The sequence below is a fragment of the Amycolatopsis sp. CA-161197 genome, from assembly GCF_050942255.1.
GTDB lineage: Bacteria > Actinomycetota > Actinomycetes > Mycobacteriales > Pseudonocardiaceae > Amycolatopsis.
The window spans coordinates 8889773-8947443 of sequence record NZ_CP192059.1 but is presented as its reverse complement, the minus strand read 5'-3'; the positions used below and the strand labels follow the sequence as shown (position 1 = coordinate 8947443).

General features: G+C 71.2%; 48 protein-coding genes and 1 riboswitch (2 of these 49 running past the window's edge). Of the genes, 27 read left to right on the top strand and 21 right to left on the bottom strand.

What is annotated here, in order from left to right:
* Positions 1–172, bottom strand: the beginning of a protein-coding gene (gene xseA / locus ACQPXB_RS42350) for an exodeoxyribonuclease VII large subunit (protein ID WP_432847478.1). 1079 nt of this gene lie to the left of the window's left edge; only the first 172 of its 1251 coding nucleotides appear in the window; the start codon lies at positions 170–172; the stop codon falls past the left edge of the window.
* Entirely contained in the window at positions 169–807 is a 639-nt protein-coding gene (locus ACQPXB_RS42345) for a lipid droplet-associated protein (RefSeq protein WP_366579830.1), read from the bottom strand. Before ACQPXB_RS42345 ends, xseA begins: the two co-directional genes overlap by 4 nt.
* A gap of 151 nt (positions 808–958) precedes the next feature.
* On the opposite strand from ACQPXB_RS42345, the gene ACQPXB_RS42340 reads away from it, so the two are divergent.
* Positions 959–1969 carry a 4-hydroxy-3-methylbut-2-enyl diphosphate reductase gene (locus tag ACQPXB_RS42340; RefSeq protein ID WP_432847477.1) on the top strand — a complete coding sequence of 337 codons (1011 nt, stop codon included), beginning with the start codon at positions 959–961 and terminating at the stop codon, positions 1967–1969.
* Positions 1970–2670: 701 nt separating this feature from the next.
* Here ACQPXB_RS42340 and ACQPXB_RS42335 read toward each other — a convergent pair.
* On the bottom strand, positions 2671–3573 hold the full coding sequence (locus tag ACQPXB_RS42335) for a DUF6542 domain-containing protein (protein ID WP_432847475.1): 903 nt from the start codon (positions 3571–3573) through the stop codon (positions 2671–2673).
* Positions 3574–4374: 801 nt separating this feature from the next.
* Positions 4375–5289, bottom strand: coding sequence for a DNA recombination protein RmuC (rmuC, locus tag ACQPXB_RS42330; RefSeq protein ID WP_386954301.1), 915 nt, complete (start codon positions 5287–5289; stop codon positions 4375–4377).
* Between the two features lie 280 nt (positions 5290–5569).
* Between rmuC and ACQPXB_RS42325 the strand changes: the two genes are divergently transcribed.
* The gene (locus ACQPXB_RS42325) at positions 5570–6724 is read left to right on the top strand and encodes an exonuclease SbcCD subunit D (RefSeq protein WP_432847472.1); all 1155 of its coding nucleotides are present in this window, start codon (positions 5570–5572) and stop codon (positions 6722–6724) included.
* A complete protein-coding gene (locus ACQPXB_RS42320; RefSeq protein ID WP_432847471.1) occupies positions 6721–9684 on the top strand; it encodes an AAA family ATPase in 2964 nt (987 codons plus the stop codon). Before ACQPXB_RS42325 ends, ACQPXB_RS42320 begins: the two co-directional genes overlap by 4 nt.
* Before the next feature lie 448 nt (positions 9685–10132).
* On the opposite strand, the gene ACQPXB_RS42315 is transcribed toward ACQPXB_RS42320, so the two are convergent.
* Positions 10133–10633, bottom strand: a complete 501-nt coding sequence (locus ACQPXB_RS42315; protein ID WP_366579821.1) for a methylated-DNA--[protein]-cysteine S-methyltransferase — start codon at positions 10631–10633, stop codon at positions 10133–10135.
* On the bottom strand, positions 10630–12060 hold the full coding sequence (locus tag ACQPXB_RS42310; protein ID WP_432847469.1) for a DNA-3-methyladenine glycosylase 2 family protein: 1431 nt from the start codon (positions 12058–12060) through the stop codon (positions 10630–10632). The genes ACQPXB_RS42315 and ACQPXB_RS42310 overlap by 4 nt, the downstream gene beginning before the upstream one ends.
* Positions 12061–12162: 102 nt before the next feature.
* Between ACQPXB_RS42310 and ychF the strand changes: the two genes are divergently transcribed.
* Positions 12163–13245, top strand: a complete 1083-nt coding sequence (gene ychF / locus ACQPXB_RS42305) for a redox-regulated ATPase YchF (RefSeq protein WP_366579818.1) — start codon at positions 12163–12165, stop codon at positions 13243–13245.
* A 1523-nt stretch (positions 13246–14768) separates the two neighbouring features.
* Here the strand turns inward: ychF and ACQPXB_RS42300 are convergent.
* The gene (locus ACQPXB_RS42300; protein WP_366579807.1) at positions 14769–15047 is read right to left on the bottom strand and encodes a 4a-hydroxytetrahydrobiopterin dehydratase; all 279 of its coding nucleotides are present in this window, start codon (positions 15045–15047) and stop codon (positions 14769–14771) included.
* Between the two features lie 33 nt (positions 15048–15080).
* Positions 15081–15196, top strand: a riboswitch (TPP riboswitch).
* Between the two features lie 17 nt (positions 15197–15213).
* Here ACQPXB_RS42300 and ACQPXB_RS42295 point away from each other — a divergent pair.
* From ACQPXB_RS42295 to ACQPXB_RS42285, 3 genes are read left to right on the top strand one after another with little or no spacing between them, the layout of a single operon-like run.
* Entirely contained in the window at positions 15214–16272 is a 1059-nt protein-coding gene (locus ACQPXB_RS42295; protein WP_366579805.1) for a thiamine ABC transporter substrate-binding protein, read from the top strand.
* On the top strand, positions 16248–17888 hold the full coding sequence (locus tag ACQPXB_RS42290; RefSeq protein ID WP_386954233.1) for an ABC transporter permease: 1641 nt from the start codon (positions 16248–16250) through the stop codon (positions 17886–17888). Before ACQPXB_RS42295 ends, ACQPXB_RS42290 begins: the two co-directional genes overlap by 25 nt.
* Complete coding sequence (locus ACQPXB_RS42285; RefSeq protein WP_432847465.1) at positions 17889–18929, top strand: ABC transporter ATP-binding protein; 1041 nt, start codon at positions 17889–17891, stop codon at positions 18927–18929.
* 7 nt (positions 18930–18936) lie between these two features.
* Here the strand turns inward: ACQPXB_RS42285 and ACQPXB_RS42280 are convergent, their stop codons facing one another.
* From ACQPXB_RS42280 to ACQPXB_RS42270, 3 genes are all read right to left on the bottom strand, one after another.
* Positions 18937–19815, bottom strand: coding sequence for an ABC transporter permease (locus ACQPXB_RS42280; RefSeq protein WP_366579799.1), 879 nt, complete (start codon positions 19813–19815; stop codon positions 18937–18939).
* Between the two features lie 72 nt (positions 19816–19887).
* The gene (locus ACQPXB_RS42275) at positions 19888–20874 is read right to left on the bottom strand and encodes an ABC transporter ATP-binding protein (RefSeq protein WP_386954304.1); all 987 of its coding nucleotides are present in this window, start codon (positions 20872–20874) and stop codon (positions 19888–19890) included.
* Between the two features lie 11 nt (positions 20875–20885).
* Positions 20886–21989, bottom strand: a complete 1104-nt coding sequence (locus ACQPXB_RS42270) for a LolA family protein (protein WP_386954240.1) — start codon at positions 21987–21989, stop codon at positions 20886–20888.
* A 145-nt stretch (positions 21990–22134) separates the two neighbouring features.
* Here ACQPXB_RS42270 and ACQPXB_RS42265 point away from each other — a divergent pair, with 145 nt between their 5' ends.
* From ACQPXB_RS42265 to ACQPXB_RS42255, 3 genes are read left to right on the top strand one after another with little or no spacing between them, the layout of a single operon-like run.
* Entirely contained in the window at positions 22135–22845 is a 711-nt protein-coding gene (locus tag ACQPXB_RS42265; RefSeq protein WP_366579793.1) for a response regulator transcription factor, read from the top strand.
* Positions 22842–24173: a sensor histidine kinase gene (locus ACQPXB_RS42260; protein WP_366579791.1), complete on the top strand. Its 1332-nt coding sequence runs from the start codon at positions 22842–22844 to the stop codon at positions 24171–24173. The genes ACQPXB_RS42265 and ACQPXB_RS42260 overlap by 4 nt, the downstream gene beginning before the upstream one ends.
* 23 nt (positions 24174–24196) lie before the next feature.
* Positions 24197–24589 (top strand): (deoxy)nucleoside triphosphate pyrophosphohydrolase, encoded by a 393-nt coding sequence (locus ACQPXB_RS42255; protein ID WP_366579789.1) that lies wholly within the window; start codon positions 24197–24199, stop codon positions 24587–24589.
* Between the two features lie 61 nt (positions 24590–24650).
* Here the strand turns inward: ACQPXB_RS42255 and trpS are convergent, their stop codons facing one another.
* Positions 24651–25616 carry a tryptophan--tRNA ligase gene (gene trpS / locus ACQPXB_RS42250; protein ID WP_366579787.1) on the bottom strand — a complete coding sequence of 322 codons (966 nt, stop codon included), beginning with the start codon at positions 25614–25616 and terminating at the stop codon, positions 24651–24653.
* Between the two features lie 207 nt (positions 25617–25823).
* Between trpS and ACQPXB_RS42245 the strand changes: the two genes are divergently transcribed.
* Entirely contained in the window at positions 25824–26123 is a 300-nt protein-coding gene (locus ACQPXB_RS42245) for a YciI family protein (protein ID WP_285972606.1), read from the top strand.
* 124 nt (positions 26124–26247) lie between these two features.
* On the opposite strand, the gene ACQPXB_RS42240 is transcribed toward ACQPXB_RS42245, so the two are convergent.
* Positions 26248–26415, bottom strand: a complete 168-nt coding sequence (locus tag ACQPXB_RS42240; protein ID WP_220247896.1) for a hypothetical protein — start codon at positions 26413–26415, stop codon at positions 26248–26250.
* A 231-nt stretch (positions 26416–26646) separates the two neighbouring features.
* Between ACQPXB_RS42240 and typA the strand changes: the two genes are divergently transcribed.
* Both typA and ACQPXB_RS42230 read left to right on the top strand, forming a co-directional pair.
* Positions 26647–28575 (top strand): translational GTPase TypA, encoded by a 1929-nt coding sequence (gene typA / locus ACQPXB_RS42235; RefSeq protein ID WP_366579784.1) that lies wholly within the window; start codon positions 26647–26649, stop codon positions 28573–28575.
* Between the two features lie 261 nt (positions 28576–28836).
* The gene (locus tag ACQPXB_RS42230; RefSeq protein WP_432857033.1) at positions 28837–30561 is read left to right on the top strand and encodes an ABC transporter family substrate-binding protein; all 1725 of its coding nucleotides are present in this window, start codon (positions 28837–28839) and stop codon (positions 30559–30561) included.
* A 21-nt stretch (positions 30562–30582) separates the two neighbouring features.
* Here ACQPXB_RS42230 and ACQPXB_RS42225 read toward each other — a convergent pair whose 3' ends face one another.
* From ACQPXB_RS42225 to ACQPXB_RS42200, 6 genes are all read right to left on the bottom strand, one after another.
* Complete coding sequence (locus ACQPXB_RS42225) at positions 30583–31035, bottom strand: hypothetical protein (RefSeq protein ID WP_366579782.1); 453 nt, start codon at positions 31033–31035, stop codon at positions 30583–30585.
* 74 nt (positions 31036–31109) lie between these two features.
* Positions 31110–32141, bottom strand: coding sequence for an ABC transporter ATP-binding protein (locus ACQPXB_RS42220; RefSeq protein ID WP_366579780.1), 1032 nt, complete (start codon positions 32139–32141; stop codon positions 31110–31112).
* On the bottom strand, positions 32138–33232 hold the full coding sequence (locus ACQPXB_RS42215) for an ABC transporter ATP-binding protein (protein ID WP_366579778.1): 1095 nt from the start codon (positions 33230–33232) through the stop codon (positions 32138–32140). The genes ACQPXB_RS42220 and ACQPXB_RS42215 overlap by 4 nt, the downstream gene beginning before the upstream one ends.
* Positions 33229–34182: an ABC transporter permease gene (locus tag ACQPXB_RS42210; protein ID WP_366579776.1), complete on the bottom strand. Its 954-nt coding sequence runs from the start codon at positions 34180–34182 to the stop codon at positions 33229–33231. Before ACQPXB_RS42210 ends, ACQPXB_RS42215 begins: the two co-directional genes overlap by 4 nt.
* Positions 34175–35155: an ABC transporter permease gene (locus ACQPXB_RS42205; protein WP_366579774.1), complete on the bottom strand. Its 981-nt coding sequence runs from the start codon at positions 35153–35155 to the stop codon at positions 34175–34177. Before ACQPXB_RS42205 ends, ACQPXB_RS42210 begins: the two co-directional genes overlap by 8 nt.
* A gap of 185 nt (positions 35156–35340) precedes the next feature.
* Positions 35341–37089 (bottom strand): ABC transporter family substrate-binding protein, encoded by a 1749-nt coding sequence (locus ACQPXB_RS42200; protein ID WP_432847459.1) that lies wholly within the window; start codon positions 37087–37089, stop codon positions 35341–35343.
* A gap of 544 nt (positions 37090–37633) precedes the next feature.
* On the opposite strand from ACQPXB_RS42200, the gene mshB reads away from it, so the two are divergent.
* The 3 genes from mshB to ACQPXB_RS42185 are packed head-to-tail and all read left to right on the top strand — an operon-like array spanning position 37634 to position 39651.
* Entirely contained in the window at positions 37634–38461 is an 828-nt protein-coding gene (mshB, locus tag ACQPXB_RS42195) for an N-acetyl-1-D-myo-inositol-2-amino-2-deoxy-alpha-D-glucopyranoside deacetylase (protein WP_432847457.1), read from the top strand.
* 34 nt (positions 38462–38495) lie between these two features.
* Positions 38496–38861: a hypothetical protein gene (locus tag ACQPXB_RS42190; RefSeq protein ID WP_366579977.1), complete on the top strand. Its 366-nt coding sequence runs from the start codon at positions 38496–38498 to the stop codon at positions 38859–38861.
* Positions 38854–39651, top strand: a complete 798-nt coding sequence (locus ACQPXB_RS42185; protein ID WP_366579768.1) for a hypothetical protein — start codon at positions 38854–38856, stop codon at positions 39649–39651. Before ACQPXB_RS42190 ends, ACQPXB_RS42185 begins: the two co-directional genes overlap by 8 nt.
* A gap of 7 nt (positions 39652–39658) precedes the next feature.
* Here ACQPXB_RS42185 and ACQPXB_RS42180 read toward each other — a convergent pair whose 3' ends face one another.
* The gene (locus ACQPXB_RS42180) at positions 39659–40417 is read right to left on the bottom strand and encodes a site-2 protease family protein (protein WP_432857030.1); all 759 of its coding nucleotides are present in this window, start codon (positions 40415–40417) and stop codon (positions 39659–39661) included.
* Positions 40418–40737: 320 nt separating this feature from the next.
* Here ACQPXB_RS42180 and ACQPXB_RS42175 point away from each other — a divergent pair, with 320 nt between their 5' ends.
* Positions 40738–40995, top strand: a complete 258-nt coding sequence (locus ACQPXB_RS42175; protein WP_220247102.1) for a WhiB family transcriptional regulator — start codon at positions 40738–40740, stop codon at positions 40993–40995.
* Positions 40996–41639: 644 nt separating this feature from the next.
* The gene (locus ACQPXB_RS42170) at positions 41640–44999 is read left to right on the top strand and encodes a glycosyltransferase (RefSeq protein WP_432847454.1); all 3360 of its coding nucleotides are present in this window, start codon (positions 41640–41642) and stop codon (positions 44997–44999) included.
* Here the strand turns inward: ACQPXB_RS42170 and ACQPXB_RS42165 are convergent.
* Positions 44960–45388: a metallopeptidase family protein gene (locus ACQPXB_RS42165; RefSeq protein ID WP_220244053.1), complete on the bottom strand. Its 429-nt coding sequence runs from the start codon at positions 45386–45388 to the stop codon at positions 44960–44962. The genes ACQPXB_RS42170 and ACQPXB_RS42165 overlap by 40 nt on opposite strands.
* A gap of 115 nt (positions 45389–45503) precedes the next feature.
* Between ACQPXB_RS42165 and ACQPXB_RS42160 the strand changes: the two genes are divergently transcribed.
* The 8 genes from ACQPXB_RS42160 to ACQPXB_RS42125 all read left to right on the top strand — a co-directional run bounded on the left by ACQPXB_RS42160 (position 45504) and on the right by ACQPXB_RS42125 (position 53816).
* Complete coding sequence (locus ACQPXB_RS42160; RefSeq protein ID WP_204093559.1) at positions 45504–45857, top strand: DUF3499 domain-containing protein; 354 nt, start codon at positions 45504–45506, stop codon at positions 45855–45857.
* A gap of 74 nt (positions 45858–45931) precedes the next feature.
* Positions 45932–47287: a phosphomannomutase/phosphoglucomutase gene (locus tag ACQPXB_RS42155; protein ID WP_432847452.1), complete on the top strand. Its 1356-nt coding sequence runs from the start codon at positions 45932–45934 to the stop codon at positions 47285–47287.
* Positions 47288–47373: 86 nt separating this feature from the next.
* Positions 47374–47619, top strand: a complete 246-nt coding sequence (locus ACQPXB_RS42150) for a Trm112 family protein (protein WP_366579762.1) — start codon at positions 47374–47376, stop codon at positions 47617–47619.
* Positions 47603–48697 carry a hypothetical protein gene (locus ACQPXB_RS42145; protein ID WP_366579760.1) on the top strand — a complete coding sequence of 365 codons (1095 nt, stop codon included), beginning with the start codon at positions 47603–47605 and terminating at the stop codon, positions 48695–48697. Before ACQPXB_RS42150 ends, ACQPXB_RS42145 begins: the two co-directional genes overlap by 17 nt.
* A gap of 107 nt (positions 48698–48804) precedes the next feature.
* Complete coding sequence (gene manA, locus ACQPXB_RS42140) at positions 48805–50037, top strand: mannose-6-phosphate isomerase, class I (RefSeq protein ID WP_432857027.1); 1233 nt, start codon at positions 48805–48807, stop codon at positions 50035–50037.
* A gap of 182 nt (positions 50038–50219) precedes the next feature.
* Positions 50220–51134, top strand: a complete 915-nt coding sequence (locus ACQPXB_RS42135; protein ID WP_366579758.1) for a cation diffusion facilitator family transporter — start codon at positions 50220–50222, stop codon at positions 51132–51134.
* Positions 51135–51223: 89 nt separating this feature from the next.
* A complete protein-coding gene (locus ACQPXB_RS42130) occupies positions 51224–52774 on the top strand; it encodes an amino acid permease (RefSeq protein WP_432857024.1) in 1551 nt (516 codons plus the stop codon).
* Between the two features lie 334 nt (positions 52775–53108).
* Positions 53109–53816 (top strand): LPXTG cell wall anchor domain-containing protein, encoded by a 708-nt coding sequence (locus ACQPXB_RS42125; RefSeq protein WP_366579756.1) that lies wholly within the window; start codon positions 53109–53111, stop codon positions 53814–53816.
* A gap of 95 nt (positions 53817–53911) precedes the next feature.
* Here the strand turns inward: ACQPXB_RS42125 and ACQPXB_RS42120 are convergent, their stop codons facing one another.
* Positions 53912–56185, bottom strand: a complete 2274-nt coding sequence (locus ACQPXB_RS42120) for a hypothetical protein (RefSeq protein WP_432857021.1) — start codon at positions 56183–56185, stop codon at positions 53912–53914.
* A gap of 98 nt (positions 56186–56283) precedes the next feature.
* Here ACQPXB_RS42120 and ahcY point away from each other — a divergent pair, with 98 nt between their 5' ends.
* Positions 56284–57671 carry the 5' portion of an adenosylhomocysteinase gene (gene ahcY, locus ACQPXB_RS42115; RefSeq protein ID WP_432847449.1) on the top strand. It continues 85 nt past the right edge of the window, so 1388 of the gene's 1473 nt are visible here — the first part of the coding sequence; its start codon is at positions 56284–56286; the stop codon falls past the right edge of the window.

Genomic DNA, 57671 nt, shown 5'->3' with positions numbered 1-57671 from the left:
ACGGGTCGCGCAGCGTCAGGAACGCCGTCTGCGTGCCGGGGCGCGCGTTGATCTGCGTGACCTGGCCCTCCACCCACACGGCGCCGAGGCGGTGGATCCAGTCGCCGATCTTGCGCGCGACGGTGCGGACGGGCCAGGGGTTCTCGGCGCTGGTCGAGGGGTCGCTGCTCACTGGCCTTCCGCGTCGTCGCCCTGCTGGCCCGCCTCTTCTTCCGCCTTGCGCGCGTTGCCGATGCGCCGCGCGAGCATGCCGACGAACGACGCGCGGTCGGCGTTGGCCTTCTCGTAGTCGAGGATCTCCTCGAGCTGCGGCACGGTCAGGCGGCGCAGGCGGGCGCGCAGCTGGGGCAGCGTGAGGTCGTCGTAGCCGGCCAGGCCCGCGGGGCCGCCGGTGCTGTCGTTCTCGCCGTCGGCGTGGTCCTCGGCCAGGGCGCGTTCTTCCTGCGTCCACGGGTCGTCGGCTTCGTCCGTGAGCCCGGGCAGGTTCGGGCGGTGGCCGTTGGCCTGCGGCTCGGGCAGGTCGTCGACGGGCACCAGCGTGGGACGCGTCGGCAGGTCGGGCTCGACGTCCTCGTCGAACGTCGCCCAGCTCGGCGTGTCCTCGACCGGGCGGAGGCCGGACAGCGCGTCGTCGCCCTTGATCGCCAGCTCGGTGACGTGTTGCTGGACACGCATGGACAGCTGGAGGACCTGGCTGACGACAGTCACGGGCAGGCCGGTGATCTGCTTCGGGAGCTCACGAACCCGCTCGGCGGTGGTGACGGCGAGGCCCGCGGCGACCCGGAGGGGGAGCGGGAGTGGCTTCATGCCGTCTAGCGTGCCGTATGTGGGCCATCCTGCCCAACCGAACGGGTGGGTTGGGGCACAGGACGTGACTCCCGGCACAGCCCGGATGGCCGCCGACGTCATCCGAAAGAGGACTTCGAAGCCGGTACGGCACAGCCCGTACCCTGGGGGCATGACTTCTGCGAGTCCCGGAACCGAGCCCGCCGGTACCCCGACGATCTCCCAGTCCGGCGCCGCCAAACGCGTGTTGCTCGCGAAGCCGCGCGGCTACTGCGCCGGCGTGGATCGCGCGGTGATCGCCGTGGAGAAGGCGCTGGAGCTCTATGGCGCGCCGGTGTACGTGCGCAAGGAGATCGTCCACAACCGCCACGTGGTCGACACCCTGCGCGAACGCGGCGCGATCTTCGTGGACGAGACGTCGGAGGTGCCCGAGGGCGCCCTCGTCGTGTTCTCGGCCCACGGTGTTTCGCCGGCCGTGCACGCCGAGGCGGCCGACCGCAACCTCCGCACCATCGACGCGACCTGCCCGCTCGTGACGAAGGTGCACAAAGAGGTCAACCGCTTCGCCAAGGACGACTACGACATCCTGCTGATCGGCCACGAAGGCCACGAAGAGGTCGAGGGCACCGCGGGCGAGGCGCCCGACAAGGTGCAGCTCGTGGACAAGGCCGAGGACGTCGACAAGGTCGACGTGCGCGACCCGTCCAAGGTGATCTGGCTCTCCCAGACCACCCTTTCGGTCGACGAGACGATGGAACGCGTCGACCAGCTCCGCGAACGCTTCCCCGGCCTGGCCGACCCGCCCAGCGACGACATCTGCTACGCCACCACCAACCGCCAGGTGGCCGTGAAGGCCATGGCGCCGGAGTGCGACCTAGTCCTGGTGGTGGGCTCGACGAACTCCTCGAACTCCAAGCGCCTCGTCGAGGTCGCCCTGAAGGCCGGCGCGCGTGCGTCGTACCTGATCGACTTCGCCTCGGAGGTCGACGAGGCCTGGCTTTCGGGCGTGTCGACGGTCGGGGTGACTTCGGGTGCCTCGGTGCCGGACGTGCTGGTGATGGACCTGCTGACCTGGCTGGCCGAGCGCGGCTACGGCCAGGTCGACGAGGTGACGACGGCGAACGAGAAGATCGCGTTCGCGTTGCCGAAGGAGCTCCGGAAGGCCGCCAAGTCGGAGTCCTGACGAGGGCTTGGCTTTTTGAGGCCGCGGCGGTCGCCGGTTTTCCGGCGGGCGCCGCGGCTTTTTCGTGTGCTGCGCCTCGGATTTCGGGCGGGCGACGAGCTGCTGCTGGGCCGCGGGTTGCGCGGCGCTGACACTGTGCCGAGCCTGTTCCCGCGGTGAGTTCGGGTTGCGACTCCTGTCGGCCTTGGCGTTCGATGCCAGGCGCCGGCGGGGGTCGGCCGATGCGGGCCGACGTTGTGAATCCCCGCGGTGACGGCGGTGCCGGGTGCTTCACGATAGCTCTGCGATTGCTGCTGCCTGAGGTCCTCTGGTTGAGCTCCTAGGAGTACCTGCGCAGGCTTCCCGGAACGGCCGCGATCGGGCGTTGAGCGCGGCTTCAGATTGCGTGCAGCCGGCCTTAGGTGTTGCCGCCCGAACCCGGAGCCCTCGGGGTGAACCGGCGAAATACTCGCGGCGGTTCGCGGGGTTGGCGGTGCGGTCCTGGGTGTCGAGTGCGGCTTTCGGGTTGTCGAAGCCCTCAAGCCGGTTTGTTCTCGCCCCTGCGTTCTTGGAGTTGCTCCCGGTTGTGGGCGTCCGGCGGACAGGGCGCAGGGCAGGGACTTCGCCACAGGTGGCGGATGTGCGAAGGCCGCCGATCCGGAGTGGATCGGCGGCCTTCGTGGTGGTCCGGGCCGGGTGGGCCGGCCGTCAACGTTGTCCGGTCAGGATTCGTCGTCCCAGGGGCGGGGGCGGCGCGGGGGTTCGCGGCGCGGCGGGCGCGGGCGGCCGGGTGGTGGTTCGTCGGCGCGGGGGCGGCGGCGGGGTGGGGGCGCGTCGCCGCGGGGGTCGCGGCGGCGGGGGTCGCCTTCGGGTGGGCGGGGGCGGCGGCCGTCCGGCGGGGGCTTGCGCGCGCCGCGGGGGGCGGGGTCGCCGGGTTCGCGGCGCGGGCGGGCGCCGGGGTCCGCGGGCGGCCGGGGGCGGCGCGGGGGCGGGCTGTCGAGGTCGCGGTCGCGGGGCGGGCGGCGCGAGCCGGCGGGCGGCGGGGCCTGACCGGCGCCGGCGGGACGACCCGAGCCCGGCGGGCGCGTGCGCGGGCGAGCGGGCGGCTCGTCGCCGTCTTCGCGGTCGCGCGGCGGTTTGCCGTTCTTGAGCTTCACGGCGGCGTCGGGATCGCGTTCGCGGAAGATGCGGAAGAACCCGAACAGCAGCGTGACGCCGGTGGTGATCGCCATCGTCGGGAAGCCGTTGATCAGCGGCGTGCCGATGTTGAGCAGCTTCGACAGGGTGTCGCTGCCCGAGCCGGACCCGCCGGTCACCAGCACCACGCCGGGCACCGTGACGGCCAGCACCAGCGGCGGCTGCACCATCGGTCCGAACAGAGCGCGTCTCTGCACCGCGCCCACCGCGAGCACAGCGCCCAGGAAGTAGCCGGCCTTGAACACGAAGTCGAGGCTGCCCTTGGTCTTCTCGTCGATGATGGCGCCCAGCACGGCCAGGCCGAAGCCCACGAGGACAGCCGCCCACCAAGGCAGGCCGCGCCTCTCGCCGACGACGAGACGCTCGTCCCGGGGCACGGTGGCGTCTTCGGCATCAGGATCGCTCTGGCGATCGCGTATCGCGGTCACGAGGCAACACCGTAGCCGTTACTTGTCACGATCTTGCTGCCACTGCCGAAGACCGCCCTGACCAGCCACCCGGCAGCGTGACGTGAGTTGCCGGCAGCCGGAACACGTGGTGTCCCGCGGCCCGTCTCGCCGCGTACCGCGCCCTGTCCGTGGTCTGGTCACCTGACCTGCGGATACAGCCCACTGGTCTGGTCCGACCGGCCGTCCCGTCGTCGCTCGGACGCCAGCCGCCCCGTCGCGCACCGGCCGCGGCGGTCGGCTACGCGGAACGTTCCCGCTACCCGGAAACCTCACAGCGACTGAACCAAACCCCGGGCAGCGCAAATGCCCCATCGACCCCGAACCGGCCACGGTCGGAACGCACCGTGACGAGCCGTGCCGCCTCAGCTGCCGCGATCACGAGCCACGCCGGGCAAGGCTGCCGCCGTCTCGCGCTGCCTCCGGTGCGGCGCGCTGTCGGCACGTCCGGCACCGGCGCCGAGCTACCGGCCACGCCTGGCTGGCGCGCTACGGGTTGCCGCGGTGCAGCTACCGGGGCCGCAGACCACCAGCCACGCGCACTGGACGCTGTGCACCGAGCACCCCGCGCTGAGTGCCGAGCAGGAGCCGTGCCGTCCAAGTGCCTGCCGCGGGCCGTACGATCCCTGCCGCCAGCTGCCCTGACGATCAGCTGTGACCGAACGCGTGACACCGCACTGTCCGCCGCGTCCGTCCGGACGCCGCCTCCCGGGCGCGATCATCGAGGCAGGCCTCCACCCGCCAGAGGCCGTCCGGCGAAGGGCCGCCGCGAAGAAGCCGTCTTCAGCTAGCTGCCAACTCGTCCCCCTTCCGTACCTCCGGCACCTGCGACGGGCTGCCCGACGCGTCCGTCAGGGGTGCCACCGTCGCGCGGAAGCTCTCCAGCGCCTCCAGTTCGCGCCGTCGCGCGGAGAGGAACCGCTGCAGGTGCGTACTCGTGAGGTTGAGCGCCTCGACCGCGTTGCCGGCCGAACGGTGTGCCGCCGCGGCCCCGGCTCGGACCTGCTCGACGTCCTCCACCAGCGCCCGGTCGCTCGCGGCGAACAAGGCCGCCGACGCCAGCACGCCGAACCCCGTCGGTCCACACAGGAACACCCGGCGGTCGATCAGCCAGCGCAGCAGCTCCGGGTCGGTGTCGAGCGCGGCGACCACGGCCGCGTCGGACGGGACGAACATGATCGTGCCGTAGATCGCGTCGGCCCAGCGCTGGTAACCCTTGCCGGCGAGCTCGGCCGCGCGGGACCGGATCTGGCGCACGTGGGCGCGCAACGCGTCGAGCCGTTCCTCGGGGTCGTCGGTCTCCACGGCCTCGGCCCAGATCGCCATGCTGGCCTTCGCGTCGACAGGCACGGTGCGGCCGCCGCCCACGCGCAGCACCATGTCCGGCTTCACACTGCCGCCGCCGGCCAGGTCGGTCTGCAGCGTGAAATGCAGTTCTTCGCGCAACCCCAACGCGCGCGCGGTCTCGACCAGCACCTGCTCACCGAGCTCACCGCGGCCGCTGATCGACGCGAACGCCACCTCGTACCGCCGCAACGCCAGCTGCTGCTGGTCGTTCTTCGCGCGCTCGGCCGCCACGAGCCGCGCCGCCGCGTCGGCCCGGCGCATGCCGTCGCCGTAGAGCCGCCACAGCAGCGCGACCGCGACGCACAGGAGCAGCGCGAGCACGACGGCTGCGGTCGTGATCACCGTCTCCACCCGAGTCTCCTTTCCTCGCCCGACCAAGCCCCTGCTCGATCAAGCCCTGCCCGATCAACCGGACCAGTCGGAACGGCCGGTACCGATCGACGCCGACATCATGGCGGACCGCACCGACAAAAACCGGCAAGCGCGGTCGCGCTGCGTAGCTGACCAGCGCGTTCACCGGTTCGGCCGTCGGCGTGTCCACCAGGGCCCTGATAGGGTTCGTACACACGTTCGAGTGGCTCTCCGGCGAGTCTCCGCGGTTTCGTCGTGATCGCCTCTTACCGTGGTTGCCGTGAGACTCCTCCACACCTCCGACTGGCACGTCGGCCGCACGTTCCACGGCGCCGACCTGCTCGCCGAGCAGGAGGCCGTCCTCACCCATCTCGCCGAGCTCGTCACGAGCGAGCACGTCGACGTTGTGGTGGTGGCAGGCGACATCTACGACCGCGCGGTCCCTTCGGCCGAAGCGGTCCGAGTCGCGACCAAGGCCATGAGCCGCATCCGCCAGGCCGGCGCGCAGCTCGTGATCACACCCGGCAACCACGACTCCGCGGCGCGGCTGGGCGCCTTCGCGGACTTCGCGGCGGCCGGCGGTCTGCACCTGCGCGCCACGATCGCGGGCCTCGCCGAACCCGTGCTGCTGAACGACGAACACGGCGACGTCGCGATCTACGGCATCCCGTACCTCGAACCCGAGCCGTCGCGCCACGCGCTGGGAGTGCCGGAGGCGCGCGGCCACACCGGCGTGCTCACCGAAGCCATGCGCCGCGTGCGCGAAGACCTTGCCACGCGGCCGAAAACGCGCTCGGTCGTGCTGGCCCACGCCTTCGTGAGGGGCGGCGCGAGCAGTGAATCCGAACGCACCATCGCCGTCGGCGGCGTCGAACAGGTCCCGGGCGACGTGTTCGACGGCGTCGACTACGTCGCGCTCGGCCACCTCCACGGCCCGCAGACGCTCGCCGAGCACCTCCGCTACTCCGGCAGCCCGCTGGCCTACTCGTTTTCCGAAGCGCGCCAACGGAAATCGGTCTGGCTCGTCGACCTCGACGCGGCCGGGCTCGCAAACATCCGCCGCCACGAACTGCCCGTGCCGCGCCCGCTCGCGACGTTGCGCGGCGAGCTGCAGGAGCTGCTCGACGCACCGGAACACGAGGAATGGCGCGACCACTTCCTCTCGGTCACGGTCACCGACCGCGTGCGCCCGGTCGACGCGATGCGCCGCCTGCGCGAGCGGTTCCCGTACGCGGTGCACCTCGACTGGGAGCCCGAGGGCGGGCTGGCAGGCGCGCAGCTGAAGTACGCCGACGCCGTCCGCGGCCGCACCGACATCGAGATCGCCCGCAGCTTCCTCGACGACTGCCGCGGCGCGCTCCCCACGGAAACCGAGGAACGGCTGGTGTTTCTCGCGCTCGAAGCGGCCAACCGGGCGGCGGTGGCGAAACTGTGAGGCTGCACCTGCTGGAGGTCGAGGCGTTCGGTCCGTACGCGGGCCGCGAGGTGGTCGATTTCGACGCACTCGGCGCCGACGGCCTCTTCCTTCTGCACGGCGACACCGGCGCCGGCAAGACCACGCTGCTCGACGCCATCGCGTTCGCGCTGTTCGGCGTGGTCCCGGGCGCGCGCGGTGACGTGAAGCGGCTGCGGTGCGACGTCGCCGCACCCGAACAGCTCACTGAGGTCGTGCTGGAGCTGACGGTGCAACGCCAGCGGCTGCGCATTGTGCGCAGCCCCGAGTACCAGCGCGCCAAGAAACGCGGCGACGGCTTCACCACGCAGCAGGCGAAGGTGTCGCTGACCTGGGTCGGCGAGCCGCCGGCCGGGCTGCCGCCCGACGGGATCATCCGGATCGACGAGGTCGCGCGTACCGTCGAGCGGCTGCTGGGGATGACGGCGGCGCAGTTTTTCCAGGTCGTGTTGTTGCCGCAGGGCGAGTTCGCGAAATTCCTGCGCTCCGACACCACCGAGCGCGAGAAGCTGCTGGAGCGGCTCTTCGGCACCGAGCGGTTCTCCGACGTCGAGCGCTGGTTCGCCGATCTGCGCGCCGAACGCGGGCGGGCACTGGAAAAGCGTCAGCAGGAGCTGCGGGAGCTCGTCGCGCGCTACGCCCAGGAAGCGCAGCAGGAGCCGCCCGAAGAAGATCAGGCGGAATGGGTCGACGCCGTGCTCGCGGAAGTCGCCGCACGCGCAGAAGCGGCGGAAACCGAAGCGGCACAGGCACGTTCGGCCGCGACCAAGGCCGAGACCACACTGCGGGAAGCCGAGGAAGACGCCGACCGCATCCGCCGCGTCCGCACCGCGCACACGCGGCTCGCGCAGATCGCCGAGACCGCGGGCGAACGCGCGGAGTGGACCGAGGAGATCGCGGCCGCGCGGCGGGCGTCGGCCGTGGTGCCCGAGGTCGAGCTGCTGGAGCGGCGGACTTCGGAGCTGGGCGACGCGCAGCTCGCCGAGGCCGACCACACGCGGGCCTTGGGGGAGCTGGGTTTCGACTCCGTCGGCCTCGCGTCGGCGGACCTGCGTGAGCGCGCCGGATCGTTGCGCGAGGAGGCGGGCGCGCTGGCCGAGCTGGTCGCGGAGGCCGAGCAGCAGCGTGTGGACACCGAGCGGCGCGACGAGCGGAAGGCCGCGGCCGGCGCGGCGGCCGAGCGCGTCACCGAGTTGCAGACGCGGCTCGCGGAGGTGCCCGAGCGGCTCACGGCGGTGCGAGGTGAGGCGGCGTCGGCGGCTGAAGCGGCGGCGAAGCTGGACGGTGCGAAGGCGCGCGTCGACGAATTGACGGTTGTTTCTCGCGCGGCCGCGGAGCTGCCGGAGGCCGTCGCGAAGGTCGGGCGCGGCGAGGCGAAGCTGCGTGAGGTCGTGGACGCACATCAGGCGGCTCGTCAGCACCGGCTGGACCTGCGGGAACGTCGGCTGGAAGGGATGGCCGCCGAGCTGGCCGCGAGCCTCGCCGAGGGTGCGCCGTGTCCGGTGTGCGGCTCGGCGGAGCACCCGGCGCCCGCGCGGCACGGGGCCGAGCTCGTGGATCCCGCCGAGGAACGGGCCGCGGAAGAGGCGGAGCAGAAGGCCGGCGCCTTGCGGCAGCGCGTGGTGTCCGCGTTGGAGGAGGCGAAGGCGCGGCTGGACGCGTTGCGCGAGCGGCTGGGCGAGTGGACGGCCGAGTCCGTGGCGGCGGAGCTGGCGGAGGCTCGGGCCGGCGTGGGGGCGCTGTCCGAGCAGGCCGCGCGAAAGGACCGGCTCGCTCGGCAGGTCGTCACGCTGGAGCAGGAAGCCGACCAGCTGGCGGCGCAACGGCGGCGGGCCGACCAGGCCGTCACGGAGGCGCAGGCCGAGGTCCGGGTGCTGGAGGAACGGCTGGCCGAACGCTCGAAGCGGCTGCTCGAAGGGCGCGGTGAGTTCCCGGACGTCACGGCGCGCCGGCGGCATCTGCTCACGTTGGCGGGCGCGTTGGATTCCGTCGCGGAGGCGCGTACGGCAGTGGGTGGTGCGGAGTCCCGGCTCGCCGAGCAGCACGGTCTGGTCGAGATCTCCTTGCACGCCAAGGGTTTCGCCACGCTGGAGGAGATGCGTGGCGCGGTCCGGTCCGACGAGCAGGTCACCAAACTCGAGCAAGGCCTCGCCGAAGCCGAGGCGACGGCCGCGGGGGCGCGGGAGCTGCTGGCGCAGCCCGAGCTGTTCGGGATCTCGCCCGACGACGTCGTGGAGGTCCCGCCGCTGGTCGAGGTGGCGAAGGCCGCGCGCGAACGGGCGGATACGGCGTTCGCGGCGTTGAAGTTCGTGTCGGCGCAGCACGGTGAGCTGAAGAAACTGGCCGCGCGGATGGGCAAGGCGCTCGCGGAGTTCGCGCCCGTCGAGGCCGAGTACAACGAGCTGCGCGCACTGTCCGAAGTGGTCAACGGCCGCGGCCAGAACTCGCGCAAGATGTCGCTGCGGTCGTACGTGCTCGCCGCCCGGCTGGAGGAAGTCGCGCTCGCGGCCACCGCCCGCCTGCGCACCATGAGCCAGGGCCGCTACTCCTTCGTGCACTCCGACGCGGCCGGCGCGCGCGGCACCCGCGGCGGCCTCGGCCTCGACGTGCTCGACGACTACTCCGGCGCCATCCGCCCCGCCAAGACCCTGTCCGGCGGTGAGTCCTTCCTCGCGTCGCTCTCCCTGGCGCTCGGCCTGGCCGACGTCGTCGCCGGCGAAACCGGCGGCGCGCTGCTCGACACCCTGTTTGTCGACGAGGGTTTCGGCACCCTCGACGCCGAAACCCTCGACGTCGTGATGAACATCCTCGACGAACTCCGCGCCGGCGGCCGCGTCGTCGGTTTGGTCTCCCACGTCGAAGAACTCCGCCAACGCATCCCGACCCGCCTCCGCGTGCACAAATCCCGCACCGGCTCGCGAATCGAACTCCGCACGGCGTAGCTCAGCGCGAGTCGCGGGCCACCCCACGGCGCGGGGTCGTGGGGGCCGGGGAGAAACGCGGCATGCCTGCGTGAGCCGCCGCCTGAACGGCCAACGGCCGACGTCAGCGCCGGCGGGAGAACTGATGTCGCCGCCCGGTTGAGCCGCGAGGCGCGGGGAAGCCCGCCGGAGCGACGGGCCCCTCAGACAGCCTCGTTCGTGAGCGGCTGGCAGTCGGTGTCAGCTGTGGTGGCAGAAGGCAATGCCGCCGCCCGGTTCAGTGGGGAGGCCCGTCGGGCTGTCGCCGACCAGCGGTGTGCCCGCTCGGGCAGCCGCTCCCGTTAGCGGCCGACGGTAGCTGCGGCGGAAGAAGCCGATGGTGTCGCCGGAGCCTGTGGCGAGGCCGGTGAGCGCGTTCCGGGAGCAACAGCTGCCGCGGTCACGGAACTCCGGCGGAGCGCCTGCGTGGTCAAGCGGCCTCGTGCGTCAGGAGCCACCGCTTCGCGGCCGTGCCCCAGCGGAAGTTGCCGACGGCGCCGCCGGTGCGGACGACGCGGTGGCAGGGCACGAAGAGGGCGGCGGCGTTGCGGGCGCAGGCCGACGCGGCGGCGCGGACGGCCGTGGGGCTGCCCGAGAGGGTGGCGTACTCGGCGTAGCTCACCGGGCGGCCCGGCGGGACCTTGCGCAGCGTGTCCCAGGCGTGCTGGTGGAAGGCGCCGGAGCGTTGGCGGACCGCGATGTCGTCGACGGCGTCCAGTTCGCCCGCGTGGTAGCGGCGGATGGCGGTGGTGACGGGGCCGAGGTCGCGGCGCTGGGTGAGGGTCGCCGGGGCGAGCGAAGGGGAGATGAGCGGGGTCAGGTCGGCGACGTCGGCGGTCCAGCCGGACGCGAGGACGGCGCCGTCGCCCGCCACGACGGCGGTGAAGGGGCCGATCTTGGTGTCCACGGTGGACCAGAAGGCCGTGCTCACGAGAGGTTCTCCTCGGGGTCGAAGGTCTGCAGGTAACGGGTGGCGTACGAGCTCCACGGCCGCCAGCCGCGGGCCGCGCCGGGAAGGTCGAGGCCGAGGGCGGCGGCGGAGCGGCGTACGGCGGGGTCGGTGGCGAGCAGGACGTCGGGGGCGCCGAGCAAGCGCATCAGGACGTAGTCGGCGTCGACGCCGAAGGAGAGCAGCTCCGCCCGTAGCTCACCTGGGTCCCGACCGACGTGCGGGTCGAGGGTGCCGTCTGCCAAGGCCGCGGCGACCGTCTTGACGTGCGGTTTCACGTCGGCGGCGGCCACGACGTCGGGCTCCGAGAACAGCGTGGTCAGGGTGTCCATCGGCGGGTCACCGGGCGGCACCCGTGAGCCGAGCGCGGCGACGGAGGCAGCGGCCGAGCCGAGCACGGCGCGCAGGATCAGCTCGGGCCCATCGACCGCACCGGGCACGCGCAGCCCCGGCACCTTCGTGACCAGCGGCGCGAGCACCGGATCCGCACCGAGGACACGCGCGATGGCTTCGGGATCGGCGTCGAGGTCGAGCAGCCGCCGCACGCGGGAGACGGCGCTGCCCAGGTCACGCAGGTCGGTCAGCGCCAGGTCGCAGCGGACGTGATCCGGTTGCGGCGAGAGCCAGACCAGGCCGGGGCCGTGGGAAAGCCGCAGCGTGCGGCCGTAGCCGGTGATGCCCTCGGCGCTCTCCTCGACGGCCTCGACCCCGGGCACCGCGCGCGACGCGTGGTAACGCAGCACGCCCTGCGCGTCGAACGGCGCGCGGAACGGGAGTCTCAAGCTGAGCCGCGTCGAGCCGGTGGGTTCGGCGCGGCGTCCGCGCCGCAGTGAAGCGGCGCGAAGCTGCGAAGGCGTCGTCGCGAAGACTTCGCGGATGGTGTCGTTGAACTGCCGGATGCTGGAGAACCCGGCGGCGAAGGCGACGTCGGTCAGCGGCAGCGCCGAAAGCTCGATGAGCAGCCGCGCGGAGTGTGCGCGGTGGGCGCGGGCGAGCGCGAGCGGGCCGGCGCCCAGCTCGGCGGTGAGGACGCGGCCGAGCTGGCGCTCGGAGTAGCCGAGCCGCCGCGCCAGGCCGGGCACGCCTTCGCGCTCGACGAGGCCGTCGGAGATCAGGCGCATGGCGCGGGCGGCCAGGTCGGCGCGGACGTTCCAGTCGGGCGAACCCGGCACCGCGTCCGGCAGGCAACGCCGGCACGCGCGGAAGCCGCTCGCCTGGGCGGCGGCCGACGTGGGGAAGAACCGCACGTTCTGCGCCTTCGGCGTGATCGCCGGGCACGACGGGCGGCAGTAGATGCCGGTGGTGCGCACGGCCATGATGAACTGGCCGTCGAACCGCTGGTCGCGGGCGGTGACGGCCCGGTAGCAGCGCTCGGTGTCGCGCCAGAGCGGGGCGGTCTGGGTGGCCATGTGGTCGATGGTGCCAGCAGGTCGTGGGCTTGGCTGGCGGGAATCCGACACGGCGTTACCGGGTCGGCCGGGGCGTTTGCCGGGCACGTAGACTTTACTGTCGTGAGTCTGACCCTCGGTATCGTCGGCCTGCCCAACGTCGGCAAGTCCACCCTGTTCAACGCGCTGACGCGCAACGACGTGCTCGCCGCGAACTACCCGTTCGCGACGATCGAGCCCAACGTCGGCGTCGTCCCGCTGCCGGACCCGCGGCTGGACAAGCTGGCGGAGATGTACAGCTCGGAGAAGATCGTGCCGGCTGTCGTGTCCTTTGTGGACATCGCGGGCATCGTGAAGGGCGCGTCCGAGGGTGCCGGGCTGGGCAACAAGTTCCTCGCGAACATCCGCGAGGCCAACGCGATCTGCCAGGTCATCCGCGTGTTCGACGACCCGGACGTGGTCCACGTCGACGGCCGCATCGACCCGTCGAGCGACATCGAGACCATCAACACCGAGCTGATCCTCGCCGACCTGCAGACGCTCGACAAGGCCCTGCCGCGCCTCGAGAAGGAGGCGCGCACCAAGAAGGAGGCGCGCCCGGCGCTGGAGAACGCGCAGCGCGCCAAGGAAATCCTCGACGCCGGCCGCACGCTGTTCCAGGCGCAGAAGGAAGTGGACTTCGAGTCGCTGCGCGAGCTGAGCCTGCTGACGACGAAGCCGTTCCTGTACGTCTTCAACGCCGACGAGGGCGTGCTGACCGACGCCGCGCGCCGCGAGGAACTGGAAAAGCTCGTCGCCCCCGCCGACGCTGTCTTCCTCGACGCCAAGGTCGAGTCCGAACTGCTGGAACTCGACGACGAAGAATCCGTGCGCGAGCTGCTGGAATCCGTGGGCCAGGCCGAGCCCGGCCTCAACGCCCTCGCCCGCGCCGGCTTCCACACCCTCGGCCTGCAGACCTACCTCACCGCGGGCCCCAAGGAATCGCGCGCCTGGACCATCCCCCAGGGCGCCACCGCCCCCCAAGCCGCGGGCGTCATCCACACGGACTTCGAGCGCGGCTTCATCAAGGCGGAGATCGTGTCGTACACCGACCTGATGGACGCCGGCTCGATGGCCGCCGCGCGCGCCGCGGGGAAGGTGCGGATGGAGGGCAAGGACTATCTGATGTCGGATGGGGATGTGGTGGAGTTCAGGTTCAACGTCTGAGCCCCGCTTGCGGTCGTAGGCTTGACGGACGAACTGGCCGACGCTCTCGAACTGCACCTGGCGCCGCCATTTCCCGCCCCGGCCGTCCGCCGCGGCGCTGACTACGGCTCGGTCTGCGCCGTGATGATCGGCGCTGCCGTATTACGCGCAGCTCCTGCGCATTGCGGAACTCGCGTTCAAGCGCTTGGAAGAGATGGACGCAGCTCGGCGGAGGTCCGACGCGGAGCTTCAGAACAACGTCAGCTGACCTTCGGGCACGCGGGTCCGCGCGAGAATGGCGTCGCAGCGCTGGCAGGTCACGGCTTCGTCCGTGGGGTTGAGGCCGCGGTAGTCCCAGCCGTTCAGGCCGGGTGCCGCAGGCGGGCAGCCATTCGCCGGTGACGAGGTGGACCGTGCCGGTGGACGTGCGGCCGTGCAGGCGGGTCCAGCTCGGTGGCGCTGCCGGGCGGTGGTGCTTGAGGCGGCGCCGGAATGCCGCGAGCGGTTCGCGTCGCCGGGGCAGCGCGAACAATGCCGGTGGGTCGTCCTCCGGGGTCATGACCACCACGGTCGCAGGGTGGCGTGGTGATCGTCTACCGCCAACCCGGGGTTGATCACCAGCCGCTCCGGACCGCGGTGAGGTCCGGAGCGGTCAGTTGGAACGTTTTTCCGGACAAGTGGTCTTCCGGCCCACGGACGTTGGTCAGCACTCGTTCTTCGGCAACATGCCCTGTTCGCACGCCCAGTCGTGCTGGATTTCGCCGGAGGTTTTGCCTCGGCCGGGGCCGCCGGGGTCCAGGTAGCCCTGGTATTCCTTGCAGCTCGGGTTGAACTTGCGGGCGTTGACGGCCCGTTGGCCACAGCCGGGGCGGGTGTCGCGGGCCTTGGGCGACTTCTTGGTGGCGCGGGGAGTGGATGTCGACTTCAGGGCCGCGGGGGTTGATGTGGGCGCCGGAGGGGTCGACGTCGGTGAAGGCGTCGGTGAGGGCGGGTTCGACGTCGGGGAGACCGGAGCGGCAGGAGTCGCCGAGGTCGACACCGGTGGAGGTCGCGAGTCGGCAGGCGCTGCGCAGGACGCGGCAGCCAGGAACACCACGGCTGCCGCGCACGCCACGCACAAGCGGTTCATACCGAGACGTCGGCACGAACCCGCGAGCCGTTTCGGAGAGTGAAAAGAAGCGCTCAGCCCAGCAGGCCGAGCACCACCAAAGCCGCCAGCGTGAACGACGTCGCGAACAGCGTGATCCAGGCGCGCTGGGTGGCGGAGAGGGCAGTGGGCGAGTTGTTCATCGCGGGTCCTAGCGGGGCGGGGTGGGCGGATTCCGCTGGGATAGCGCGCTGATCAAGGGTGGTGTTACGGCCTGTGGTCGAGATCACGGTGGGTGCGGAAAGTGCGCCACAGGACCGCGGCGGCGGAGGCCACCATCAGGGTGAACGCGGTGGTGCCGACGATGATCGCCTGGGTCATGAAAGTCCCCTCCGTGGAAGTGCGTACGAAGAGGGGACGTGTCAGCCCGCGGGAGGTGTCGCCGGGGTCGGGCAGATCACAGGGAGTCGATCTGGGCCGCGAGGGCGAAGTCCTTCGAGGTGAGGCCGCCGGCGGAGTGGGTGGAGAGGGTGAGCGTCACGGTGCGCCAGCGGATGTCGATGTCCGGGTGGTGGTCGGCGGCTTCGGCGAGGTAGCCGACGCGGACCACGAAGGTCACGGCGTCCGGGAAGGACGGGAGGTCGACCGTACGGGTGATGGAGTCGCCGGAACGGCGCCAGTCGGGGACGGTGGCCAGGGCCGATGAGATCTCGGAGTCGCTCAGTAGTTGCGCCATGTGTCCAATGGTGAACCCGTTTGGGCTACGCTGCACGGTTGCCACGGGAGTCCGGTGCAGCCGGGCTGAGAGGCGGGTGCCCGAGACCCGCGACCGTTCGCACCTGATTCCGGATCATGCCGGCGCAGGGAGGGCTGCTCTCCCCGCATCGGCGCAAGGAGGGCAGATGATTCCGCGGACCGCACGCACGGTGCTGGGCCTGGCCACGGTCACGGCGCTGGCGAGCGCGTGCTCGCTGTCCGGCGGCAGCTCGGGCGGCGACGCCCAGCAGACCCCGACGGTCACGCTCGTCACGCACGACTCGTTCGTCGCGCCGCAGGACGTGCTGGACGCGTTCCAGCGGCAGTCCGGGATCAAGCTCAAGATCCTCAAATCGGGCGACGCGGGGGAACTCACCAACAAACTGGTGCTCACCAAGGCCAACCCGATCGGCGACGTGGCGTTCGGCGTCGACAACACGTTCGCCTCGCGCGCGCTGGGCGAGGGCGTGTTCCAGGCGTACACGAGCCCCGAGGCCGACCGCGGGCCGCAGCGGTACTCCGCGGATCCGCAGCACCGCCTGAGCGCCGTGGACGTCGGCGACGTCTGCGTCAACATCGACCCCGCCTACTTCGCGAGCAAGCACCTGCCCGAGCCCAAGACCTACGACGACCTCGCCGACCCGAAGTACAAGGACCTCACCGTCGCCGAGAGCCCCGCCACGGCGTCGCCCGGGCTGGCGTTCCTGCTGGGCACCGTGGCGAAGTACGGCGAGCAGGGCTGGCACGACTACTGGGCCAAGCTCAAGGCCAACGGCGTCAAGGTCGACAGCGGCTGGGAAGAGGCCTACACCAAGGACTTCTCCGGCTCCTCGGGCAAGGGCCCGCGCCCGATCGTGGTCTCGTACGCGTCCTCGCCGGCCGCCGAGATCGGCGACGACGGCAAGCCGCGCACCAAGGCGCTGCTCGACACGTGCTTCCGCCAGATCGAGTACGCCGGCGTCCTCGCCGGCACCAAGCAGGTGCCGCAGGCCCAGAAGGTGGTCGACTTCCTGCTGTCGCAGCAGTTCCAGACGACGGTCGCGGCCAACATGTACGTCTACCCTGCCCGCGAGGGCGTCGACCTGCCCGCCGGCTGGGCCGCGGCCGCGCCGCTGCCCCAGGACCCCGCGACTCTGCCCGCCGACCAGATCCAGGCCGGCCGTGAGAAGTGGATCGGTGAATGGCGCTCGCTCATGGGCGCGTAACGCCGGCGCAGACCGCGCGCACGGCGGGCCTGGCGCTGCTCGGCCTGCTGCCCGTCGCGTTCCTGGTCGTGTTCTTCGCGTGGCCGGTCGTCGCGATCCTCGGCCGCGGCTTCTCGGCCGGCGGCGTGGACACGGTCCTGGCCGACGCGCAGACGTGGCAGCTCGCCGCGTTCACGCTGGTCAGCGCCGCCGCGTCGACAGTCGTCGCCGTGGTCGCGGGGCTGCCGGTGGCCTACGTGCTCGCGCGCGTGAAGCTGCCGGGCGTCGGGCTGGCGCGCACGCTGGTGCTGGTGCCGTTCGTGCTGCCCACGGTGGTCGTCGGGCTCGCGTTCCGCGCGCTGTGGCCCGACGGCGGTGTGCTGCCGCTGGTGCTGGCCAACGCGTTTTTCAACGTCGCCGTGGTCGCCCGGACCGTCGCCGGGCTGTGGAGCCACCTCGACCCGCGTGCGACCGAAGCCGCCCGCGCGCTGGGCGCCTCGCCGTGGCGGGCCTTCCGCACGGTGACGCTGCCCGCGCTCGGCCCGGCCGTCGCGTCGGCCGCGGCGGTCGTCTTTCTCTTCTGCGCCACCAGTTTCGGCGTGGTGCTCATCCTCGGCGGCGGCCGCTACCGCACGCTCGAGACCGAGATCTACCTGCGCACGGTCGACCTGCTCGACCTCTCCGGAGCGGCCGCGCTGTCGCTCATCCAGTTCGCCGCCGTCCTCGCCGCCCTCGCGCTGGGCGCGATCGCCCGGCGCCGCCGTGAGAACGCCGTGAAACTCAAGCAGGCCACGCCCCGGCGGCCGAGAAAAGGCGAATGGTGGACGGTCGGCGCGGCCACGGTCGTGATCGCCCTGCTGATGACGCCGATCGTCGCGCTGCTGCTGGAGTCGGTGTCCACACCGGACGGCTGGAGCCTCGCCGGCTTCCGCGCGCTCGCGAGCACCGGCACGGACGACGCGCTGCAGGTCTCCGGCTGGGTCGCCGCCCAGAACTCGCTCGCCGCCGCCACCGACGCGACGCTGCTCGCCATGGCCGTCGGCGTGCTGGCCAGCGTCGTGCTCGTCGCCCTGCGGCGCGCACCCGGCCGCCTCGCCCGCGGCATGGGCGAGACAATGGACGCCGCCCTGATGCTGCCGCTGGGCGTCTCCGCCGTGACGGTCGGCTTCGGCTACCTCGTGACGCTCGACGCGCTGCCCGGCGACCTGCGCACGTCGCCGTTGCTCGTGCCGCTCGCGCAGGCGCTGGTGATCATCCCGCTGGTCGTGCGGATGATCCTGCCGGTGCTGCGCGCCGTCGACGTGCGGCTGCGCCAGGCCGCGTCGACGCTCGGCGCGAGCCCGGCCCGCGTGTGGCGCGAGATCGACCTGCCGCTCACCGCGCGCTCGCTCGTCGCGGCCGCCGGGTTCGGTTTCGTGGTGGCGCTCGGCGAGTTCGGCGCCACGAGCTTCCTCGCCCGCCCCGACGCGCCCACGCTGCCCGTCGCCGTCGCGACGCTCATCTCGCGCCCGGGCGAGCTCAACAACCAGATGGCGTACGCCGCGTGCGCGCTGCTCATGGTCGTGACGGTCGCGGCCGTCGCGCTGATCGACCGCTTCGGCTCCGTTCGCGGGCACGGCACGGTGGGGGAGTTCTGAATGGCGCTCACGGTGCGGGACCTCACGGTCCACTACGGCTCGTTCGCGGCGGTCCGCGACGCGCGCCTCGACATCACCGACGGCGAGGTGCTCGCCCTGCTCGGCCCGTCCGGCTCGGGCAAGTCGACGCTGCTGCGTGCCATCACCGGCCTCGAGCCCATGACGTCGGGCTCGGTGAGCTGGGACGGCACCGACCTCGCCACCGTGCCCGTGCACCGGCGCGGATTCGGGCTGGTCTTCCAGGACGGCCAGCTCTTCCCGCACCGCGACGTCGCCGCGAACATCGCGTTCGGCCTGCGCATGCACGGGATCCCCAAGGCGAAACACCGGGCCCGCGTCGAAGAGCTGCTGGAACTGGTGGGGCTCAAGGGGTTCGAACGCCGGCGCGTCACCGAGCTGTCGGGCGGCCAGGCGCAGCGCGTGGCCCTGGCTCGCGCCCTCGCGCCCGAACCGCGGCTGCTGCTGCTCGACGAACCGCTGTCCGGCCTCGACGCGGGGCTGCGCGAGCAGCTCGCCATCGATCTCGCGGACCTGTTGCGGCGCAGCAAGATCACCGCCCTGCTGGTCACCCACGATCAGGAAGAGGCGTTCACGCTCGCCGACCGCGTGGCCGTCCTCGACGCCGGCGAGATCCGGCAGGAAGGCGCCGTGCGGTCGGTGTGGCGCAACCCGGCGGACGACGACGTCGCGAAGTTCCTCGGCGCCACGTCGTTCGTCGACGGGGTGGCCGCGGGCGGCGTGGTGCACACCGGTCTCGGTGACGTCGCGCTCCCGGAGCTCGAAGACGGTCCGGTGCGTCTGGGGCTCAGGCCGCATGCCTTGCGCGTGGCCGAAACCGGCGTGGCCGGCGAGGTGACGGCCGCGGTGCACCGGCGGGAGCACCTCCGGCTGGTCGTGCGACTGTCCGAAAAGGACTATTCCGAAAACGGCCCTTCCGAAAAGGACACCGTCGACGCCGTCGCTCCCGTGACGGCGGACCTGCGCGCCGGCGATCCCGTCCGGCTCGAACTCGACCCGGACGGGATCGCCGTCGTCGGCTGAACCCCCGTCAGCCGTCGCGCGTGGCGAGCCGCCCGTAAGCCAGGGACAGGCCGACCACGATGTAACAAGCCGCCCGCAGCGCGCCCTCGCTGAGCATCGAGCCGCCGATCGGGTCCTGCAGGATCTCCGTCGGGGCCTCGGCCCAGTTGCGCGTGAGCAGGAACGGGTGCAGCCAGTCGAGCGAGGTCAGGAACCCCAGGATCGTGAACACGATGTCGCCGGCCAGCACGGAGGCGACCACGAGCATCGGGTGTTCCGTCCAGCTCGACACGGCCAGCGCGACCGCGCCGACGGCCCACAGCTGCAGCACGATCCAGCCCGCCACCAGCAGGATCCGGCCCAGCGCCGCGCCGAGCGACAACGTGGTGCCCGACAGCGTGAACAGCGATCCGGTGCCGTTGATGATCAGCCCGGTCACCACGCCCGTGACGCACATGGCCAGCACCGCGACCACGCACACCACCGCCACGCCGATGGCCTTCACCACCAGCAGCCGGCCGCGGCTGACGGGAGCGACGAGCCACGCGCGCAACGTGCCGTGGGCGGCTTCGCCCGCGAGCGCGTCGGCGCCGGCCATGGCCGAGGCCAGCGGAAGCAGCAGGGCCAGCGTCATCGTCAGCGCGGCGATGGGCAGCACCAGCGCGTTGTTCACGGCCGACGCGAGCAGCGCCGCGTCGCCGTCGGCCGGGCCGCCGTCGGGACCGCTGTCGCCGACCAGCGTGAGGCCGATGCCGATCACGATCGGCACCAGGGCCAGCAGCGCGAGCACGGCCAGGGTGCGCGGGCGGCGGAAGATCCAGCGCAGCTCGGCCGCGACCAGCCGCGGCAGCGGCACCGTGTCGTGGCCCGTGCGGCTCACGGGTGCCGTGAGCGTCGCGGTAGTCATGCCGCCTCCGCGGGAGTCAGTACGTCGGCGGTGGTCATGCCGCCTCCGCGGGAATGAGTACGTCGGCGGTGGTCATGCTTCCCCCTCGGATTCCGAGCCGTTCGCACCTTCGGTGAGCCGGGCGAACAGGTCCTCCAGCCCGGTTCGCGCGCGAGTCGCCTCGTGCACCTCGACACCGGCGCCCACGAGCACCTGCAGCACCCGCGGCGCGGGCGTGGCGGTGAGGTCCGCGCGGACGCCGTCGGGCGTGAGCCGGGCCCCGATCCGGTTCTCCCGCAACACTTCCACCGCGTGTTCCGCGTCGGGTGTCCGCACGAGCAGCGCCGCGTTGCCCGACTCCAGCAGCTCCGCCAGCTCGCCCTGCGCCACGACCGTGCCCGACTGCAGCACGGCGACGTGGGTGCACGTCGCTTCGACCTCGGCGAGCAGGTGCGAAGACACGAGCACGGTGCAGCCGTCGGCGTGCAGCTCGGCGATGATCCGGCGGATCTCGCGCGTGCCGGCGGGGTCGAGGCCGTTGGTCGGCTCGTCGAGGATCACCATCCGCCGCGGCACGAGCAGCGCCGCGGCCAGGCCCAGCCGTTGCTTCATGCCGAGCGAGTAGCCCTTGTACCGGCGGCGCGCGGCGACAGTGAGGCCCACGCGTTCCAGCGCTCCGTCCACGGCCGCGGGGATCGCTCCCGACGCCAGCCGCGGCTCGGCGGCCGCGAAGCGCAGCAGGTTGTCGCGCCCGGAGAGGAACGGGTGGAAGCCCGGGCCTTCCACGAGCGCGCCGACGTCGGGCAGCGCGTGCGGCGCGCCGTCGGGCATCGGCCGGCCGAGCAGCTCGACCTCACCCTCGGTGGGCCGAACGAGGCCCAGCAGCATGCGGATCGTGGTCGTCTTGCCCGAGCCGTTGGGCCCGAGCATCCCGAGCACGGCGCCTTCGGGCACGTCGAGGTCGACGTGGTCCACCGCGACCGTGCCGCGGTAGACCTTGCGCAGCCCGCGCGTGCGCGCCGCGAGCGGGACCGCCGGGGCGGACACCTCCTGGGAGATGCCCGCCCCGGTCACGACCACTTCGGTCTCGGTCACTTCTGGCCCAGCGCTTCGTACAGCACCTGCTCCGGCACCGCACCGGCGGCGAACCGCCCGTCGTCGGTCAGCACCGCGCCGCCGACCTTGGTGGTGAACAGGTAGCCGCTGCCCCAGGTGCCGTTCACGCGCTTGGCGAAGCGGCTGAGCAGCTGCTGCGGGTCGACGTTGCGGCCCTCGGCCCCGGAGGCACCGGCCGGCTTCTTGCCGGACAGCGCGTCGGCCGGCACCTTGCCCGTGATGACGGTGTCCCAGCCGTCACCGACGAGCTTGGTGTCCTGCTTGGCCTCGTCGGCCATCGCCTTGGTCTGGTCGTCGACCTTCGCGGTCTTCTCCGTCACCTTGGCGCCCTGCGGTGGCGTGAAGGCGAACAGGTCGGCCGACTGCGGCGCGAACTTCACGTCGGTGAACGCCACCTGCAACGCCGGCGCGGTGGTTCCGTTGCTCAGCACGGAAAGCCGCAGCGGCATGCGCGTCTGCGAGTCCACGGCCACGCGGATTTCGCGCAGCAGCGTGCGTTCGGTCGGCTTCGGGGTGAAGACCAGCTCGTAGGCCGGGCGGTCGGCGACGTTCGCCGTGCCGTCCACGGAGACGGTGCTGTTCTCGCGCACCTTGGCCAGCAGTTCCTTGGTCGCCGTGGCCGGGTCGGCCATCTCGCCGGCACCCATGTCGTGCTTCGTCGCCACGTCGGCCGGGATGGTCGTCTTCGTGGCCGAGTTGTTGCTGGAGTGGTAATCCCACACCGTCGTGCCGTCGCGGACGATCGTCTCCTGCGAGGCGCCGTTGGTCAGCGAGATCTTGGCCTTGCCGGCGCCGTCGCTGAACACGTGCGCGGAGTCGATGTTCAGCGCGCTCATCCCCGGGACCGCGCCGGCGGCCGCGCCCATGGCGGGCAGGCCGAGGTCGTTGCTCACACTCACGGTGCCGTCGAACGGACCGGGGTTGGCCGTCATGACCGACTGCACCAGGTCCTCGGCGCTGATCTGCGGCAGCTTCGGCGCGTCGCCGGCCGAAGCCGGCATCGCGACCACCACGAGCCCCCCGACCCCCAGAGCGGTGCCGACGACGGCCGCGGTGATGGCCTTCTTCTTCGGATCCATGTCGTCTCTCCCTGTGTTTCCGAGCCCCAGTGTGCTCGGCTCCCGGAACCGACGCTTCCCTCTCGAGGCTGAGATACCCCTGAATGCTCGGCCTCCGCGGCTGAGATCGCGCTGAGAGCTCGCGCACGACCTGCGCAAACCGGCCATGATGAACCTCGTGAAACCTCGGGTGCTGGTGGTCGACGACGAGCCGGGCGTGCTCAAGGCGCTGCAACGCGGCCTGCGCGCGGAGGACATGGACGTGGTCACGGCGGCCGACGGGCCGTCCGGGCTGCGGCTGGCGCGCACCGGCGCGTTCGACGTGATCCTGCTCGACATCATGCTGCCCGGCCTGTCCGGTTACCGCGTGCTGCAGCAGCTGCGCGCGGAGAACGTGACGACGCCGGTCCTGCTCGTCTCCGCCAAGGACGGCGAGGTCGACCAGGCCGACGGGCTCGACCTCGGCGCCGACGGTTACCTCGTGAAGCCGTTTTCCTTCGTCGTGCTGGTCGCGCAGGTGCGCGCGGTGCTGCGGCGCGCCGGGCCCGACGCTTCGCGCGGCACGCTGCGCCTGGGCTCGCTGGAGGTGGACCGCGCGTTGCGGCAGGTGCGCTGGGACGGTGCCGAGGTGCCGTTGTCGCCGCGCGAGTTCGGGCTGCTGGAGGTGCTCGTGAGCCGCGCCGGCACGGTCGTCACGAAGGACGAGCTCCTGCGCGCGGTCTGGGGCGAGGAGCAGGCCGTGACGCGCAACCTCGTGGAGGTCTACGTCGGTTACGTGCGGCGCAAGCTCGACGCGGTCGGCGCCGGCGCGCTGCTGCGGACCGTCCGCGGCCACGGCTACCTCGCGTCCGACGCACAGCTGGACGAGGTCATGTGATCGGCTCGCCGTCCTGGTGGCGGGGCCGGTCGCTTCAGGTGCGGATCACGGTGCTGGCCACCACGATCACGCTCGCCTGCCTGCTCGGCCTCGCCACGCTCGCCGCCGGCCGGCTCGACTCGCTGCTCGTCGACTCCGTCGACCACGAGCTGACGACCGCGCTCGGACCCGCGTCGGCCTCGGTCTCGGCGGGCCGGCCGCCGGCGGACGCGGACCCGGTCTCGGTACGGGTGCTGGACATCTCAGGAGCGCCGGTCGACGGCCGGCCGCGCCCGCCGTTGAGCGGCGACGCGATCGGGCAGCTCAAGGCGGGCGTGCCGGTGCAGACGGACGGAGACCGCTGGCGGGGCCAGGTCGTGAGCACGCCGGACGGCAGCCAGCGGCTCGTCGTCGCGGGCGCGGGCCTTGTCGGATTCGCCGCGGCCGTGCACGCCGGCGGGTTGTGGCTGGTCATCGTCGCTTTGGTCGGTGCGGTGGTGGCGGGGCTCGCGACGTGGCTGGTGGTGCGCTTCGCGCTGCGGCCGGTCGCCCGGATGCGGGGCCTGGTGCGCTCGTTGCCGCCCAGCTCGCGGCTGCCGCTGCCCACGTCGCACGACGAGCTGCGGGCGCTGGCCGAGGAGTTCAACGCGCTGCTCGCCCGGCAGGAAGAGGTGAGCAGCCGGCTTCGGCGCTTCACCGGCGACGCGGCGCACGAGCTGCGTTCGCCCGTCGCGTCGATCCGGGTGCAGGCCGAGGTGGCCGTGACGAACCCGGATCCGGAGCTGGCGCAGGAGACGCTCACGGACATCCTGGCCGAGGCCGAACGGCTGTCGGCGCTGCTCGACGGTCTGCTGTCGCTCGCCCGGTCCGACGCCGGCGAGGTGCCGCCCGCCGAGCCGGTGGAGCTGGTCACGGAGGTGCGCGCGGCCGTGCACCGGCTGCCGGCGGGCGCGCCCGAGGCGCGGGTGAGCGCTGCCGTGGCGCAGGCGTGGGCGCTCGCGACGCACTCGGAGGTGGAGCTGGTGCTCGACAACCTCCTGCGCAACGCCTGCCGCTACGCCACCGGTCAGATCGTGGTGTCGGTGCTCGCCTCGCGCTCGGACGTCCGCGTGGTGGTGGACGACGACGGCCCCGGCATCGCGCCCGAGCACCGCGCCAAGGTGTTCGACCGCTTCTACCGCGTGGCCGACGACCGCGCCCGCTCGTCCGGCGGAACCGGCCTGGGCCTGGCGATGGTCGCCGAAGCCGTGCGCCGGCGGGGCGGGCGGGTGCGCGTGGGGGAGTCGCCGGACGGGGGTGCGCGCTTCGAGGTCAGGTGGCGCGCGGATCGGGCCGCGGCAACCGGGTGAACGCCGTGCGGGACACTGGGCCGATGGACGGGGTCATCGTCGGAGCGGCGCTGGTGCGCGACGGGAAGTTGCTCACCCAGCAGCGGGCGTGGCCGCCGCACCACGCGGGACAGTGGGAGCTGCCGGGCGGGCGCGTCGAAGAGGGCGAGACCGACTCGTACGCGCTGGCCCGCGAGTGCCAGGAAGAGCTCGACGTCGCCGTCACGGTGGGCGGGCGCGTCGGGGAAGAGGTGCCGTTGCCGGGCGGGAAGGTGCTGCGCGTGTACTCCGCCGCGCTGATCTCCCCGGGCGACGAACCTCGGGCCGTGGAGCACACGGCCTTGCGCTGGGTCGGGCCGGACGAGCTCGACGACGTCGACTGGCTGCCGGCGGATCGCGGCCTGATCCCGGCGTTGCGCGCATTGCTGATCAGCTGACGTTCACCTGCGGCAGGGGGCGGGTTTCCCTTGTGCGTCAAGGAAAACCCGCCCGTGCTCTTCAGCCGGCGCCGATCAGGCGCAGCGCCGAGGACAGCCGGTGGTCACCGCGTTCGGCGGCGCGGACGGCACCCGCCTTGCGGACGCGTTCGAGCTCCGCGGTGTCGGCGAGCAGGGCCATCGTGCGTTCGCGCACCGGGCGCAGCTCCTCGATCACGGCGTCGGCGACGGCGTCCTTGAGCACGCCGTACGACGGGTACTCGTCCGCCAGCCGGTTCGGATCGCGGCCGGTGCAGGCGGCGAGGATGTCCAGCAGGTTCGCGATGCCCGGCCGGCTCTCCGGGGCGTACGCGGGCACGGACCCGCCGTCGGTGCGCGCGCGTCGGATCTTGCGGCGCACGTGGTCGGGCTCGTCGAGCACGAAGACCACGCCCGCGGCGTCGTGCGCCGACTTGGACATCTTGCGCGTCGGCTCGGCCAGGTCCTTCACCCGCGCGCCGGTGGGCGGCAGCACGGCCCGCGGCACGGTGAACACCTCGCCGTAGGTCGAGTTGAACCGCCTGGCCAGCGTCCGGGCGAGTTCCACGTGCTGGCTCTGGTCCTCGCCAACCGGCACGTCGGACGCGCCCTGCAGCAGGATGTCCGCGGCCATCAGCACGGGGTAGGTGAGCAGGCTCAGCCGCACCCCGGCCTGGCCCTTCGCCTTCTCCTTGAACTGGATCATGCGCGCGGCCTCGCCGTAGGAGCAGGTGCACTCGAGGATCCAGGTCAGCGCGCCCAGCTCCTTCGCGATGTCCGACTGCACGAACACGCGCTCGGGGTCGACGCCCGTCGCCACCATCACGGCCAGCTGCTCCGTGGCGAGGGCGCGCAGCTTCGCGGGGTTGTGCGCGGTGGTCATCGCGTGCAGGTCGGAGACGAAAAACAGGTCGTCGGGCTCGCTGTCGGACGCGAAGCGGCGCAACGCGCCTAGGTGGTTGCCGAGGTGCACGTGGCCGGACGGGGTGATGCCGGATAACTGGACCACTGGGGTTCCTCTCCTGGGTGTGTGCCCCGGGAGGAGACCCGCCTGACAAGCGAGAAGGCCGCCCACCGGGGCGGCCTTCGCTGGAGTTCAGCGCAGAGCAACGGGGCCGCCGGAGGGCGGCCACCACTGGGTGCTGTGCGCGAACATGGTGAACACCTTAGAACACTTGCGGGTGCTTACGCGCGGAACCGGGTTTACCGTCGAGACATGTTCGTCGTCTTGCTCACCTACACCGCGCCCATCGAGGAGATCGACCTGGCGCTGCCGGACCACGCCGAGTGGCTCGGCAAGCAGTACGACCACGGTCACTTCCTGGCCTCGGGCCGCCAGAACCCGCGCACGGGCGGCGTGATCATCACGCGCCCGATGGCGCGCGGGAAGCTCGACGCCATCCTGGCCACCGACCCGTTCGCGACTCAGCACCTGGCCCAGTACCAGGTGATCGAGTTCTCACCGACGAAGACGGCACCCGAATTGCGCCTGGTCAACGAGGCCGTGGCGCACTGATCAGGGCGTCCGGCGGCGCGAGACTTCGGTCACGCTGAACCGGGCGCGCGGGGCGAACCCGGGCCGGGAACGGCCGGTGAAACCTCTCGGAACTGTTGCCGTCGGGAGCGGTACGGGAAAGCGCTCAAGCCGCCTTCGCGAGGTCCGTTTTCGCCTTCTTCAGAGCGAGCACCGGGCATTTCTTGCACCGAGAGGACGACCGGCAGCACTTCTTCTTCACCTTGCCGGCCTTCATCAGCTTGCGGACGACCCCGGCGGGGGTGTCCGGCTGCTTCTTGTCCTTTTTGCCCACGGTGGGCTCCCACGTCCTCGGCGGCAGTTCCTGATGGTTCAGGTTAGGTGAGCCTAACCGATCATGGGGCGTGGCGGTCCTCACACTTCGGCAACAGGTATCCTTATGAAGTCCGCGTGTGGCCAAAGCCGGTCACGATGCCGGTTGAGGTGGCGAAGCCGTTCTGGTGGAGGCCACCGCTCCGCCCGCGACGCGGCCACCCACCCGCCTTTGAAGTTCAGGAGTCTTCGCGTGCCCGCAGCCAGCGCCACCGCAGTCGAAACCGGCCGCGCGTCCGGCAAGACCCGGCCCGACCTGCGCAACGTCGCCATCGTCGCACACGTCGACCATGGCAAGACGACCCTGGTCGACGCCATGCTCCGGCAGTCCGGCGCCTTCGCCGAACGCGCCGAGCTCGTCGACCGCGTCATGGACTCCGGTGAGCTCGAGCGCGAAAAGGGCATCACCATCCTCGCGAAGAACACCTCCATCCACCGCCAGACGCCCGACGGCCAGGTCACGATCAACGTGATCGACACCCCGGGCCACGCCGACTTCGGCGGCGAGGTCGAGCGCGGCCTGGCGATGGTCGACGGCGTGGTGCTGCTCGTCGACGCGAGCGAGGGCCCGCTGCCGCAGACCCGCTTCGTGCTCCGCAAGACCCTCGAGGCCGGCCTGCCGGTGATCCTGGTCGTGAACAAGACCGACCGCCCGGACGCCCGCATCTCCGAGGTCGTCGAGGAGACCCACGACCTGCTGCTCGAGCTGGCCAGTGACATCGAGGACGCCGACCACGACGCGATCCTCGACCTGCCCGTGGTCTACGCCTCCGCGCGCGCCGGCAAGGCAAGCCTGGAGCAGCCCGCCGACGGCGAGATCCCCGACAGCGAGAACCTCGACCCGCTGTTCGACACGCTGCTGCGCCACGTCCCGCCGCCCGCCGCGGACCTCGACGCGCCGCTGCAGGCGCTGGTCACGAACCTCGACGCGTCGAACTTCCTCGGCCGCATCGCGCTGATCCGCATCCACGCCGGCAAGCTGCGCAAGGGCCAGACCGTGGCCTGGATGCGCGAGGACGGCACGGTGCAGAACGTGCGCATCTCCGAGCTGCTCGTCACCGAGGCGCTCACCCGCGTGCCCGCGACGGAGGCGAGCGCCGGTGAGCTGGTCGCCATCGCCGGTATCCCGGACATCACGATCGGCGACACGCTGGCCGACGCCGACAACCCGGTGGCCCTGCCCCGGATCACCGTCGACGAGCCCGCGATCTCGATGACCATCGGCGTGAACACCTCGCCGCTGGCGGGGCGCAACGGCGGCGACAAGGTCACCGCGCGCCTGGTGAAGGCGCGGCTGGACCAGGAGCTGATCGGCAACGTCTCGATCCGCGTGCTGCCCACCGAACGCCCCGACACCTGGGAGGTCCAGGGCCGTGGCGAGCTGGCGCTGGCCATCCTCGTCGAGCAGATGCGCCGCGAAGGCTTCGAGCTGACCGTCGGCAAGCCGCAGGTGGTGCTGCGCACGATCGACGGCAAGCTGCACGAGCCGTTCGAGCGCCTGTACATCGACTCGCCGGAGGAGCACCTCGGCGCGATCACGCAGCTGCTCGCGGCGCGCAAGGGCCGCATGGAGGACATGAGCGGCAACGGCACCGGCCGGATCAAGCTGGAGTACGTGCTCCCGTCGCGCGGCCTGATCAGCTTCCGCACCGACTTCCTCACCGAGACCCGCGGCACCGGCATCGCGAACCACGTGTTCGAGGGCTACTTCCCGTGGGCGGGCGAGATCCGCACCCGCCACAGCGGCTCGTTGGTCGCCGACCGCACCGGTCCGGTCACCGCGTACGCGATGATCCAGCTGGCCGACCGCGGCACCTTCTTCGTCGAGCCGGGCGCCGAGGTGTACGAGGGCATGGTCGTGGGCGAGAACCCGCGCTTCGAGGACCTCGACATCAACATCACCAAGGAGAAGAAGCTGACCAACATGCGTCAGTCCTCCGCCGACGTGATGGAGACGCTGGCCCGCCCGCGCAAGATGGGCCTGGAAGAGGCGCTGGAGTTCTGCTCCGTCGACGAGTGCGTGGAGGTCGCGCCGGAGGTCGTCCGCGTCCGCAAGGTCACGCTGGACATCAACACCCGGGCCAAGGAGCGCTCGCGCGCCAAGAGCCGCGAGAACGGCTGACGGTTCTTCTCGAAGGGCGCCTCTCCCCTCATCGGGGTGGGGCGCCCTTCGGCGTCTCACGGGCGGGTCGCGCGCCGGTCACGATGCCGCGCCGCTGATCACGAACGGGAACCAGGCGGGGTTCCCGCACGTCCACCGGTTGGCGGTATCCACTCCGGTGTCGGCCGGTCCGGCCGGATGTGGGAATCTCGGTGCCGAGCAGGCTCCGGCGTGGCAGCATGTCGGCTCGGACCACGGGAAATCGGGAGGGTACGCGTGCGGATGGGACGCAAGGCGGCGCCGGTGCTGGCGCTCGCGGGGGCGCTCCTCGCCGCGTGCTCGAACACGCCACCGCCGCCGGTGGTCACCTCGGCGCCGACGTCGAGCACCCCGGCGCAGCCCACGGCGTCACAGATCGTGGTGGGCGTCGACGACGTCGTGGGCGGCTACAACCCCCACACGCTCGCGGACTCGTCCACGGTCACCTCGGCGCTGTCGCAGCTGCTGCTGCCCTCGGTGTTCCGCCAGTCCGACGACGGCAAGCGCACGCTCGACAAGACACTGATGACCTCGGCCGAGGTCGTGTCGCAGATGCCGTTCACGGTGAAGTACGAGATCCGCCCCGAGGCTTCCTGGTCCGACGGCGCGCCGATCGCCACCGAGGACTTCACCTACCTCGCCGACGCCATGAAGTCGCAGCCCGGTGTGATCGAGCCCGCCGGCTACCGGCTCATCAGCGACATCGAGTCGCGAGACGGTGGCAAGGGCGTCGAAGTCACCTTCAGCAAGCCGTACCCGGCCTGGCAGACGCTGTTCGACAACCTGCTCCCGCAGCACCTGCTCAAGGACTCCCCGGGCGGCTGGCAGGCCGCCCTGGCCACGAGCTTCCCGGCCGTCGCGGGACCGTTCGCGATCAAGACCATCGACACCGCCCGCGGCGAGGTGACGCTGCAGCGCAACGACCGCTACTGGGACAAGCCCGCGGCCGTCGACACGCTGATCCTGCGCCGCTCCGACCCGTCCGGCATCGCGACCGCGCTGCGCAGCGGCAACGACCAGTTCTCCCTCACCCGCACCGACGCCAACGGCCTGCAGCTGCTCAACGACCTCGGCTCCGCTGTGAAGCTCACGACGCTGCCGCGGCCCATGGAGGCCGCCGTCCTGCTGCGGCCGGTGAGCGCGGTGCTGTCGGACAAGCAGGTGCGCCAGGGCGTCGCCGCCCTGCTCGACCGCGGCAAGCTCATCACCGCGGGCGCCATGGGCGGCCCCGCCGCCGCCCTGAAGGCCGACGCCCAGGTCATCCCGCCCACCGGCGCCGGCTACGCGCCCACCATCCCGGCCGGCCCGCCCGCCGCGCCGGACCTGGCGAAGGCCGAGGGCTACTTCAAGGCCGCCGGCTACACCAAGGAAGCTGGCGTGTGGCGCAAGGGCACCAAGACGTTGTCGCTGGTCATCGCGTCGCCGGGCGAAGAGGAGCCCTACGCGTCGATCGCCGAGGAGCTCTCCGACGAGCTCATCGCCGGCGGCGTGCAGGTCAACACCATCAAGCCCGAGCCGCGCGACCTGTTCTCGACGCTGCTCGCCATGCCCGTGCTCAACGGCCAGCAGCAGGCCGGTCCCGACGCCAACGGCAACGTCGGCGTCGACATCGCCGTCGTCCCGCAGCCCGTCGGCGGCGACCCGGCCACGGTGCTCGCGTCCACCTTCGGCTGCGCCCCCGACCAGGCCACGGCGGACCCGACGAAGCCCGTCGTGCCCGCCAACTCGGCCGGCCTGTGCGACGAAAGCCGCCAAGCCTCGATCGACTCGGCCCTCACCGGCTCGACGACCTTGGCCGACGCGCTGAAGACGCTGGAGCCCGACCTGTGGTCGGCCAACGTGGTGATCCCGCTGTTCCAGGAAGCCGAGACCCTGGCCGTCGGCAAGGGCATCTCGGGCCTGACGCCGGGGCCGCCGATGCTGGGCCCGTTCGGCTCCGCGGTGAACTGGACCCGCGGCACGAGCTGAGCACCACCGTCCAGGCCTTGGTCAGCGCAGCCGATCCGCGATCTGCCGGAGGCCTTGGCGGATCAGCTGCCCGTACTCGTCGTCGCCGAGCGCGCCGATCGTCGCCTCCGCTTCGCGCAGGTGCTCGCGGGCGCGGCCGAGGTCGCCCAGCTTGCGGTGGCACTCGGCCAAGTTCAGGTGCAGCGACGGAGACAACGCGGCCGCCGACAGCGTCAAGCCGGCCTCCGCCATGCGGGCATCGGTCAGCTGCCCCGCGGCCGCCAGCGCACGCTTGTCCCAGCGCAGCTCTTGCCGAACGTCGTCCTGCACGTCGGCCATCGAGTGTGCGAGCGTGCACCGGTGCAGCGCATCGCCTCGCTCACCACCGATTTCGGCCCAGATCTCGGCGAACGCCCGGCGTGCGCCGTCCCGGTCGCCGCGGTGGCCGAGCTGCACCGCCTCGCCGATCCGGGTGAGCGTGGGGTCCGTGAGCACGGGTTTCTCCTTGCCTCACAACGAAAACGCCCCGGCGCACGCAGGGGCACCGGGGCGTTTGTCGTCAAGACGGCTCAGATCAGCTGCAGGCTCTCCGCGAAGTGGCAAGCCGTCGGGTGGCCCTGGCCGTGATCGATCAGCAGGGGTTCTTCCGTGCTGCACTTCTTGCGGCCCGCGTCGTCGATTTCGTTGGCGAACTTCGGGCAGCGGGTGCGGAAGCGGCAGCCCGAGGGCGGGTTCGCCGGGCTGGGCACGTCGCCGGTGATGACGATGCGCTGGCGGGTGCGTTCCTTGCGCGGGTCCGGGACCGGGATGGCCGAGATCAGCGCCTGGGTGTACGGGTGCGTCGGGCTGTTGAAGAGGTCCTCGGCCGCCGCGGTTTCCACGATCTTGCCGAGGTACATCACCGCGATGCGGTCGGACACGTGGCGCACGACCGACAGGTCGTGGGACACGAACAGGTACGACAGCCCGAGCTCGGCCTGCAGGTCCTTCAGCAGGTTGAGCACACCGGCCTGGATCGACACGTCGAGCGCCGACACCGGCTCGTCGAGCACCAGCACCTTCGGCTTGAGCGCGAGCGCGCGGGCGATGCCGATGCGCTGGCGCTGGCCGCCGGAGAACTCGTGCGGGAAGCGGTTGCCGTGCTCCGGGCGCAGGCCCACGGTCTTCATCAGGTCACGGACCTGCTGGCGGCCGCCGTTGTCGTAGAGGCCGTGGATACGCAGCGGTTCGGCGATGATCTCGTTCACCGGCAGCCGCGGGTCCACCGAGGCGTACGGGTCCTGGAACACGATCTGCATCTCTCGCCGCAGCCGCTGCAGCTCGCGCTTGCCCATCGTGCCGAGGTCGCGGCCCTCGAAGCTGACCTTGCCCGACGTCAGCGGCTGCAGCGCCAGCGCGACGCGTGCGGTGGTCGACTTGCCGCAGCCCGATTCGCCGACCAGCGCCAGCGTTTCGTGCGGGTAGATGTCGAACGACACGTCCGACACGGCCTGCACCGCGCCCGTCGTGCGCCGGATGAGGCCACCGCCGCGGATGGGGAAGTGCTTGACCAGGTTCTGCGCGGAGAGGACGGGCGTCCGGGTCGCCGTGGTCTCGCTCATCGGTTCGTCTCCGTGTCGATCGCGGCGTCGACGGTCACCGGGACGGCTGCCGTGTCGGCCGACGTGGCGCTGAACAGTTCGGCCGGGTCGCGGCCGATGACCTGCTCGGTGAAGTGGCAGGCCGCGAACTGCGAGCCGGGACCCGCCACCAGCGGCGGTTCTTCCTTGTCGCAGATGTCCTGCGACAGCGGGCAGCGCGGGCTGAACGGGCAGCCCGGCGGCATGTTCTGCGTGGCGGGCGGCGAGCCGGTGATCGGCGTGAGCCGTTCGGTCTTCACGTCGAGGCGGGGCAGGCTGCCCAGCAGGCCCAGCGTGTACGGCATCCGCGGCGTGTAGAAGATCTCGTCGACGCTGCCGGACTCCACCACCTTGCCCGCGTACATCACGTGCACGCGGTCGGCCTGCCCGGCGATCACGCCGAGGTCGTGGGTGATGAGCACCATCGCCGCGCCCGTCTCCTTCTGCGCTGCCTGCAGCGCTTCGAGGATCTGGGCCTGCACGGTCACGTCGAGCGCCGTCGTCGGCTCGTCGGCGATGATCACGTCCGGGTTGTTGGCCATCGCGATCGCGATCACGACGCGCTGGCGCATACCGCCCGAGAGCTGGTGCGGGTACTCGTCCGCGCGCTGCTTCGGGTTCGGGATGCGGACGAGCTCGAGCAGGTCGATCGCCTGCTTCTTCGCCACGTCCTTGCGCACGTTGTGGTGCGCGGTGATCGCCTCGGCGATCTGGTCGCCCACGGTGTACACGGGGTTCAGCGAGGTCATCGGGTCCTGGAAGACCATCGAGATGCCCTTGCCGCGGACCTTGTTGAGCTCCTTCTCACTGGCCTTCAGCAGCTCGACGCCGCCGAAGCGGATCGAGCCGGAAACCCGCGCGGTGCGGGGCAGCAGGCCCATGATGGCCAGCGACGTCACGGACTTGCCGGAGCCGGACTCGCCGACGATGCCCAGCACCTCCCCGCGCTGCAGCTGGTAGTTCACACCGCGCACGGCCTTGACGAGGCCTTCGCCGCTCGGGAACTCGACGGTCAGGTCCTCCACCACGAGGACGGGATCACCGCCGAGTGCGTTGGAGTCGTACTCGGTCATGCGCGCACCTTCGTCTGCTGGGGGTCGAACGCGTCCCGCAGGCCGTCCCCGATGAAGTTGATCGTCAGCGCGATCAGGATGATGAAAACGCCCGGGAAGTAGAACAGCCACGGGCGGGTGTCGACCGCCGTCTGCGCGGTGCTGACGAGCAGGCCGAGTGACGTGTCGGGCGGCGTGACACCGAACCCGATGAACGACAGCGCCGTCTCGAGCAGGATGCCGATCGACACCAGGATCGTCAGGTTCACGATGATCGCGCCGAGCGCGTTGGGCACCAGGTGCCGGAAGATGATCCGGGCGTCGGTCGCGCCGAGCGCCTTGGACGCCTCGACGAACTCCTTCTCGCGCAAGGAGAGCACGACACCCCGGGCGACGCGGGCGACGTAGGCCCAGTACAGGGCGGCGATGACCACCGCGATCAGCCACCACGTGCCACCCACCTGGTGCGCCAGCACCGCGGCGACGGCAAGCAGCGGCAGGGTCAGGATCAGGTCGGCGATGCGCATCAGGACCGTGTCGATCCAGCCGCGGTAGTAGCCGGCGACCGAGCCCCAGATCGTGCCCACGAACGTCGCGAAGATCGCGATGAGCACGGAGATCTGCAGCGAGACCTGGGTCCCGCGCATCACCTGCGCGAGGGTGTCGTGGCCGACGGCGTCGGTGCCGAACGGGTGCGCGCCCGACGGCGGCGCGGAGTTGTCTTCGGTGATGTCGACCGGCGTGAACTTCCACACGAGCGGGCCGACGTACGCGAACAGGATGATCAGGATGAACACGATCAGGCTGATCATGGCCAGTCGGTGCTGCAGGAAGCGCTTGAAGACCAGCTGCGCCTGGCTGCGTTCCTTGACCGTGAACTCGCGCTCGGGAACGGTGTCCGGCTTGGTCGCGACGTCGAGGCGAGAGTCCGCGCCGGTCGGCAGTTCTTCGGTCGTCGATTCGTCAGGCATAGCGGATCCTCGGGTCGAGCAGGCCGTAGAGCAGGTCGGCGATGAGGTTGAGCAGGATGATGAACGTCGCCGCGATGAGCAGCCACGCCTCCACGGCGTAGACGTCGCTCTGCCGGATCGCGTTCAGCAGGAACGTGCCCGCGCCTTGCCATTGGAACACGGTCTCGGTCACCACGGCACCGCCGAGGATCGCGCCGATGTCCAGCGCGGTCACGGTGGTGAGCGGGATGAGCGCGTTGCGCAGTGCGTGCCGGCGGGTCACCGTCCAGCGGGGCAGGCCCTTCGCACGGGCGAGCCGCACGTAATCGGAGTTGAGGACCTCGAGCATCGACGCGCGCTGGAAGCGGCTCCAGGCCGCGTAGCTCGTCAGCGCGAGCGAGATGGTCGGCAGGATGAGGTGGCCGGCGACGTCGCTGAACTGTGCTCCGAACCCGGCGGGGGTGATCACCGACGAGGAGCCGATCGTGTAGAAGATCTGGTCGCCCACGGAGGTGTTGATCGAGATGCCGATCTGCTTCAGCACGATGGCGAACCAGAACGACGGCATCGACAGGAACAGGAAGCCGAAGAAGGTCGCGGTGTAGTCGAACTTCGAGTACTGGCGGGCCGCGCTGATCACGCCGATGAGCACGGCGAGGATCAGGGCCACGATCATGGCCAGCACGATCAGCCGCAGCGTCACGCCGAAGCGGACGAAGACCTCGTGGCCGATGTCGAGGTTCGACTGGACCGACGGACCGAAGTCACCGCTGAGGACGCCGGTGATCCAGTGCCAGTACCGCTCGAGGATCGGCTGGTCGAGGTGCAGGCGGATCCGCTCGAGCTCGATCGTCTGCGGGGGCGGCGGCGGGTTTCTCTGGATCAGGTAGCTCAGCGGGTTGGCTGAGAGCGACACCATCACGAAGACGAGGAACGTCGACACGATCAGGATCGGCACCGAGACGAGGAGCCGGCGCAGTGCGAAGGCAAGCATGGAGGTCTTCCTGCTCTGGCGGTTCTGCCGCGAACCCGCCGCTTGTGGTGGCTGGGCCGGGCGACGAGAGAGGCAAATCTGGAGTTCGGGATGAAGCGGACCAAAACGTTCGAACACGCGGTGAGGGGCCGGCAAACTGCCGGCCCCTCACCGGTGGTGTCCTGCGTGAATCTACCGGGTGGTGATCACTTGCGGAGGCCCCACTCCGCCATGTTGTAGACCGGGGCGTCGAGCGTGGAGTTGTTCCGGATGTTCCCGATCTTGTCGGAAGACGCGATGAAGGTCGGCTTCTGGTACAGCGGAAGCACGTACGCGTCGTCGGACATGATCTGGTCGGCCTGGTTGAGCAGGTCCGTGGCCTTGGCCTGGTCCGTCTCGGTGTTGGCCTCGTTGATCAGGCTGTCGACCTGCGGGTTGCTGTACTTGCCGTAGTTGCTGCCCTGACCGGTCTCCCAGTTCTGGACGGCGCCCGCGAACGGGAACGGCGAGGACACCCAGGCGAACACGATGATGTCGTAGTCGCCCTTGGTGGTGGTGTCACCGAGGTCGTCGGTCGGCGACACGTTCACGGTGATGCCCAGCTGCTTGGCGGCCGCCGCGAAGAGCTCGCACTCGTCCTGGCGGATCTGGTTGCCGACGGTGTAGCGGATCCGGTACGGGCCGACGTTCTTGCCCGACGGGTCCTGCAGCTGCGTGCCGTTGAGCTTGTAACCGGCGTCGGTGAGCAGCTTCTTCGCCTTGTCGATGTCACCGGTGCCCTGGCCCGTCGACGAGATGACGTCCTTGAAGCCCTGCTGCTGCGGCATGAAGTTGTGGTTGTTCAGCGGCTCGACCTTGTTGGTGAACTGGCCGACCGTCTTCGCGATCATGTCCTTGCGGTTGATCGCGGTGAACAGCGCCTGACGCAGCGCCTTGTTGTCGAGACCCGGCGACTTCAGGTTGAAGTCGAAGTGCTCCCAGGTCAGGCCGAGGCCGATGTAGGAGGAGATGTTCGGCATGTTCTTGACCTGGTTCACGAGGTCGACCTGCGGCTGCGGGTAGATGACCTGGACCTCGTTGTTCTGCAGCGCCGTCGGCTCCTGCGTGGCGTCGGTGATGACGCGGAAGATCACGCTCGACAGGTGCGGCTTGGCGCCCCAGTACTTGTCGTTCGGGACCTCGGTGACCGACTGGTTGTTCACGAACTTCGAGATCTTGAACGGACCGGCGGTCCAGGTCGGCACGGTGTCGCCGAACCACTTGTACGACGAGGCCAGGCCGGCCGGGGTCTTGGTGTCACCGTGCTGGGCGGCCAGGTGCGCGGGGTACATCGCGCCCGAGGAGCTCCACAGCTGGCGCCAGTCGGTGAAGGGCTTGGAGAACGTCACCGTGACCGTCTTGCCGTTGTCCGAGCCGACGACCGAGGAGACCTGGTCGTAGCCGGAGGTGCTGGCCGGGGCGCAGTCGGGGCAGTCCTTGCCGTTCTGGACCTTCCAGTTGTAGATGAAGTCGTCGGCCGAAACCGGCGTGCCGTCGTCCCAGGAGGCCTTCGGGTTGATCTTGTAGACGACCACCTGCGGGTTGGTGCTGGTGACGTCCGCCGACTCGACGAAGTCCTTGTTCAGGACCGGCTTGAGGTCCGGCGTTGCGTAGAAGGTGTAGGGCAGGATGCCCTTGGTGACCATGCCCGTCTCGAAGACGTTGCCCTCGGCCGAAGTCACGTTCCAGTTGGGGATGTTCTTCTCGATGGCGTACGTGACGTCGCCGCCCTGCTGCAGCTGGTCGGCCGCGACGGAGTTGCAGGTGTTCGGGTCCTGGTCGCATTGGGCGAAGGCCTGCCCGGTTTGCACCGTGCTGTTGCCGCCACCGCCGCCCCCACAGGCGGAGAGCAGAAGGGCCGCGCCCGCGACGAACGCACCGAGCTTCACAGCGCGCGACCTAGTCGTCACTAACATTCATTCTCCTTGCTCGACGCCGTCGCGGGTTTGCGAGGCGACTTCTTCCTGACCGCGAGCTTCGATGTAATCGAGTTAGCTCACCGTAGTCGTGCAACCTAGGCAGTGGACAGCCGTCAAAACTATCGATCCGGACACTCTCAGTGAGATCGTGATGGAACAGCAATCTCGTCTTGCCTATCTCCACCACGGGTTCTGCGGTTGATCGACTACTCACGGTAGCTAATCTTCGATCACTGCAGGCCTCGTTCGGGGATGGCCACGGCTCGGTGGGTCATTCGGCTCGGGGGACAATAACCGACGCCCTCCTCTTTGTGGACCCCGCGAATGGACTAGTCACACAGCCGTGACAAACCGGAAGTGACAAGGAATTAACCTGATCTCGTGAACGGTGGCGACCGTTTACCGGAGTGCGGGCCGGAGGGCGTGTCCGGCCCTTTCCGGGTGACCCCCGACGGATGGGCGGAACCCCTGCCGCGGAACGTTCCGGGACTCGGAACGCCGGGGCCCCGGCTCCGCGGCCGGAGTTCATTAACCTGGTGCCGTGATCCGAAAGCTCCTGCTCGTCCACGCGCACCCCGACGACGAGACCATCACGACCGGCGGTGCCATCGCCCGGTACGCCGCCGAGGGGGCCGAGGTCTCCGTGGTGACGTGCACTCTCGGCGAGGAAGGCGAGATCGTGCCGCCCCGGCTGGCGTTGCTGGCCTCGGCCGCCGCGGACCAGCTTGGCGGCTACCGCTCGGGCGAGCTCGCGGCCGCCTGCGCCGCCCTCGGCGTGACGCGTCACGAGTACCTCGGCGGCATGGGCCGCTGGCGCGACTCCGGCATGGCGGGCACACCGGCCGCCGAGCACCCGCGCGCGTTCGCCGGCGGCAGCCTCGACGAGCAGGCCGCTCAGTTGGCCGAGCTGCTCGACGAGCTGCGGCCCCAGGTCGTGGTCACCTACGACTCCTTCGGCGGCTACGGCCACCCCGACCACATCCGGGCCCACGACATCACCATGGCGGCGGCGCCGCGCGCGGCCTCCGTCGAGCGCGTCTTCCACGTGGTGCACTCCCGCGCCGCGGTCGACGCGGGGCTCGCGCGGCTGCGGGCGAGTGACAGCTCACCCTTCCGGGTACCCGAGGACGACGAGCTCCCCGGCACCGCGGATCAGAAGGTCACGACTGTGCTCGACACCTCGGCCCACCTGCCGGCGAAGATCGCGGCCCTGCGCGCCCACGAGACGCAGCTGACGGTCGTCGACGGGGAGATCGTGCACTTCGCTCTCACCAACGACATCGCGCAGCCGATCCCGCCCGCCGAGTACTTCGTGCTCGCCCACGGCGACGCGGCCGGCGCGGACACCGACCTGTTCGGAGGGCTGTGACGTGCCGGCCCCGCTGAGCGCCGAGCAGCGCCTGATGCTGGTGGTGCTGTGCCTGGACGCGCTGCTGCTGGCGTTGCTCGAAGTGTTCTTCCTGCCGCTGCGCGTCGGCGCGCTCGGGGAGGTGCCGCTGCCGCTGACGGCACTCGTCGGCGCGGTCACCACGCCGTGGCTGGTGCTGACGACGGCGAAGCTCGTCCGGCCGGGGTTGTCCTGGGTGCCGCTCGTGGTGTGGGTGGTCGTGGTGTTCGGCATCGGTTTGGGCGGACCCGGCGGCGATCTCGTGCTCGTCCAGGACTGGCGGGCGATCCTGCTGCTCGGCGCGAGCGCGCTGCCGGCGGCGCTCGTGCTCGGCGGCGGGCTCGGCCGTGCGGCCGCGACGAAGGGCAAGGTCCGTGGCTGAGGCCATTTCGGACCGTCAGGTCGTGGCGGTGCTGCGGCCGTTCGTCCGCGCCTGCGCGCCGATGCTCGACGCGCTGCGCGAGGCGGACCCGTTCGGCTTGCAGGCGCGGGCCCGCTGGGCCGAGGCGGCCGAGGAGTTCGGCAACGACGGTTTCAAGGAGAAGGTGCTCGGCGCGCTCAGGTCCGTGAAGGTCCCCGGCACCGCCGGGTGGGCCCGGATGGACATCGACGAACGCTGCGGCTGGTGGGTCAACCGCGTTGGCCGGCTCACCGCGGCGCTCACCTCGATCCCCGGCCTCGGCGGTGCGCTCGCCGACCGGCTGCCGGTGCAGGACACGCTCGGCGCCGCGTCGCAGGGGCTGCTGCTGTGCGCGATCGCGGGGGAGTACGGCGTGACCGACGTCGGCAGCCGGGTGCGGCTGATCGCGGCGGTGCTGTTCGAGCGCGACCTCGACCCGGTGCTCGCCGCGGGCAAGCCCGCCGACGAGTCCGCAGAGGACAGTGCGGCCGCACAGCTCACCGAAGAACTGACGGAATCCGAACGCGCCCACGGCAAGGTGACGGTCAGGGCCGTCGCCGGGACACTGTGGCGGCTCGGCCGGTCACTGTGGGGGATCACCGAGGAGCTCGAGAAGCGCCCGCGCGGCCGCTTCTACCACCGGGCCCTCGGGCTGGTCCCGGTGGTCGGCGCGGCGGGCGACTACCTCGGCGAGCGCTGGGGGCTCAAGCAGATCTGGAAACGCGCGCACGGGTGGCTCATGGCCAACTCGCACTGGGCGTCTTTTTCCTGAGCTCGCGTCAGCGCCAGAAGAGGAAGGCCGACTGCCCGATCTGCGCGGCCAGCCCGTCGCCGCCGAACGCGTCGAAGATCAGGCCGGCGACGTACCAGAGACCGTCGGACAGCGGACGGAACGCGAAGAACAACGCGAACAGCACCAGCGGCGCCCACGGCCGCACGCGCGCGCCGAACGCCCGCGCCTGCGGTGAAAGATACGGCTCGATCGCGCCCCAGCCGTCGAGGCCGGGGATGGGCAGGATGTTGATCAGGAACGTCATCACCTGCAGCAGCGCCAGGTAGGAGAGGCCGAAGAACAGGCCGGCCGACATCGGCACCAGCGCCGCCACGAGGCACAGCGCGGCCCCCACCCCGAGGTTCGACAGCGGCCCGGCGAGCGACACCCACGACGACGTCGCGCGGTTGCGCAGCGCGCCGCGGTTGATCCACACCGCGCCGCCGGGCAACGGGATGCCGCCGATGAGGAGGAAGATCAGCGGGAGCAGGATCGACAGGACGGGGTCGGTGTAGCGCCGCACGTCCAGCGTGAGGTAGCCCTTCTGGGCGACCCCGGCGTCGCCGCCGCGGTAGGCGACGAAGGCGTGGCCGAACTCGTGCAGGGTCAGCGAAGCGATCCACCCGCCCGCCACGAGGAGTACGACACCGGTGACGTAGAGCGGGTCCTTGTCACCCCTCAGGCTCAGGGAATCACCGTACGCGGCCAGGATTCCGCCGAGGACGGTGACCGCGAGGATGCCGATGAAGACCGGGCTGGGCCGCACTGCTGATCTCTGCACCCCACCAGTCTTCCGTATGCCCGGTGTGAAGTGTTCGGCGTGTCCCCTTGCGCGATCGGCCCGAGGTATCCCCCGAACTCGCTACTCCGCTTGACCTGACCGCACTACACGGGTGTAATCACAGTGATGTCATTCGCTGTCGAGAGGGGACAGCGGATGTCGTTTCACCACCGCCAGCCTGGGGAGTGCGTAGGAGCGAGGAGGCGGACGTGCGGTTGGAAGCGGAAGGCTCGAGGATCGACTCGAGGCCTGAAAAGAGGGAGTGGGGGCACGTCGTGGGTTGGGGCGAGAACCCTGAGCAGGAGCTGGGGGATCTGACCGACCTCTTCGATGCCACCGAGGAGGAACAGGACTGGCAGGAGCGCGCCTTGTGCGCGCAGACGGACCCCGAGGCGTTCTTCCCCGAGAAGGGCGGCTCGACCCGCGAAGCCAAGCGGATCTGCCTCGGCTGCGAGGTCAAGGACGAGTGCCTGGAGTACGCCCTGGCGCACGACGAGCGCTTCGGCATCTGGGGCGGCCTGTCCGAACGCGAGCGGCGGAAGCTGAAAAAGCGCGCGATATAGCGATGGGCGGGGTGTGTCCGCGGAAAGCGCGGACCATCTCGCTGTCCGGGTGTTTCCTGGGGTGCGACCCCCAGACCCCGTCCGGGGGCACGCCCCCGGACCCACGGCTGTGGTCACCTTTGCGGCCGGGCGTGGGTTCTGCGAGGAATGAGGTGGGGTCCGTGCGCGGCACGGGCCCCTCTCGCTTTTGTGGTGTTTTCGCTGGTATAGCACCAGATTGGGTTGGTGGGCGCCGGCGCGTGGCCGGGTTGCGGCCGGTGTCGAGCGGGGTCGAGAGCGTGGGTTTCGGTCTTCGGCGAAATTCGGGGTTTGGGCGGGCAACCGCCTGGGTAGCCAGACGTCATCTGAGTGTGCGTGGGGAACTTGCCGTGGTGGTGGGGTTTCGGCGCGGACCAATCCCAGCCTGGCGGTGGGGATCGAAAGCAGTGCGACGACGGTAGTTGTGCCGTCGTCGTGTGTCGCATGTGGTCGGTGCGTCCCGAGGCGTGGACGTGTGTGGCGGAGACGTCAGTGTGATCCCTGCGGCGTTCGGCGCGAAACGTTCGGTGCCGCGACGGCGAAAGGTGGGTGCGGGTCCGGCGCCGCGTGCGCGGGTGAAGCCGTAGGGTGACCGCACCCGCCCGCAGCCTGACCAGGAGTGGTTGTTGACCCGCACCGTCGCACCGTCGCTCGTGAGGACGTTGCCCGTTCTGGCCATTGTGGTCTGTCACGACGGCGAAGAGTGGCTGCCGCTCGCGCTTTCTTCCTTGCGGCGCAGCACGGTCCGGCCGCGGCACGTGCTCGCGGTCGACACCGGCTCCACCGACCTGACCGCCAAGCTGCTCGCCGAAGCGGCCGAGCCCGGCGGGGTCGCGGCAGGGCCCGATTCGCAGCCGGTGCTGTCCGGCGTCATCACTCTTTCGAGTGAAACTGGCTTCGCTGCGGCGATCGCGGCCGCCGTGGCGCACGCGGTGGAACGGTGGGGCGACCCCGGCGCGTGGCTGTGGTTGCTGCACGACGACTGCGCGCCCGAACCCGACTGTCTCGAGCAGCTCCTGCACGCCGCCGAAGCGGCGCCGTCGGCGAAGGTGCTCGGGCCGCTCGGGCTCGACTGGGCCGAGCCGCGCCTGATCGTGGAGGCGGGGCTGTCCACGGACGCGTCGGGGCACCGCCAGCAGATGGCCGCGCCCGGCGACGAGCCCGGTGAAGTGCTCGCCGTGCCGAGCGCGGGATCGTTGGTGCAGCGCGAACTCTGGGACACCCTCGGCGGCTTCGACGAGGACTTCTCCTTGCTGCGCGAGGATCTCGACTTCGGCTGGCGCGCCAACGCCGCCGGCGCGCTCGTGCTCTCGGTGCCCGCCGCCCGCGTCCGCCACGCGCGCGCCCTCTCGACCGGCCGGCGCACGCCCGACGCGGCAGGCCGCTCGCTCGCCGCCGTGAACCGCGCGCACGGGCTGCGCGTGTTCCTCGTGAACTGCTCGCCGTTCTCGTTCTGGTTCGGGCTCGTCCGGCTGCCCGTGCTCCTGCTGCTGCGCGCGCTCGTCTTCTTCCTCCTGCGGCGCGTTTCCGAAGCGCGCGCGGAGCTCTCGGCGCTCGCCTACGTCACGAGCGGCCGCGGAAAACTCCGGGCGGCACGGGCGAACCGGCGGGAATCGCCGCGCCCCGGCACCGTTCGCGGGTTGTTCGTCGGCCGGTACACGCGGCTGCGCAACGCCTTGCGCGCCGGCGTGGTCGGGCTCGTGCGCCGTGGCGTGGAGAGCGACGTCGCGCTCGGCACGGTCCCCGAAGGCCTCGCCGAGGAGCCGGCCTGGATCGCGCCGGAAGCGCTCGGCGCCGCGGACCGAAGGCCCGTCGGACCCGACGCGCTGCCCGCCGGAGCCTTGCGTGGCTTGAGTTCCCGCGGTTCGGGGCTGCGCCGGCCGGGCACGGTCGTGGCGGTCGCCGTGCCGACCGGACAAGAAGCCGAACGCGAGGAAGTCCCGGCGGAATCCGTCGTCGAGCCCGACGACGGCCCGAAGCCCTCACCCGCACCGCGCCCGGCGCGGGCCCGCGAACCCGGGCTGGTCTTCGTCGAGGTGAACCGCCGCCGTGTGCTGGCCGCGACGATCTTCGCGCCGCCGGTGGTCCTCGTCGTGCTGCTGACGGCGCTGGCCTTCGCGGTCAACCGCGGCCGCCTCGGTCTGGACCTCTCCGGCGGCGGGCTCCTGCCCGTCGGCGGCCTCGGCGATCTCTGGTCCACCTACCTCGCGCCGTGGCACGCGGTCGCGGGCGGCACCGGCGCGCCCGCTCCCGCGACGCTGCCCGTGCTGGGCACCATCGGCGCGATCTTCGCGCCCCTGGGCGGCCCGGCCGCGCTCGTGGCGATCCTGCTCATCGGCGACATCCCGCTCGCCGCGCTGAGCGCGTACGCGGCCACGCGCAAGCTGCCCGTCCGCCGGTGGGTTCGCGCGGTCGTCGCGGCGACCTACGCCCTGCTGCCCGCCGCCACCGCGTCGGTCGCGCAGGGTCGCCTCGACGTCGTGGTGGTCCACCTCGTGCTGCCGCTCGTCGTCGCGGGGATCGCGCGGCTGCTGACGCGCCCGGGCACGCGCTGGCTGCACGTGTCGGCGCTCTCGGCGTTCGGCGTCGCGGTGCTCGGTGCGTTCTCGCCGCTGGCGCACGCCCTCGCGCTCGTGGGCCTGTTGCTCGGCTTTGTGGTCCTCCCGGCGCCGACGGGCCTCGCGCGCCGCGCCGCGTCGGTCGGGATCGTGGTGATCCTGCCGCTCGTGCTGCTGCTGCCGTGGCCGACGGTGCTGCTCAAGCACCCCGAACTGCTCCTGCACGGTCTCGGCGGTCCCGCCGCGCCGGCGTCCGGCGCCGATCTGGCCGGGCTGACGCCGGGTGGGCCCGGTGCGTGGCCCATCGGCGTCGCGGTGCTGGCGGCCACGCTCGTCGCACTCGTGGTCCGGCCGACGAAGCAGGTGGCCGGCGGACTCGCGCTCGCGGTGCTCGGTGTCGCCGCGGTGGTGCTCGTGCGGCAGGTCCCGGTGACGCCGATGCAGGGCGGTCCCGCCGCGACCGGCTACACGGGTGTGCCGCTGCTGGTCGTCGGTGCCGGGCTGCTGTGGGCGGTCCTCGCGACCTGGCAACGCGGCGGCTCGGCGGGCGTGCCCGCGCCGTGGCTGCCGAAGGTCGCCGGTGTCGCCGGCCTGGTGGTCCTGATCGCGTTGGGCGTCAGCGCCGTCGGCTCCGGGCACACCGGCCCGCTCACGGCCCAGCCGCGGCCCGCCCTCGCTCCGGAAGTGGCCGCGGACGTCGCCGGCAGCGGCCGCGCGGTGCTCGACCTCGGCGAGCTCACCCGCCAGACCGGCGGCCGGCTCGCGCTCTTCGGCGACGACCAGCTCGCCCCGACCCCGGGCACACCCGGCCGGCTCGCGGACTGGCGCCGCGATCTGCTCACGGGCGGCGCCGGTGCGGTCAAGTCGGCCGTCGCGGCCGCCGCGATCTCCGGCGTCGAGTACGTGATCCTCCCGCCCGGCAGCAACCCGCAGGCCCTCGTCTCCCTGGCCGGCGACCTCGTCGCGCCGGCGGCCCCGATGTCCGACGGCCGGCCCGTGGTCCGGCTCCTGCCGAAGGCCGGCGAGGTCACGCTGATCTCCCCGGAGCTGGCCAAAGCGGCCGTGACGGGCGGCGGCGCGCCCGGCGCGTCACCCGGGGTCTCGCCCGTGGACGCGCGGCTGCCCGACGTCCGCGTGCGCGCCTCCGACGGCCCGACCGGCCGGCTGCTGGTGCTGGCCGCCGAGCAGGAGGCCGGCTGGACGGCGAGCGTGAACGGCAAGGCGGTGCCGATCGTGCCCGCGTGGGGTCACCAGGTGGCGGTGTCGATCCCGCCGCAGTCGTCGGAGGTTTCGCTCGCGTTCCCGGGCACCGAGCGCGGCCTGCTGCTGCTCGCCCAGCTCGCCGCGGTGCTGTTCACGGCGCTCACCGCGGTGCCCTCACGGAGACGTCAATCGCCTTCGATCACGTCCGGTTCGACGCCGAGGTAGCCCGCGACCTGTTCCACCAGCACGTCGTGCACGAGTTCCGCCAGCTCACCCGGGTCCTTGGCCCGCGCTTCGAGCGGCCGCCGGTAGAGCACGATGCGCGCCCGCGTCGGCAGACCCGCGCGGTCGACCCCGGCCGGGACCAGGCGCGACAGGGGAACCGAGCCGTCGTGGAGCACGCCCTCGGCCGGCGCGCGGCCGTCCGGGCGCACCTCGGGCACCTCGTCCACCGCCACGTCGAGCTTGGTCAGCTCGTGGCGCCAGCGCGCTTCGATGGGTTCCAGCGCGTCGAGCACGAGCGCGTCGAACTTCTCCGCCCGGCTCGCGGCGGCGGGCAGGGACGCGGGATAGAGCGCCCCGCGCAGGCCGCGGCCGTGCCGGTCCCTGCGCATGCGCTGCCGCTGTCGGTAATCACGAGCCGTCGCCACCGCGCAAGTCTATGCGGTCGTGCGCGTCGCGCGCGTGTCGCCGGGGCCCCCTTGCGGCGACGCGCTATCGTTCTGGATCGTGCGGAGCGTACGGAAATGTTCGCGAACGGGTTGTCCAGAGCCCGCTGTCGCCACGCTCACGTATGCGTACAGCGATTCCACCGCCGTCGTCGGTCCCCTCGCCACCGCCTCTGAGCCGCATTCGTACGACCTGTGCGAGGCCCACGCGCTGCGGCTGACCGTGCCGAAGGGCTGGGAAGTCGTGCGCCACGAGGGCACGTTCGCCACTCCGGAGCAGTCGGCCGACGAGCTGACCGCGCTGGCCGAGGCCGTCCGCGAGGCGGGCCGCTCGGACCGGCCGGCGCCGCCGCCCGAGCCGGAGGGCCCGTCCGGCAGGCGCGGCCACCTCCGCGTGCTCCCCGGGCGCGCCTGAGCCCCGCTCCCGCCGGTAGGCTTTCCGCGCGGCGCGACCGGCGCCGCGACGAGAACTGACGGCGGGGAGACGGCGTGCCAGATCTTTCGGGCATCGTGAAGGCCTACGACATCCGCGGTGTGGTCGGCGAGCAGCTCGACGCGGCACTGGTACGCGACTTCGGCGCGGCGTTCGCGCTGCTCATCAAGACCGAGTCGCCGTCGGTGGTGATCGGTCACGACATGCGCGACTCGTCGCCGGGGCTGTCGGCCGCCTTCGCCGAAGGCGTGACGTCGCAGGGCCTCGACGTGGTGTCGATCGGCCTGTGCAGCACGGACGAGCTGTACTTCGCCTCCGGCTCGCTGAACATGCCGGGCGCGATGTTCACCGCCAGCCACAACCCCGCGAAGTACAACGGCATCAAGATGTGCCGCGCCGGCGCCAGCCCCGTCGGGCAGGACACCGGCCTGACGGAGATCCGCGACACCGTCGAGCAGGGCGTGCCCGCGTTCGAGGGGAAGACCGGCAGCGTGAGCGAGCGCGACGTGCTGGGTGACTACGCCGCCTACCTGCGCAACCTCGTCGACCTCACGCACTCGCGGCCGCTGAAGATCGTGGTCGACGCCGGCAACGGCATGGGCGGCCACACCGTTCCCACCGTCTTCGCCGGGCTGCCGATCGAGATCGTGCCGATGTACTTCGAGCTCGACGGCACCTTCCCGAACCACGAGGCCAACCCGCTGGACCCCGCCAACATCGTCGACCTGCAGGCCAAGGTCCGCGAGGTCGGCGCCGACGCCGGTGTGGCCTTCGACGGTGACGCCGACCGCTGCTTCGTGGTCGACGAGCGCGGTGAGCCCGTTTCGCCGAGCGCGATCACGGCGCTGGTCGCCGTGCGCGAGCTGGCCAAGGAGCCGGGCGGCACGGTCATCCACAACCTGATCACGTCGAAGGGCGTGCCGGAGATCGTCGCCGAGCACGGCGGCAAGCCCGTCCGCACGCGCGTGGGGCACTCGTTCATCAAGGCGGAGATGGCGCGCACCGGCGCGATCTTCGGCGGCGAGCACTCCGCGCACTACTACTTCCGCGACTTCTGGCGCGCCGACACCGGCATGCTGGCCGCGCTGCACGTGCTCGCGGCGCTGGGCGAACAGGACGGCCCGCTGTCCGCGCTCACGCAGGACTTCTCGCGCTACGCGGCCTCGGGCGAGATCAACTCGACCGTGACCGACCAGGTCGCGCGCATGCTCGCCGTGAAGGACGCGTACACGGACAAGTCGGGCGTCGAGATCGACGAGCTCGACGGCCTGACCGTGCAGCTCCCGGGCGGCGCCTGGTTCAACCTGCGCCCGTCGAACACCGAGCCGCTGCTGCGGCTGAACGTGGAGGCGGCCGACCGCGCCGCCGTCGAGGCGCTGACCGACGATGTACTGGCAATTGTCCGGGGCTGAGCAAGCCACGCTGATGGGGACCGACCGAGGCGAACTGTGTCCGGAAGGTGCCGTTGCGACCCACCTACGCGTGGTATGGAGGAACCATGGCCATCACGCTTGACGCCCAGCTGCTCGAGATCCTCGCGTGCCCGTCGCCGGATCACGCACCGCTGCGTCCCGGCACGCCGGACGACGCGGATGCCGAAGCGCTGACCTGTACCGAGTGCGGCCGGGTGTACCCGGTCCGTGACGGGATCCCGGTACTGCTTCTCGACGAAGCCGTACTGAGTGGTGACCGTGTCCCTGGCACCCCCGGCCGGCCGGATGACAGCCATGCCGACAGTGCTTGACGATTCGCTGCTCGACGACCCCACGCGCCTGGCCGAGGCCGACAGCGCGGGGCTGCTGCGTGCCGCCGCCATGGCCGGTGCGCAGGTGCGGGCGACTGCCGAGGCCGCGGCCGAGCTGGAGCTGAGCGACCGGCTCGACCTGGGGCGCCCGCGTTCGCTGGTGCTGATCGACCGGCCCGGCGTGAGCCGCACGCTCACGCGGCTGCTGGCGGCGCTGCTCGCGCCGGCGTGCCCGGTGCCGGTGGTGACGGCCGAGATCGTGCCGTCGTGGATCGGCGCGCTCGACGTGGTGTTCGCGCACACCGACGACGCGGGTGACCGCGAGCTGGCCGCGTCGCTGGAGCGCGCGGCCCGGTTCGGCGCGACCGTGGTGCTGTCCGCTCCGGCGGAAGGCCCCGTCGCCGCTTCGGTGGCCGGCAAGGGCGTGCTGCTCGCGCCGCGCATCCCGGTGCCGCCGGAGCTCGCGTTCCCGCGCGGGCTGGCCGCCGGCCTGCTCACGGCCAACGCGCTGGGCCTGCTGGTGGCCGACGTGCAGGCGTTGGCCGACCAGCTCGACCTCGAGGCCGAGAAGGACTACCTCGCGCGCGAGTCGTTCGCGAACCCGGCGAAGGCGCTCGCGCTGCGCGTGGCCGACCGCGTGCCGCTGCTGTGGGGTCTCGACCCCGTTGCGGTGGCCGTCGCGGAGCACGCGGCACACGCGTTCGCGGCTCATTCGGGCGTGGTGTGCGACGCCGAGGACTTCCGGCAAGCGCTTGCGCGGCCCGCGCTTCGCAGAGTTGCGCAATCGGGCGGCCAAGAGCGTGACATCTTCGCCGATCCGGACGACTCATCCGGTGGAACCGCCACCAGGGTGCTGTTGCTCTCGGTGCGGACCGGGCCCGCCGCCGAGGCGGCCCGCTTCCAGGCCGAGGAGTTCCTCCCGGACGCGGACGTGATCGCGCCGGCCGAGGAGTTCGAAGCGGACGAGATCGTCCGGGCCGCGGTGCTCGCGCTGCGGTTCGAGCTCGCCGCGGTGTACCTCGGGCTCGCGGCGGGCAGCATCGGTGGCGCCGGGAGGTACGAGCCGGCCACCGCTTGACGGCTCACGGGATCAGGGGGAGGAAGTGCCGGCGAGCGCCGTGGGGACGGCACCGCCCGCACGACATCGGCTCCGGCCGATGGGAAGGATTGGGAGTTGAGGTGACAGTGGAGCTGTTGCGCAACGCCGTACGGCCCTACGCCTGGGGATCGCGCACCGCGATCCCGCAGCTGCAGGGACGTCCGGTGCCGGCGCCGCACCCCGAGGCCGAGCTGTGGATGGGCGCCCACCCGGGCGACCCGTCCCGCGTGCTCGCCCCGGACGGCACCGAACGGAGCCTCCTGGAGCTCGTCGACGCCGATCCGGTCGGCCAGCTCGGCGAACGCTGCGCGAAGCGCTGGGGCGGCCGGCTGCCGTTCCTGCTGAAGATCCTGGCGGCCGAGGAGCCGCTGTCGATGCAGGCCCACCCGTCGGCCGCGCAGGCCGCCGAGGGGCACGAACGCGAGGAGCGCCTCGGCATCCCGCGCGACGCGCCCAACCGCAACTACCCCGACCCGACGGCGAAACCCGAGCTCGTCTGCGCGCTCACGGAGTTCCACGCGCTGGCCGGGTTCCGCGACCCGCAGCGCACGGTGAAGCTGCTCAAAGCCATCGAAACGCCGGGGCTGGCGAAGTACACCGGCCTGCTCGAAGCGCAGCCGGACCCGGCGGGGCTGCGCGCGCTGTTCACCACGTGGATCACGCTGCCGCAGGCCTCGCTCGACGAGCTCCTGCCCGAGGTTCTCGACGCGTGCGTGCGCCACGTCGCCGACCACGGCGAGTTCGGCTTGGAGTGCCGCACGATCCTGGAGCTGGGCGAAGCGCACCCGCGTGACGCCGGCGTGCTGGCCGCGCTGCTGCTCAACCGCCTGACGCTGCGCGCGGGCGAGGCGATCTACCTGCCGGCCGGCAACCTGCACCTCTACCTGTCGGGCACGGCCGTGGAGATCCTGGCCAACTCCGACAACATCCTGCGCTGCGGCCTCACGCCCAAGCACGTGGATGTGCCGGAGCTGCTGCGCGTGGTCGACTTCGCGTGCGGCGAGATGCCGGTGCAGCTGGGCGAATGCGCCGGCCAGGGCATGGCCGTCTACCACACGGACGCGCCGGAGTTCGAGCTCTCGCGCATGCGGTGGGAGGCCGGCGACGACACCGAGGTCGTGGTCGACTGCACCGGCCCGCAGATCCTGCTCTGCACCGACGGCGACCTGCTCGTGACGGCCGAGGACGGGGAGCAGGTCGAGCTGCTGCGCGGCCAGTCGGTGTGGCTGCCCGCGGCCGACCCGGCCGTCTCGGTCCGCCCGCTCGCGGGCCGTCCGGCCCAGCTGTTCCGCGCCACCGCCGGCACCTGCGAAGACTGACTTCCGACGTTCGGTAAAGGGCACCTCGAGGGGCTCCGATCCCCCGCGAGGTGCCCTTTCCGGTGCGCGGGGTTCGCGCACAAAACGTTCACGTGGCCGAAGCGACGGCGTGGTGATCGGTCCTCTAGGCTCCCGATCGGGCATTTCGGGAATCCATTGCGCAACAGGCAGGGGAGCACGCCGTGTCAGCAGGTGGCGGTACCAAGGCGATCATCGCGGCGCTCGCGGCCAACGCCGGGATCGCGGTGGCGAAGTTCGTCGGGTTCCTGGTCACGGGCTCGTCGTCGATGCTGGCGGAGTCGGTGCACTCCCTGGCCGACACGTCCAACCAGGGCCTGCTGCTGCTCGGTCAGAAGACGTCACGACGGCGCGCCACGAAGGAACACCCCTTCGGTTTCGGGCGGGAGCGGTACTTCTACTCGTTCATCGTCGCGCTGATGCTGTTCACGCTCGGCTCGGCGTTCGCGCTGTACGAGGGCATCCACAAGATCATCGAGCCCGAGCCGCTCGAATCGCCCATCGTGGCCGTGATCATCCTGCTGGTCGCGATCTGCCTGGAGGGCTACAGCTTCTACACCGCCATCGGCGAGTCGCGGAAGATCAAGGGCACCGTCGGCTGGTGGCGGTTCATCCGCCAGGCCAAGGAACCCGAGCTGCCCGTCGTGCTGCTGGAGGACACGGGCGCGCTCATCGGCCTGGTGTTCGCGCTGCTCGGCGTGGGCCTGTCGGTGATCACCGGCGAGCCGGTGTTCGACGGCATCGGCACCGTGTTCATCGGCGCGCTGCTCGGCGTGATCGCCGTGATCCTCATCGTCGAGATGAAAAGCCTGCTCATCGGTGAGGGCGCGACCGACACCGATCTCGAGACGATCGTCGACGAGCTGGCCGCCGGCAAGGTCGAGCGCGTGATCCACATCCGCACGCAGTACCTCGGCCCCGACGAGCTGCTCGTGGCGGCGAAGCTCGCCCTGGTGCCCGGCCTCGACACGTCCGAGGTCGCGCTGGCCATCGACGACGCCGAGGCCCGCGTGCGCGCGAAGGTCCCGGTCGCCTCGCTCATCTACCTCGAACCGGACCTCGATCGCGACGCGCGGTGATCAACTCCTGGCGCGCAGCCTCCGGTATGCCGCGTTAGGGTGAATGACCCGTTTCCATGCAGGTCATCGCAGGTCATCTGGAGGTCGCTGTGCCCGGGCAGGGTTTGTGGCGCACGAAGTCGATCGAGCAGTCCATCGCGGACACCGACGAGCCCGAGACCAAGCTCCGAAGAAACCTGGGCGCTTGGGATCTGACCGTGTTCGGTGTCGCGGTCGTCATCGGCGCGGGCATCTTCACACTCACCGCGCGCACGGCGGGTGACTTCTCCGGCCCGTCGGTGTCGGTCGCGTTCGTGTGCGCCGCGGTCGCGTGTGCCCTGGCGGCGCTGTGTTACGCCGAGTTCGCCTCGACCGTGCCGGTCGCGGGCAGCGCGTACACGTTCTCCTACGCCACGTTCGGTGAGTTCATGGCGTGGATCATCGGCTGGGACCTGATCCTGGAGCTGGCCGTGGGCGCGGCGGCGGTGTCGAAGGGCTGGTCGGTCTACCTCGAGACCGTGCTCGGCTACCTCTTCGGCGAGGGCGCCAAGACCACGATCGACCTCGGCTGGGTCACCATCGACTGGGGTGCGCTGGTGGTCGTGGTCGCGTTGACGACGCTGCTGGCCATCGGCACGAAGCTGTCTTCGCGGTTCTCCATGGTGATCACGGGGATCAAGGTCGCCGTGGTGCTTTTCGTGATCATCCTCGGCGTCTTCTACATCAAGGGCGCGAACTACACGCCGTTCATCCCGGAGGCCAAGCCCGGCAGCCCGGGCGACAGCGGGGTCGACCAGTCGCTGTTCTCGGTGATCCTGGGTGGCGGCGGCAGCGTGTTCGGCATCTTCGGTCTGCTGGCCGGTGCGTCGCTGGTGTTCTTCGCGTTCATCGGGTTCGACATCGTGGCCACCACCGCGGAGGAGACGCGCAACCCGCAGAAGTCCGTGCCGCGCGGCATCTTCGGCTCGCTGGCCATCGTCACGGTGCTGTACGTGGCCGTGTCGCTCGTGGTCGTCGGCATGGTGCCCTACGCCGACTTGGCGACCGAGGCGGGCGACGGCAGCCACAAGACGCTCGCCACGGCCTTCTCCGTCAACGGTGTCGATTGGGCCGCGAACATCATCTCCGTCGGCGCGCTCGCCGGCCTCACGACCGTGGTCATGGTGCTGATGCTCGGCCAGGTGCGGATCATCTTCGCGATGTCGCGCGACGGCCTGATGCCGCGCGGGCTGGCCAAGACCGGCGGCCACGGCACCCCGAAGCGCGCGACGCTGCTCGTCGGCGGCCTGGTGGTCGTGGCGGCCACGTTCTTCCCGGCCGACAAGCTCGAGGAGATGGTGAACGTCGGCACGCTGTTCGCGTTCATCCTCGTTTCGGCGGGGGTGCTGGTGCTGCGCCGGACGCGACCGGACCTGCCGCGCGCTTTCCGCGTGCCCGCGGTGCCGCTGATCCCGATCCTGGCGATCCTCGCGTGCCTGTGGCTGATGCTGAACCTGACGGTGCTGACCTGGCTGCGGTTCGTGGTCTGGATGGTCGTCGGGGTCGTCATCTACTTCGTCTACAGCCGGCGCCACTCGCTGCTCGGCAAGCGGATCGCCGCGGGGGAGGAACCGGTCGCGAAGTCCGCTTCGCCGGAGTCGCCGGCGTCTTCAGAGGACTGAACCACTGCCCGCAACGGCCCGCCGTCCCACTCGGGGTGGCGGGCCGTTTTGCGTCCCTGACCTGGGCATTCACCGAGGCTCGGGAAGGTTGCGTGATGTGGCCGAGTTGTCACCTAAGTCAGAATGATCACGCAAGGGTAACGTCGATATCTCGGTTTGGATCACGTCTCGAACGCAGGGTGAGCGAGTGAGCCGTTTGCGATACCGTCCGCCTCGGCTTCCCTCTGACGGGTTAATCACTCGTGTGTGATTCATGCGGTAAGTGGTTTCGATCCTCACTGGGAGTGCACTGATCTTCTCTAGGTATCCCCCGTTCGGTACAGGAGTTCACTGAATGCCCACCATCACCAGACTGCGTGCGGGTTTCACGGTCGCCGCGGTGGCCGGACTCGCCCTGCTGGGCACCGCGACGTCCGCCCTCGCGTGCACCTCCGACGACGGCCGCGCGAACCCGATCCAGGGCCACGCCCCCGACTGCTCCCAGATCAAGGGTGTCAGCGGCAAGAAGCTCGACCAGGGTGACTTCACGTTCACCGGCGGCGACAAGAGCAAGTCGCTCAACATCACCGCCACCAAGGAAGGCGTCAAGGTCGAGGCGCTCGTCGTCGCCGGCGGCGACGACGGCTACGCGGTGTACGTCCCGGGCAAGAAGAACCTGACCAAGGACCTGCCCTGGAACAACCTCATCGCGCCGCACAACTACAACGGCAGCCAGCCGAAGATCGACAGCTGGTACGCCTGCGGCACGAAGACCGCGCCGGAGTCGACGCAGCCGACCAAGCCGTCGGAGACCCCGACCACGCAGCCGACCGAGACCGAGTCCCCCGCGGTCCCGACCACGTCGCACGCCGCGACCGAGGCCCCGACCAGCACCACCGCCGTCGCCGCCGCCCCGGCCGGCAACGAGACCGGTGGCACCGGCGGCCAGCTCGCCAACACGGGCTTCGACAACGCGTGGCTGATCTACATCGCCGCGGCGCTGCTCGTCGTCGGTGGTGGCCTGCTCGCGCTGCTGAAGTTCCGTCGCCGCAGCGCCAACTGACCTGCATTTCGGGTTCCTGAAACCGGAGGGGAGCCACGCCCGTTTGCCCACGGGTGTGGTTGCCCTCCGGTCTTTTCGTTACGGTGCAAGGGTTTCTAACGCGGCCGCGGCAGATCGCCGAACAGCGAGCCTTGTTCGCCCAGCAGCCGCGAGCGCCCGCTCGCGCGGCCGAGCCCCGCGGCCATCGCCACCGCCTGGTCCCACTCGGCGTCGGCCAGGTAGTCGGTGTGCTTGAGCACGCCCGGGGCCCAGCGGTGGCGGCCGTCGGGCGCGCGCAGCGGGTCGGGCAGCCAGTGGTCGCCGCCGAGCACGAGCACGCCGGACTCCTCGGGCGTCGCTTCGAGCGGGCCCGAGCCGCCTTCGGGCCGGTAGCCGTCGCCGATGAGGTGGCGGCCGGAGACGTTGTGCCGCCAGGTCGTGACGCCGCCGCCGAAGATGTCCGTACCGCGGCACAGCGCGCGCCAGCGGCCGTCGAGGTCGCCGAACAGCGTCGCGAGCGCATCCTGCGGCAGCACCGCGGGGAACGCGCGCTGGTAACCCCACTGCAGGGGCGACCCCGCGGTGAGCAGGCCGACGCGGTCGCGTTCGTCGGGGGTCAGCTCCGTGAACAGGCGCGCGGCCGTGAGCACGGTGAGCAGGCTGCCGAGGTTCTGTCCCGACAGGACCACGCGCGTGCCCGGTTCGGCGAGGTGCTCCTTGACGCGTTCGGCCAGCTCGGGCACGACCTTCAGCGCGTAACACGGTGGCACGGTCGGGTGTGCCGCGCGCGGCCAGAAGGACACGAGGTCCGCCAGTGCACCGAGGTGCCGGTTGCGTTCCGGCGTGCGCGCCGCGGAGTAGACCACCCGCAGCAGGCCGAGCGCGAAGCCGCCGAGCGCGAACACGCCGACGGCCGACACCGGTGTGAACCACGAGGGCCGCAGGTCGAAGCCGAAACGCACCACCAGCAACGCGAGCCCCGCGACGCCGAGCCCGATGGCCACGATCATCGCCAGCTGGTGCAGGTGCCGGCGTTCCCACGCCGAGCGGGCCCACGCGCGGGCCGCGGCCTGCTCCTGCTTCGCGTCGAGCTGCACCAGTTCGACCAGCGCCGGGATCCCGCGGCGCCGCCGGCGCAGCGGCACCGCGATCGCGTAACCGGCCACGGCGAGCACCGCGATCAACGCGAGCCCGGCGCCCCACAGCACGGTGATCAGCTCGTAGGTGTCGGGCAGCCGCAGCCCGCCCGTGCCCAGCAGCCGGCGCACGGCGATGGCCAGCCCGGCGCCGAAGCCGCCGCCGAGCAGGCCCGCGAGCGCGACCACCGGTGCCGCCGCCCAGCCGCCGAGCCACGGACGCAGCCGTTTCGGCCGCGTCTTCCACGTCGTTCGCGCGAGCAGCGCCATCGGCACGAGGGCCAGCGCGAACAGAATGGTGATCGCGAGCAGCGCCGCGCCGAGTCCTTCGACCGTGCCGTCGGTGCCGCGCAGGCCGCCGCGCGCGGGCAGTGGCGCGGCGAGCACGGCCGCGAAAATCACGAGCGCCGCGGCGAAGGTCATCAACGTGCGCCGCGCGACGCGGCCGGGGTCGCTCCCGATCGCCGCACCGACGATCACCGCGACCACCAGCCCCAGCACGCAGATCCAGCCGATCAGCCGGGGCACGTCCTCGGGCACGTGCAATGGTCCGCCGAGCAGCAGCAACGCGACGCAGGCCAGGGCCGCGACTGTGTGCGTCGCGGACATCCCGGGCGCCTCCGGGTCGGCGAGCAGCTGCAGCGGCGAGCCGCGCCGGGCACGGGGTTCAGGGGCCTTGACCTGCCAGTTCGACGACGAGACCCGGTGCAGCAGGACCACCACGGCGAACAGCACGGCGACCCCGATCGTCAGCCGCGCCGCGTCCGAGCGCAGCCACGAGGGCGCCCACGGCAGGCAGCCGCTGCCCGGCGCGAGGCACTGCGTGGCGAACAGGTCGAGCACGGTCACGGCGACCTGCCCGATCAGCAGCATCGTGAGCAGCACCGCGACCACGCGCAGCAGCCCGCGGCACAGGCCGCCGAGCCACCGGGCGCGGTGCACCGGCGGCAGCATCCAGAACGCGACGTTGGCCAGTGAGAACGGGAACAGCAGCGCCCACGTGGCCTTGGCGGCGCCGCCCGAGGTCATGCGGCTCCACAGGTATCCTTCGAGCGTGCGTGGGATGGAGCGGCCCAGCGCGGGCACCATCGGACCGGGGGCCGGGCGCCGCAGCCGGTCCGCCGGGCGCACGACCCGGCCGACCCCGTCGCCGGCGACGTCGACGGTGGACACCGCGTCGAGCAGCGTCTCGCCGCTCGTGCCCGCGAGTCCGGCCACCCTGAGCTCGACGATGCGGGTGTCGGGGCCGGGCAGCGGGGCGGGCACGGTAAGGGTCTCCTAAGCCGGTCGGGGGGACGTCAAGCCGACAACGGTACTGTTCAGATGCCATCAATCCTTGGAGGAACCGCACTATGACCCCCGAAAGCGTTGCCAAGCGGCACGACACCCGGGGCGGCCTCGAGTTCGCCGTCGCCGACCTCGAGGCCGCCGAGTTCGGCCGCAAGGAGATCCGCCTCGCCGAGCACGAGATGCCGGGCCTGATGTCGCTGCGCCGTGAGTACGCCGAGGTCTACCCCCTGCGGGGTGCGCGGATCTCCGGGTCGCTGCACATGACGGTGCAGACCGCCGTGCTCATCGAGACGCTGGTGGCGCTGGGTGCCGAGGTCCGCTGGGCCTCGTGCAACATCTTCTCCACGCAGGACCACGCGGCCGCCGCCGTGGTCGTCGGCCCGCACGGCACCACCGAGGAGCCGAAGGGTGTGCCGGTGTTCGCCTGGAAGGGCGAGTCGCTGGAGGAGTACTGGTGGTGCACCGAGAAGATGCTCACCTGGGACGGCGAGGGTCCGAACATGATCCTCGACGACGGCGGTGACGCCACCATGCTCGTGCACAAGGGCACCGAGTACGAGAAGGCCGGCGTCGTGCCGCCCGCCGACGACGAGGACCCCGACGAGTGGAAGGTCTTCCTGGAGCTGCTGCGCGCTTCCGTCGCGGCGGACTCCTCCAAGTGGACCACCATCGGCGAGGGCGTCCGCGGCGTCACCGAGGAGACCACCACCGGCGTGCTGCGGCTCTACCAGCTGGCCGCCGCGGGTGAGCTGCTGTTCCCGGCGATCAACGTGAACGACGCCGTGACCAAGTCGAAGTTCGACAACCGCTACGGCATCCGCCACTCGCTGATCGACGGCATCAACCGCGGCACCGACGTGCTGATCGGCGGCAAGGTCGCCGTGGTCTGCGGTTACGGCGACGTCGGCAAGGGCGCGGCGGAGTCGCTGCGCGGCCAGGGCGCGCGCGTGATCGTGACCGAGATCGACCCGATCTGCGCGCTGCAGGCGGCGATGGACGGCTTCCAGGTCAAGAAGCTCGAGAACGTGCTCGGCGAGGCCGACATCGTGATCACCACCACCGGCAACAAGAACGTGGTGATGGTCGAGCACATGGCGAAGATGAAGCACCAGGCGATCGTCGGCAACATCGGCCACTTCGACAACGAGCTCGACATGGCCGGCCTCGCGCGCTACCCGGGCATCCACCGGATCAACATCAAGCCGCAGGTCGACGAGTGGGTGTTCCCGAACGGCAACACGATCATCGTGCTGTCCGAGGGTCGGCTGCTCAACCTCGGCAACGCGACCGGGCACCCGTCGTTCGTGATGTCGAACAGCTTCTCGAACCAGGTCATCGCGCAGATCGAGCTCTTCACCAAGCACGAGGAGTACGACAAGGAGGTGTTCCGCCTCCCCAAGAAGCTCGACGAGAAGGTGGCACGCATCCACCTCGAGGCGCTGGGCGGCGA

Excerpts from the sequence above, each read along its gene's own strand:
- ACQPXB_RS42280 (WP_366579799.1), bottom strand. The coding sequence starts at position 19,815 with ATGACTACCGCGACGCTCACGGCACCCGTGAGCCGCACGGGCCACGAC.
- ACQPXB_RS42125 (WP_366579756.1), top strand. The coding sequence starts at position 53,109 with ATGCCCACCATCACCAGACTGCGTGCGGGTTTCACGGTCGCCGCGGTG.
- ACQPXB_RS42245 (WP_285972606.1), top strand. The coding sequence starts at position 25,824 with ATGTTCGTCGTCTTGCTCACCTACACCGCGCCCATCGAGGAGATCGAC.
- ACQPXB_RS42150 (WP_366579762.1), top strand. The coding sequence starts at position 47,374 with ATGGCCATCACGCTTGACGCCCAGCTGCTCGAGATCCTCGCGTGCCCG.
- ACQPXB_RS42345 (WP_366579830.1), bottom strand. The coding sequence starts at position 807 with ATGAAGCCACTCCCGCTCCCCCTCCGGGTCGCCGCGGGCCTCGCCGTC.
- ACQPXB_RS42205 (WP_366579774.1), bottom strand. The coding sequence starts at position 35,155 with ATGCTTGCCTTCGCACTGCGCCGGCTCCTCGTCTCGGTGCCGATCCTG.
- ACQPXB_RS42215 (WP_366579778.1), bottom strand. The coding sequence starts at position 33,232 with ATGACCGAGTACGACTCCAACGCACTCGGCGGTGATCCCGTCCTCGTG.
- ACQPXB_RS42285 (WP_432847465.1), top strand. The coding sequence starts at position 17,889 with ATGGCGCTCACGGTGCGGGACCTCACGGTCCACTACGGCTCGTTCGCG.
- ACQPXB_RS42145 (WP_366579760.1), top strand. The coding sequence starts at position 47,603 with ATGCCGACAGTGCTTGACGATTCGCTGCTCGACGACCCCACGCGCCTG.
- ACQPXB_RS42295 (WP_366579805.1), top strand. The coding sequence starts at position 15,214 with ATGATTCCGCGGACCGCACGCACGGTGCTGGGCCTGGCCACGGTCACG.
- ACQPXB_RS42190 (WP_366579977.1), top strand. The coding sequence starts at position 38,496 with ATGCTGGTGGTGCTGTGCCTGGACGCGCTGCTGCTGGCGTTGCTCGAA.
- ACQPXB_RS42220 (WP_366579780.1), bottom strand. The coding sequence starts at position 32,141 with ATGAGCGAGACCACGGCGACCCGGACGCCCGTCCTCTCCGCGCAGAAC.
- ACQPXB_RS42210 (WP_366579776.1), bottom strand. The coding sequence starts at position 34,182 with ATGCCTGACGAATCGACGACCGAAGAACTGCCGACCGGCGCGGACTCT.
- ACQPXB_RS42200 (WP_432847459.1), bottom strand. The coding sequence starts at position 37,089 with ATGTTAGTGACGACTAGGTCGCGCGCTGTGAAGCTCGGTGCGTTCGTC.
- ACQPXB_RS42265 (WP_366579793.1), top strand. The coding sequence starts at position 22,135 with ATGATGAACCTCGTGAAACCTCGGGTGCTGGTGGTCGACGACGAGCCG.
- ACQPXB_RS42310 (WP_432847469.1), bottom strand. The coding sequence starts at position 12,060 with ATGGCCACCCAGACCGCCCCGCTCTGGCGCGACACCGAGCGCTGCTAC.
- ACQPXB_RS42270 (WP_386954240.1), bottom strand. The coding sequence starts at position 21,989 with ATGGATCCGAAGAAGAAGGCCATCACCGCGGCCGTCGTCGGCACCGCT.
- ACQPXB_RS42165 (WP_220244053.1), bottom strand. The coding sequence starts at position 45,388 with ATGCGCAGGGACCGGCACGGCCGCGGCCTGCGCGGGGCGCTCTATCCC.
- ACQPXB_RS42300 (WP_366579807.1), bottom strand. The coding sequence starts at position 15,047 with ATGGCGCAACTACTGAGCGACTCCGAGATCTCATCGGCCCTGGCCACC.
- ACQPXB_RS42290 (WP_386954233.1), top strand. The coding sequence starts at position 16,248 with ATGGCGCTCGCTCATGGGCGCGTAACGCCGGCGCAGACCGCGCGCACG.
- ACQPXB_RS42340 (WP_432847477.1), top strand. The coding sequence starts at position 959 with ATGACTTCTGCGAGTCCCGGAACCGAGCCCGCCGGTACCCCGACGATC.
- ACQPXB_RS42255 (WP_366579789.1), top strand. The coding sequence starts at position 24,197 with ATGGACGGGGTCATCGTCGGAGCGGCGCTGGTGCGCGACGGGAAGTTG.
- ACQPXB_RS42230 (WP_432857033.1), top strand. The coding sequence starts at position 28,837 with ATGGGACGCAAGGCGGCGCCGGTGCTGGCGCTCGCGGGGGCGCTCCTC.